This window comes from Arsenicicoccus cauae, assembly GCF_043162025.1.
Classification (GTDB): domain Bacteria; phylum Actinomycetota; class Actinomycetes; order Actinomycetales; family Dermatophilaceae; genus Arsenicicoccus; species Arsenicicoccus cauae.
The window spans coordinates 2,191,262-2,246,468 of sequence record NZ_CP171001.1; the positions used below are offsets into that span (position 1 = coordinate 2,191,262).

55 protein-coding genes (2 of these 55 cut by a window edge) are annotated in these 55,207 nt (G+C 73.0%); 36 read left to right on the top strand and 19 right to left on the bottom strand.

Going from position 1 to position 55,207, the window contains the following annotated elements; genetic code table 11:
* Both ACF3NS_RS10235 and ACF3NS_RS10240 read right to left on the bottom strand, forming a co-directional pair.
* Nucleotides 1–17, bottom strand: the start of a protein-coding gene (locus ACF3NS_RS10235; RefSeq protein ID WP_392465887.1) for an AMP-binding protein. 2,584 nt of this gene lie to the left of the window's left edge; only the first 17 of its 2,601 coding nucleotides appear in the window; the start codon lies at nt 15–17; its stop codon lies off the left edge, out of view.
* A 111-nt stretch (nt 18–128) separates the two neighbouring features.
* The gene (locus ACF3NS_RS10240) at nt 129–1,109 is read right to left on the bottom strand and encodes a ribose-phosphate diphosphokinase (RefSeq protein WP_392465890.1); all 981 of its coding nucleotides are present in this window, start codon (nt 1,107–1,109) and stop codon (nt 129–131) included.
* Nucleotides 1,110–1,306: 197 nt separating this feature from the next.
* Here ACF3NS_RS10240 and ACF3NS_RS10245 point away from each other — a divergent pair, with 197 nt between their 5' ends.
* Nucleotides 1,307–3,496, top strand: coding sequence for an ATP-dependent DNA helicase (locus tag ACF3NS_RS10245; protein WP_392469116.1), 2,190 nt, complete (start codon nt 1,307–1,309; stop codon nt 3,494–3,496).
* Between the two features lie 85 nt (nt 3,497–3,581).
* Here ACF3NS_RS10245 and ACF3NS_RS10250 read toward each other — a convergent pair whose 3' ends face one another.
* Complete coding sequence (locus ACF3NS_RS10250; RefSeq protein ID WP_392465891.1) at nt 3,582–4,349, bottom strand: phosphatidylinositol-specific phospholipase C/glycerophosphodiester phosphodiesterase family protein; 768 nt, start codon at nt 4,347–4,349, stop codon at nt 3,582–3,584.
* Nucleotides 4,350–4,682: 333 nt separating this feature from the next.
* Between ACF3NS_RS10250 and holA the strand changes: the two genes are divergently transcribed.
* The gene (holA, locus tag ACF3NS_RS10255) at nt 4,683–5,663 is read left to right on the top strand and encodes a DNA polymerase III subunit delta (protein WP_311966647.1); all 981 of its coding nucleotides are present in this window, start codon (nt 4,683–4,685) and stop codon (nt 5,661–5,663) included.
* 27 nt (nt 5,664–5,690) lie between these two features.
* Here the strand turns inward: holA and ACF3NS_RS10260 are convergent, their stop codons facing one another.
* Complete coding sequence (locus ACF3NS_RS10260; protein WP_392465893.1) at nt 5,691–6,275, bottom strand: dienelactone hydrolase family protein; 585 nt, start codon at nt 6,273–6,275, stop codon at nt 5,691–5,693.
* Between the two features lie 204 nt (nt 6,276–6,479).
* Here ACF3NS_RS10260 and rpsT point away from each other — a divergent pair, with 204 nt between their 5' ends.
* Complete coding sequence (rpsT, locus tag ACF3NS_RS10265) at nt 6,480–6,743, top strand: 30S ribosomal protein S20 (protein WP_288798994.1); 264 nt, start codon at nt 6,480–6,482, stop codon at nt 6,741–6,743.
* Nucleotides 6,744–6,829: 86 nt separating this feature from the next.
* Here rpsT and ACF3NS_RS10270 read toward each other — a convergent pair whose 3' ends face one another.
* Nucleotides 6,830–7,399, bottom strand: a complete 570-nt coding sequence (locus tag ACF3NS_RS10270; protein WP_392465896.1) for a type II toxin-antitoxin system PemK/MazF family toxin — start codon at nt 7,397–7,399, stop codon at nt 6,830–6,832.
* A 72-nt stretch (nt 7,400–7,471) separates the two neighbouring features.
* On the opposite strand from ACF3NS_RS10270, the gene ACF3NS_RS10275 reads away from it, so the two are divergent.
* The 3 genes from ACF3NS_RS10275 to trmB all read left to right on the top strand — a co-directional run bounded on the left by ACF3NS_RS10275 (nt 7,472) and on the right by trmB (nt 11,698).
* On the top strand, nt 7,472–8,674 hold the full coding sequence (locus tag ACF3NS_RS10275) for an MFS transporter (protein ID WP_392465898.1): 1,203 nt from the start codon (nt 7,472–7,474) through the stop codon (nt 8,672–8,674).
* A 391-nt stretch (nt 8,675–9,065) separates the two neighbouring features.
* On the top strand, nt 9,066–10,934 hold the full coding sequence (lepA, locus tag ACF3NS_RS10280) for a translation elongation factor 4 (protein ID WP_392465899.1): 1,869 nt from the start codon (nt 9,066–9,068) through the stop codon (nt 10,932–10,934).
* On the top strand, nt 10,931–11,698 hold the full coding sequence (gene trmB / locus ACF3NS_RS10285) for a tRNA (guanosine(46)-N7)-methyltransferase TrmB (protein WP_392465900.1): 768 nt from the start codon (nt 10,931–10,933) through the stop codon (nt 11,696–11,698). Before lepA ends, trmB begins: the two co-directional genes overlap by 4 nt.
* 51 nt (nt 11,699–11,749) lie before the next feature.
* Here trmB and ACF3NS_RS10290 read toward each other — a convergent pair whose 3' ends face one another.
* From ACF3NS_RS10290 to ACF3NS_RS10300, 3 genes are read right to left on the bottom strand one after another with little or no spacing between them, the layout of a single operon-like run.
* Nucleotides 11,750–12,610, bottom strand: a complete 861-nt coding sequence (locus tag ACF3NS_RS10290; RefSeq protein WP_392465901.1) for a GNAT family N-acetyltransferase — start codon at nt 12,608–12,610, stop codon at nt 11,750–11,752.
* Nucleotides 12,611–12,650: 40 nt separating this feature from the next.
* Complete coding sequence (locus ACF3NS_RS10295) at nt 12,651–13,514, bottom strand: GNAT family N-acetyltransferase (RefSeq protein WP_288799328.1); 864 nt, start codon at nt 13,512–13,514, stop codon at nt 12,651–12,653.
* A gap of 18 nt (nt 13,515–13,532) precedes the next feature.
* Entirely contained in the window at nt 13,533–14,429 is an 897-nt protein-coding gene (locus ACF3NS_RS10300) for a LysR family transcriptional regulator (protein WP_392465903.1), read from the bottom strand.
* A gap of 85 nt (nt 14,430–14,514) precedes the next feature.
* On the opposite strand from ACF3NS_RS10300, the gene ACF3NS_RS10305 reads away from it, so the two are divergent.
* From ACF3NS_RS10305 to ACF3NS_RS10315, 3 genes are all read left to right on the top strand, one after another.
* Nucleotides 14,515–15,573 carry a YeiH family protein gene (locus tag ACF3NS_RS10305; RefSeq protein ID WP_392465905.1) on the top strand — a complete coding sequence of 353 codons (1,059 nt, stop codon included), beginning with the start codon at nt 14,515–14,517 and terminating at the stop codon, nt 15,571–15,573.
* A 252-nt stretch (nt 15,574–15,825) separates the two neighbouring features.
* Nucleotides 15,826–17,052, top strand: coding sequence for a radical SAM family heme chaperone HemW (gene hemW, locus ACF3NS_RS10310; RefSeq protein ID WP_288799326.1), 1,227 nt, complete (start codon nt 15,826–15,828; stop codon nt 17,050–17,052).
* A gap of 335 nt (nt 17,053–17,387) precedes the next feature.
* Nucleotides 17,388–17,900, top strand: a complete 513-nt coding sequence (locus ACF3NS_RS10315) for a DUF4870 domain-containing protein (protein ID WP_392465908.1) — start codon at nt 17,388–17,390, stop codon at nt 17,898–17,900.
* Here the strand turns inward: ACF3NS_RS10315 and nadC are convergent.
* The 3 genes from nadC to nadA are packed head-to-tail and all read right to left on the bottom strand — an operon-like array spanning nt 17,893 to nt 21,345.
* On the bottom strand, nt 17,893–18,771 hold the full coding sequence (nadC, locus tag ACF3NS_RS10320; protein WP_288799324.1) for a carboxylating nicotinate-nucleotide diphosphorylase: 879 nt from the start codon (nt 18,769–18,771) through the stop codon (nt 17,893–17,895). The genes ACF3NS_RS10315 and nadC overlap by 8 nt on opposite strands.
* The gene (locus ACF3NS_RS10325) at nt 18,768–20,366 is read right to left on the bottom strand and encodes an L-aspartate oxidase (protein WP_392465909.1); all 1,599 of its coding nucleotides are present in this window, start codon (nt 20,364–20,366) and stop codon (nt 18,768–18,770) included. The genes nadC and ACF3NS_RS10325 overlap by 4 nt, the downstream gene beginning before the upstream one ends.
* Before the next feature lies 1 nt (nt 20,367).
* Complete coding sequence (gene nadA, locus ACF3NS_RS10330; protein WP_392465911.1) at nt 20,368–21,345, bottom strand: quinolinate synthase NadA; 978 nt, start codon at nt 21,343–21,345, stop codon at nt 20,368–20,370.
* Between the two features lie 171 nt (nt 21,346–21,516).
* Between nadA and ACF3NS_RS10335 the strand changes: the two genes are divergently transcribed.
* On the top strand, nt 21,517–22,965 hold the full coding sequence (locus ACF3NS_RS10335; protein ID WP_288800070.1) for a DHA2 family efflux MFS transporter permease subunit: 1,449 nt from the start codon (nt 21,517–21,519) through the stop codon (nt 22,963–22,965).
* Nucleotides 22,966–22,977: 12 nt separating this feature from the next.
* Here ACF3NS_RS10335 and ACF3NS_RS10340 read toward each other — a convergent pair whose 3' ends face one another.
* Both ACF3NS_RS10340 and ACF3NS_RS10345 read right to left on the bottom strand, forming a co-directional pair.
* Nucleotides 22,978–23,937, bottom strand: coding sequence for a hypothetical protein (locus tag ACF3NS_RS10340; protein WP_311966650.1), 960 nt, complete (start codon nt 23,935–23,937; stop codon nt 22,978–22,980).
* The gene (locus tag ACF3NS_RS10345; RefSeq protein WP_392465915.1) at nt 23,930–24,835 is read right to left on the bottom strand and encodes a DUF3097 domain-containing protein; all 906 of its coding nucleotides are present in this window, start codon (nt 24,833–24,835) and stop codon (nt 23,930–23,932) included. The genes ACF3NS_RS10340 and ACF3NS_RS10345 overlap by 8 nt, the downstream gene beginning before the upstream one ends.
* Nucleotides 24,836–24,976: 141 nt before the next feature.
* On the opposite strand from ACF3NS_RS10345, the gene hrcA reads away from it, so the two are divergent.
* From hrcA to ACF3NS_RS10360, 3 genes are all read left to right on the top strand, one after another.
* On the top strand, nt 24,977–26,032 hold the full coding sequence (gene hrcA, locus ACF3NS_RS10350) for a heat-inducible transcriptional repressor HrcA (RefSeq protein ID WP_288799954.1): 1,056 nt from the start codon (nt 24,977–24,979) through the stop codon (nt 26,030–26,032).
* Between the two features lie 129 nt (nt 26,033–26,161).
* Nucleotides 26,162–27,286, top strand: a complete 1,125-nt coding sequence (gene dnaJ, locus ACF3NS_RS10355) for a molecular chaperone DnaJ (protein WP_288799952.1) — start codon at nt 26,162–26,164, stop codon at nt 27,284–27,286.
* A gap of 4 nt (nt 27,287–27,290) precedes the next feature.
* Nucleotides 27,291–28,031 (top strand): 16S rRNA (uracil(1498)-N(3))-methyltransferase, encoded by a 741-nt coding sequence (locus tag ACF3NS_RS10360; protein ID WP_154594008.1) that lies wholly within the window; start codon nt 27,291–27,293, stop codon nt 28,029–28,031.
* A gap of 120 nt (nt 28,032–28,151) precedes the next feature.
* On the opposite strand, the gene ACF3NS_RS10365 is transcribed toward ACF3NS_RS10360, so the two are convergent.
* A complete protein-coding gene (locus tag ACF3NS_RS10365) occupies nt 28,152–29,225 on the bottom strand; it encodes a Gmad2 immunoglobulin-like domain-containing protein (protein WP_392465918.1) in 1,074 nt (357 codons plus the stop codon).
* Between the two features lie 127 nt (nt 29,226–29,352).
* Between ACF3NS_RS10365 and ACF3NS_RS10370 the strand changes: the two genes are divergently transcribed.
* The 5 genes from ACF3NS_RS10370 to era are packed head-to-tail and all read left to right on the top strand — an operon-like array spanning nt 29,353 to nt 33,576.
* Complete coding sequence (locus ACF3NS_RS10370; protein ID WP_288797781.1) at nt 29,353–29,709, top strand: histidine triad nucleotide-binding protein; 357 nt, start codon at nt 29,353–29,355, stop codon at nt 29,707–29,709.
* A gap of 55 nt (nt 29,710–29,764) precedes the next feature.
* Nucleotides 29,765–30,841: a PhoH family protein gene (locus ACF3NS_RS10375; protein WP_288797780.1), complete on the top strand. Its 1,077-nt coding sequence runs from the start codon at nt 29,765–29,767 to the stop codon at nt 30,839–30,841.
* Nucleotides 30,838–31,305 (top strand): rRNA maturation RNase YbeY, encoded by a 468-nt coding sequence (ybeY, locus tag ACF3NS_RS10380; protein ID WP_154594012.1) that lies wholly within the window; start codon nt 30,838–30,840, stop codon nt 31,303–31,305. Before ACF3NS_RS10375 ends, ybeY begins: the two co-directional genes overlap by 4 nt.
* A 4-nt stretch (nt 31,306–31,309) precedes the next feature.
* Nucleotides 31,310–32,665 (top strand): hemolysin family protein, encoded by a 1,356-nt coding sequence (locus ACF3NS_RS10385; protein ID WP_392465920.1) that lies wholly within the window; start codon nt 31,310–31,312, stop codon nt 32,663–32,665.
* A complete protein-coding gene (gene era / locus ACF3NS_RS10390; protein WP_392465921.1) occupies nt 32,662–33,576 on the top strand; it encodes a GTPase Era in 915 nt (304 codons plus the stop codon). The genes ACF3NS_RS10385 and era overlap by 4 nt, the downstream gene beginning before the upstream one ends.
* Before the next feature lie 635 nt (nt 33,577–34,211).
* Here era and ACF3NS_RS10395 read toward each other — a convergent pair.
* Nucleotides 34,212–35,408: a M4 family metallopeptidase gene (locus ACF3NS_RS10395; RefSeq protein ID WP_392465923.1), complete on the bottom strand. Its 1,197-nt coding sequence runs from the start codon at nt 35,406–35,408 to the stop codon at nt 34,212–34,214.
* A gap of 307 nt (nt 35,409–35,715) precedes the next feature.
* Between ACF3NS_RS10395 and leuA the strand changes: the two genes are divergently transcribed.
* From leuA to ACF3NS_RS10410, 3 genes are all read left to right on the top strand, one after another.
* The gene (leuA, locus tag ACF3NS_RS10400; protein ID WP_392465925.1) at nt 35,716–37,437 is read left to right on the top strand and encodes a 2-isopropylmalate synthase; all 1,722 of its coding nucleotides are present in this window, start codon (nt 35,716–35,718) and stop codon (nt 37,435–37,437) included.
* 153 nt (nt 37,438–37,590) lie between these two features.
* The gene (locus ACF3NS_RS10405) at nt 37,591–37,917 is read left to right on the top strand and encodes a helix-turn-helix transcriptional regulator (RefSeq protein ID WP_154594017.1); all 327 of its coding nucleotides are present in this window, start codon (nt 37,591–37,593) and stop codon (nt 37,915–37,917) included.
* Complete coding sequence (locus ACF3NS_RS10410) at nt 37,914–39,125, top strand: type II toxin-antitoxin system HipA family toxin (RefSeq protein WP_392465927.1); 1,212 nt, start codon at nt 37,914–37,916, stop codon at nt 39,123–39,125. The genes ACF3NS_RS10405 and ACF3NS_RS10410 overlap by 4 nt, the downstream gene beginning before the upstream one ends.
* Before the next feature lie 12 nt (nt 39,126–39,137).
* On the opposite strand, the gene ACF3NS_RS10415 is transcribed toward ACF3NS_RS10410, so the two are convergent.
* A complete protein-coding gene (locus tag ACF3NS_RS10415) occupies nt 39,138–39,764 on the bottom strand; it encodes an alpha-ketoglutarate-dependent dioxygenase AlkB (RefSeq protein WP_154594018.1) in 627 nt (208 codons plus the stop codon).
* A 63-nt stretch (nt 39,765–39,827) separates the two neighbouring features.
* Here ACF3NS_RS10415 and ACF3NS_RS10420 point away from each other — a divergent pair, with 63 nt between their 5' ends.
* Complete coding sequence (locus tag ACF3NS_RS10420) at nt 39,828–40,394, top strand: GNAT family N-acetyltransferase (RefSeq protein ID WP_154594019.1); 567 nt, start codon at nt 39,828–39,830, stop codon at nt 40,392–40,394.
* 7 nt (nt 40,395–40,401) lie between these two features.
* Here the strand turns inward: ACF3NS_RS10420 and ACF3NS_RS10425 are convergent, their stop codons facing one another.
* The gene (locus ACF3NS_RS10425) at nt 40,402–40,539 is read right to left on the bottom strand and encodes a hypothetical protein (RefSeq protein WP_392465930.1); all 138 of its coding nucleotides are present in this window, start codon (nt 40,537–40,539) and stop codon (nt 40,402–40,404) included.
* Nucleotides 40,540–40,898: 359 nt separating this feature from the next.
* Here ACF3NS_RS10425 and recO point away from each other — a divergent pair, with 359 nt between their 5' ends.
* From recO to ACF3NS_RS10450, 5 genes are all read left to right on the top strand, one after another.
* Complete coding sequence (gene recO / locus ACF3NS_RS10430; RefSeq protein WP_154594021.1) at nt 40,899–41,627, top strand: DNA repair protein RecO; 729 nt, start codon at nt 40,899–40,901, stop codon at nt 41,625–41,627.
* Between the two features lie 10 nt (nt 41,628–41,637).
* The gene (locus ACF3NS_RS10435) at nt 41,638–42,447 is read left to right on the top strand and encodes an isoprenyl transferase (protein WP_288797769.1); all 810 of its coding nucleotides are present in this window, start codon (nt 41,638–41,640) and stop codon (nt 42,445–42,447) included.
* Nucleotides 42,448–42,515: 68 nt separating this feature from the next.
* Nucleotides 42,516–43,940 carry an argininosuccinate synthase gene (gene argG, locus ACF3NS_RS10440; protein ID WP_392465932.1) on the top strand — a complete coding sequence of 475 codons (1,425 nt, stop codon included), beginning with the start codon at nt 42,516–42,518 and terminating at the stop codon, nt 43,938–43,940.
* A gap of 96 nt (nt 43,941–44,036) precedes the next feature.
* Nucleotides 44,037–44,813: a type I methionyl aminopeptidase gene (gene map, locus ACF3NS_RS10445; protein ID WP_288797768.1), complete on the top strand. Its 777-nt coding sequence runs from the start codon at nt 44,037–44,039 to the stop codon at nt 44,811–44,813.
* A 74-nt stretch (nt 44,814–44,887) separates the two neighbouring features.
* Entirely contained in the window at nt 44,888–45,388 is a 501-nt protein-coding gene (locus tag ACF3NS_RS10450; protein WP_392465936.1) for a PaaI family thioesterase, read from the top strand.
* A 51-nt stretch (nt 45,389–45,439) separates the two neighbouring features.
* Here ACF3NS_RS10450 and ACF3NS_RS10455 read toward each other — a convergent pair whose 3' ends face one another.
* Nucleotides 45,440–45,733, bottom strand: a complete 294-nt coding sequence (locus ACF3NS_RS10455; RefSeq protein ID WP_392465938.1) for a DUF6703 family protein — start codon at nt 45,731–45,733, stop codon at nt 45,440–45,442.
* Nucleotides 45,734–45,753: 20 nt separating this feature from the next.
* Between ACF3NS_RS10455 and ACF3NS_RS10460 the strand changes: the two genes are divergently transcribed.
* From ACF3NS_RS10460 to dusB, 6 genes are all read left to right on the top strand, one after another.
* The gene (locus ACF3NS_RS10460; protein WP_392469118.1) at nt 45,754–46,155 is read left to right on the top strand and encodes a His/Gly/Thr/Pro-type tRNA ligase C-terminal domain-containing protein; all 402 of its coding nucleotides are present in this window, start codon (nt 45,754–45,756) and stop codon (nt 46,153–46,155) included.
* An 89-nt stretch (nt 46,156–46,244) separates the two neighbouring features.
* Complete coding sequence (locus ACF3NS_RS10465) at nt 46,245–46,505, top strand: DUF2277 family protein (protein ID WP_392465941.1); 261 nt, start codon at nt 46,245–46,247, stop codon at nt 46,503–46,505.
* Nucleotides 46,506–46,635: 130 nt separating this feature from the next.
* Nucleotides 46,636–47,778, top strand: coding sequence for an LLM class flavin-dependent oxidoreductase (locus ACF3NS_RS10470; RefSeq protein ID WP_392465943.1), 1,143 nt, complete (start codon nt 46,636–46,638; stop codon nt 47,776–47,778).
* Complete coding sequence (locus tag ACF3NS_RS10475; protein WP_392465945.1) at nt 47,775–48,446, top strand: FMN reductase; 672 nt, start codon at nt 47,775–47,777, stop codon at nt 48,444–48,446. The genes ACF3NS_RS10470 and ACF3NS_RS10475 overlap by 4 nt, the downstream gene beginning before the upstream one ends.
* A gap of 71 nt (nt 48,447–48,517) precedes the next feature.
* Nucleotides 48,518–49,156 carry a phosphatase PAP2 family protein gene (locus tag ACF3NS_RS10480; protein ID WP_392465947.1) on the top strand — a complete coding sequence of 213 codons (639 nt, stop codon included), beginning with the start codon at nt 48,518–48,520 and terminating at the stop codon, nt 49,154–49,156.
* 142 nt (nt 49,157–49,298) lie between these two features.
* The gene (gene dusB / locus ACF3NS_RS10485; RefSeq protein WP_289033068.1) at nt 49,299–50,486 is read left to right on the top strand and encodes a tRNA dihydrouridine synthase DusB; all 1,188 of its coding nucleotides are present in this window, start codon (nt 49,299–49,301) and stop codon (nt 50,484–50,486) included.
* Between the two features lie 39 nt (nt 50,487–50,525).
* Here the strand turns inward: dusB and ACF3NS_RS10490 are convergent, their stop codons facing one another.
* Nucleotides 50,526–51,392, bottom strand: a complete 867-nt coding sequence (locus tag ACF3NS_RS10490; RefSeq protein WP_288797764.1) for a sulfurtransferase — start codon at nt 51,390–51,392, stop codon at nt 50,526–50,528.
* Between the two features lie 95 nt (nt 51,393–51,487).
* Here ACF3NS_RS10490 and ACF3NS_RS10495 point away from each other — a divergent pair, with 95 nt between their 5' ends.
* The 3 genes from ACF3NS_RS10495 to ACF3NS_RS10505 all read left to right on the top strand — a co-directional run.
* Nucleotides 51,488–52,753: a deoxyguanosinetriphosphate triphosphohydrolase gene (locus ACF3NS_RS10495; protein WP_392465949.1), complete on the top strand. Its 1,266-nt coding sequence runs from the start codon at nt 51,488–51,490 to the stop codon at nt 52,751–52,753.
* A 62-nt stretch (nt 52,754–52,815) separates the two neighbouring features.
* Complete coding sequence (dnaG, locus tag ACF3NS_RS10500) at nt 52,816–54,723, top strand: DNA primase (protein ID WP_392465951.1); 1,908 nt, start codon at nt 52,816–52,818, stop codon at nt 54,721–54,723.
* Nucleotides 54,723–55,207 carry the 5' portion of a hypothetical protein gene (locus ACF3NS_RS10505; protein ID WP_154594032.1) on the top strand. The gene runs 61 nt beyond the window's last position, so 485 of the gene's 546 nt are visible here — the first part of the coding sequence; the start codon lies at nt 54,723–54,725; its stop codon lies beyond the right edge, outside the window. The genes dnaG and ACF3NS_RS10505 overlap by 1 nt, the downstream gene beginning before the upstream one ends.

The following is a 55,207-nucleotide window of genomic DNA, read 5'->3' on the forward strand; positions in this document are numbered from 1 at the left end:
CACAGGGCCTCGCTCACGGTGCCCCCCGTCGATCCCGCAACCCGATCGGTCTCAGGCCACTACCAGGGATCACGGTACGCGCGGTCACGGAGACCTCGCCAGCAGGTGACGAGGCCGGGTCCTCCCCGTCAGGAGAAGTCGAGCCTCATCTGGGGTGGGGCATAGGCCGGGTCGACCCCGTCGAACAGGCTCGAGATCGAGGCGCCGGCGTGGATGCGGGCGATCGCCTCGGCGAACAGGTCGGCGGTGGAGCAGACCTTGAGCGCGGGCCAGCCCTGCGGCGGCGGGACGGTGTCGGTCGTCACCACCTCGCTGATCATGGGGTGGTCACGCAGCCGGGCCACGGCCTTGCCGGTGAACAGGCCGTGCGTGCAGGCCACGGCCGCCTGCTGGCACCCCGCCTCCTGCAGCTTGCCGAGCAGCTCGACGATCGAGCCGCCCGTGGCGATCTCGTCGTCGAGCACGATCGCCGTCCTGCCGGCGACGTCGCCGACGATCATGTCGATCTCGACCTTGTCGTCCGCCTTGCGCTGCTTGGACCCGGCGGCGACGGGCAGGCCGAGCAGGCGCGCGAGCAGGGAGGCGGTCTTGGCGTTGCCGAAGTCGGGGGACACCACGACGTGGTCGGTGAGGTCCCGCTGGCGGAAGTGGTCGGCCAGCACCCCCGTCGCGGTGAGGTGGTCCACCGGCACGGAGAAGAACCCGTGCACCTGCGGCGCGTGCAGCGTCATCGTGAGCACCCGGTGGGCGCCGGCGGTCTGGAGGAGGTCCGCGACCATGCGGCCGCCGAACGAGATGCGGGAGGCGTCCTTCTTGTCCGAGCGGGCGTAGGCGAAGTGCGGCATCACGGCCGTCACCGAGGCGGCGGAGGCTCCCCGCGCCGCGTTGATCATGAGCAGCAGCTCGAACAGGTGCTCCTGCGTCGGGGGCACCAGCGGCTGGACCAGGTAGACGTCCTTCTGCCGGCAGTTCTCCAGCAGCTGCACCTGCAGGCAGTCGTTGCTGAAGCGCACCACGTCCACCCCCGAGAGCGGCACGCCGAGCTCGTCGCAGATCTGTCGGGCGAGCTCGGGGTGGGCGCTGCCGGAGAAGACCACGATGTCACGCACGAGGGGCACCTTCGAGGGGACGGGGGAGCGGGTTGCGGCCAGCATATCGACGCCGCGCACCCCGCTGCGTGATCGCGTGGCGGGGGTCTGTCACGCCCGTGCCATAGGGTTGCGGCGTGCCGCACCCAGACCTGGATCGCTACCTCGACGCTGCCGTCGCAGGGGTGGGCGGCAGCACCCGCCCCGGCCAGGTCCAGATGGCCCACGCCGTCTCCGACGCGATCGACCGGGACGAGCACCTGCTGGTCCAGGCGGGCACCGGCACCGGCAAGTCGCTGGCCTACCTCGTGCCGAGCCTGCTGCACGCCCTCGGCAGCGACAAGCCGGTCGTGGTCGCCACGGCGACGCTCGCCCTGCAGGCCCAGATCGTCGACCGAGACCTGCCGCGCCTCGCCGAGGCGGTCACCCCGCTGGCGGGCAGGCGGCCGTCATACGCGCTGGTCAAGGGCCGTCGCAACTATGTCTGCCGGCACAAGCTCGACGGCGGTATGCCGGACGACGACGCCGACTCCCTGCTCGGGGTGGCCGCTGTGGACGCGGGCGTCGGACGCCTCGGCCAGGAGGTGCTGCGGCTGCGCAGCTGGGCCGAGCACACCGTCTCCGGCGACCGCGACGAGCTGGTCCCCGGCGTCAGCGAGCGGGCGTGGCGCCAGGTGAGCGTCAGCGCGCAGGAGTGCCTCGGCACGAAGTGCCCGCAGCGTGCGGAGTGCTTCGTCGAGCGCGCGCGGGAGGCGGCCAAGGACGTCGACGTCGTCGTGACCAACCACTCGTTCATGGCGATCGACGCCTTCGAGGGGCGGATGATGCTGCCCGAGCACGACGTGCTGGTGGTCGACGAGGCGCACGAGCTGGTCGACCGCGTGACGGCGACGGTCACCGACGAGCTGAGCGCCGGCATGGTCGCGACGGCCTCGAGACGCTGTGGCCGGCTCGCCGACGCCTCGGCGCTCGCGGAGGCCGGCGACATCCTCGGCGAGGTGGTCGAGTCGCTCGAGGAGGGACGCCTGACCGACCCGCCGCAGTCGTTGATCCAGGCGCTGTCCCGGGTGCGGGACACCGCGCGATCCGTCCTCACCGAGCTCAAGCCCGACAAGGGGCAGGAGGACGGCCCCGACGCGGGCGCCCGCAAGGTGGCGCAGGCGGCGGTGGACGAGACCTTCGACACCGCCGAGCGGATCCTCGAGGGCCGCGAGCTCGACGTCGTGTGGCTGTCCAAGGACCCGCGGCGCGGGGGAGTGCTGCGCGTCGCGCCCATGAGCGTGGCGATGCTGCTGCGGGACAAGCTGTTCGGCGAGCGCACGGTCGTGATGACCTCCGCCACGCTGGAGCTCGGCGGGACCTTCGACGCGGTCGCGGGGACGCTGGGTCTGCGCGGCGACGGCGCGCCCGGCTACACCGGGCTCGACGTCGGCTCACCCTTCGACTACCCCAGGCAGGCGATCGCGTATGTCGCCAAGCACCTGCCCCCACCCGGGCGCGACGGCACGGCCGAGCAGACCCTCGACGAGATCGAGGCGCTCGTGCGCGCGTCGGGCGGACGGGCGCTCGGGCTGTTCTCGTCCATGCGGGCGGCGCAGGCGGCGACCGAGGCGCTGCGCGAGCGGTTCGCGGCGGACGGCACCGACATCGAGGTGCTGTGCCAGGGCGAGGACCAGACCACCACTCTCGTGCGGCAGTTCGCGCGCGAGCCGCGGGTGGCGCTGTTCGGCACGATGACGTTGTGGCAGGGCGTCGACGTGCCCGGCACGTCCTGCCAGGTCGTGATCATCGACCGCATCCCGTTCCCTCGCCCCGACGACCCCCTGGCCTCCGCGCGCACCCAGGCGATCGGCCGGATGGGCGGCAACGGCTTCATGGCCGTGTCGGCGACCCACGCCGCGCTGCGCCTGGCCCAGGGCGCCGGCCGGCTGATCCGGCGCGGCGACGACCGCGGCGTCGTGGCCTTCCTCGACCCGCGGATGATGACCGCCCGCTACGCCGGGTTCCTGCAGCGCTCGCTGCCGCCCTTCTGGCCCACCACCGACCGCGAGCTCGTGCTGGGCGCCCTGCGGCGTCTCGACGAGACCGCCGCGCCCGTCACCCCGGTCCACGAGCCGGCGCTGCGCTCCCTGACGGGCGAGGTCACCGAGGACGTCGTCTCGGCCACGCCGCGGCCGTCTGCGACCGAGCCGCACCCGGCCCCGCCCTCCACCCGCACCGCCGTCACGAGCGGCCACCCGTGGACCGACGCCGAGGACACCGAGCTGCGCGAGGGCGTCGACGCCGGCCTGTCGCTCGACGAGCTCGCCGACCACTTCGAGATCGAGCCGGAGGTGGTCGAGGCCCGTCTCGCTGCGCTCGGGCTGTCGCTGCAGCCGCAGAGCGGCTTCACCTTCGACCAGGACTGAGCGGGGCTGGGCCCCGGAGCGCCGGGGGCGCCGGTGGCGAGGGCGTCTCGTGCTGCAGGGTGAGACGGGTGAGGCGCGGCGCGGGTCAGCGGGCGCGGTGCGTCTGCGTCTCCGTCGGGTCGTTGGCCAGCAGGAAGGCCTGCAGACCCGCCAGGTCGTCGGTGTTGATCTGGTCGACACCAGCCGCGACCAGCTCGCGCCACACGGCGTGGCGTGCGGGGCCGGGCAGGTCCGGGGTCGCCCAGAAGCGCACCTCGTAGCCCGCGCGGTGCGCCGTGGCGACGATGTCCTGCAGCTTCGCGCGCTCGGCCTCGGGCATCGGGCCCACGCCCTGCCACGTGAAGGTCTTGGTCCAGTTGTCGCTCACGACCGGCATCAGCTCCGCCGAACGCCCCGAGCGCAGGTCGGTCAGGCGGCCGTCATACGCCGAACGTCGCACGCGAGCGCTCTGCATCGCGGCCAGGTCCCGGTCGCCGGAGACGACGACCTCGACGGGACGTGCGGTGCGGCGGCCGTCGCGCCAGGTCGTGACGAGCTGGGGGTAGCGCGCGAGGATGCGCTCGAGGGTGGCCCAGGTCTGCGGGCCGGACTTCACGTCGACGTAGAGCCGGAACCGGCCGTCGTCGCCGCGGTAGACCGAGTGGGCGTTGTGCTGGACGCGGCGCAGGAGGGGACGGAGGTACTCGTCCTCGAAGCGGCGCGACAGGTCCGGGGCGTCGTGCCCGAGGTAGAGGTCGCCGTCCACCAGCCACACGTCGGCCTCGACGCTGGTGAAGCCGTGGTCGAGGGCGTCGAGCAGGGGGCGGTCGTGCTCGTAGTCGTTGTGCGCGTGCGCGCGCTCGAGGGGCTGCACGTCGCCGGGGCGGGCTTCGGCGCGGCCTGGGCGCAGACGGAGGGGGTGATCGTGGTGGCGGTGAGAGCCAGCAGCGCCGCGACGAGGGCGACGAGCATGGCGCGCAGGGGGATTCGCATGCGCCAAGGGTTCCGCCGCCCGGGCAACAGGGGGCAAACATCGCCCCAACGCCAGGGCACGAGTCGCCGACGGGTGGGCCGCCAGGCCTGGCGGTGAGGGCGTCTCGTGCTGCAGGGTGAGACAGGTGCGGTGCGGTGAGGCGTGGCGCGCGGGCTGCGTCGACGGCGACCTGAGCCCGCGGGGTTGTCGGTGGGTTCTGGCAGGCTGTATGCCGTGACCGCCGCCCCCACCTCGCGCATCCCGCCGCTCGTCCTCGTCGCCGGGCCCGAGGGGGTGCTCGCCGATCGGGCGCTGCGCTCGACCATCGCCGAGATCAAGGGGCTGCACCCCGACCTCGAGACCGTCCCGCTCCAGGGGGCGGCCTACGAGGGCGGCGAGCTGCCGATGCACGCGAGCCCGTCGCTGTTCGGCAACGCCAAGGCCATCGTCGTGCGCGACCTCGACGAGGCGACCGACGCGCTGCAGACCGACCTGCTCACCCACCTCGGCACGACCCCGCCCGACGACGTGTGGCTGATCGTCACGCACAAGTCCGGCAACCGCGGCAAGAAGGTTCTGGACACCCTCAAGAAGTCCGGCGCCCGGGTGATCGACTGCCCGGCCATCAAGAGCGACGCCGACAAGGCGAGCTTCGTCACCAACGAGTTCCGCACCGCCCGGCGCAAGGCCACCCCCGACGCGGTGCGGGCCCTCGTCGAGGCGGTGGGCAAGGACGTCCGCGAGCTCGAGGCGGCCTGCTCACAGCTGGTCCAGGACACCACGGGGACGATCGACGAGGGTGTCGTCTCGACCTACTACGCGGGGCGCGTGGAGGCGACCGGTTTCCGGGTCGCCGACGCTGCGATCGCCGGCAACGCCGCCGAGTCCCTACGCCTGCTGCGGCACGCCATCGCCGGGGGGGACAACCCGGTGCCCATCGTCGCCGTCCTCGCCATGAAGCTGCGCCAGCTCGTCAAGGTCGGCTCGGCGGGTCGCGGCCCCTCGGGCCAGCTCGCCGGCTCGCTCGGCATGGCACCGTGGCAGGTCGACAAGGCGCGCCGTGAGCTGTCCGGCTGGGACGGTGAAGCGCTCGGGCGGTGCATCCAGGCGGTGGCCCAGGCGGACTACGACGTCAAGGGCGGCGGACGCGACCCGGTGTATGCCGTGGAGCGGGCGATCCTCACCATCGCCAGGGAGCGTCACGGCGGCCGTTGAGGCGGGCCTGCCGGCATACGGAGGGGGTCAGTCGACCTCCTCCAGGAAGTCGATGACGCGCTGCATCATGAGCTCGGTTGCGGCGGCGTCGTACTCCTGCGTCAGGCCCTGGTCGTTGAACAGGTGCCCGGCCCCGTCGTAGGTGAAGTCCTCGACCTCGGCCCCGCCCGCCCGCAACGACGCCAGGGCCTCCTGCGCCTCGTCCGGCTCGAAGAAGGGGTCCTCGGCCTTGTGGTGCACCTGCACGGGGCAGTCCGCGGGCCAGGTCCTGTCGCCGAACCACCGCGTGGGCGCCGCGCCGCCGACCAGGATCGCGCCGCGGGCCTGCATCTGCAGGGCGACGTGCTCCGCCATCGCCGCGCCCATCGAGAAGCCCGCCACCACCATCCCTGGCGGCACGCCGTCCTTGGCGAGCTTGAGCGCGTGACCCAGCACGACCTTGTCGTCGTGCTCCTTCGCGGCCTCCATGCCCTCGTCGTAGGTCTCGAAGGTGCGGCCGTCGAGGTAGTCGAGGATGCGCACGTCGTGCCCGACGGCGCGCAGCCGGTCCGCGAAGTCGTAGATGCCGGCGCGGACGCCGAGGACGCTGGGGAACAGGGCTACGGTGGCCATGCTCCGACCGTAGTCGGCCCGCCGCCGACCGGCCAGGAGGTGGCCCGAACTCTGGTAACGTTGGCCCTTGCGTGCGCGCCTAGGTCGTGCGCGCAACGCAGCACCACCCAGCCGCCCCTCATCCCACGGGTGCCCCACGCCCGGTCCCGAGGACGGCTGCCGCCCTCAACGGCAATGATCGACCTGACACACAGAAGGATTCTCGTGGCAAACATCAAGTCCCAGATCAAGCGGATCAAGACCAACAACGCCCGGACCGAGCGCAACAAGGCGTACAAGTCCGAGCTGCGCACCTTCATCCGCAAGTTCCGCGCCGCGGTCGAGACCGGCAACGTCGAGGAGAGCACCGTCGCCCTGCGCGACGCCTCCCGCAAGCTGGACAAGGCCGTGAGCAAGGGCGTGATCCACAAGAACCAGGCCGCCAACAAGAAGTCGGCCATGGCCAAGGCCATCGGCAAGCTCGGCTGAGCCTGCGACACCCAGCCTGCGCAAGGGCCGTCACCCTCGGGTGGCGGCCCTTCGGCATGCCTGCGGGGGTGTGACGCAGCGCGGCGTCAGGCGCGCAGAGCGCGTACGGCTGCAGCCACCTCGTCGAACCTCTCGCGTGACAGCGTCGCCCCGATCCGGCGCACCGTGGCCGGGTCGAGCTGCAGCACCCGGTCGACGCGCACCTCGCTCGGTCGCCCGCGCGAGTCCCAGGCCCCCGAGCCGATGTCGCACCAGTAGCGACCCTGCGAGGCCTCCTGCGCCGCGTCGCGATCGTGGTCCTTGCTCGTGAGGGGGAGCGCCAGCAGCAGCGCACCGCGTCGGCCCACCACCAGCACCGGACGGTCCTTGCCCCTCGCGTGGTCCTCCTCGTAGGGCACCCACGCCCACACCACCTCGCCCGGGTCCGGGAGGTCATCGGCCACGGGGGCGTAGGTCATCTCCGGCACCCCGTCGAAGTCCCCGGCATACGGCCTGGTCTGCGGCTCAGGGGAGGGGGAGGGGGAACGGGAGGGGGAGGGGGAGGGAGAGCGCCGTCGGCTGCCCGTCCGCCCGCGCTGCTCGTCCCCGGCACGGCGGGCCGCATCGACGACGGCACCCGCGAGCGCACGGACGAGCCTCCTGCCGAGTGGTGCCATAGTGGGACGGTAGCGCTTGCCGAGGTCGTCGAGCCGCATCTCCCACCCTCGCCGACGTCCAGGAGCTCCGGTATGCCGCCCGCCAGCCCCCTCGCCGCGCCCCCGCACCAGGCTTCCCGCCGTCACGCGGGGCTGGCGATCCTGGCCCTCGCCGTCGGCGGATTCGCCATCGGCACCACGGAGTTCGCGTCGATGGGGATGTTGCCGGAGATCGCCCGGGGCGTCGGCATCGACATCCCCACCGCGGGACACCTCATCTCGGCCTATGCGCTGGGCGTCGTCGTGGGCGCGCCGACGCTGGCGGTCCTCGGATCGCGTCTGCCGCGACGCCGGGTGCTGGTGGCGCTGATGGCGCTGTTCGCCGTCGCGCACCTGGCGAGCCTGCTCGTCACGAGCTACTGGCCGCTGATGCTGGTGCGCTTCCTGGCGGGGCTGCCGCACGGCGCCTACTTCGGGATCGCCTCGCTGGTCGCCGCGTCGCTCGTGGACGACCGGCGCCGCACCCAGGCGGTCTCCAACGTCCTCATGGGGCTGACCGTCGCCAACATCGTCGGCGTCCCCGCCGCGACCTGGCTCGGGCAGGTGCTCGGCTGGCAGCAGTCCTATGCCGTGGTGGGGGTCCTCGGGCTCGTGACGATGGCCGCCGTCTCGACGCTCGTGCCGCACCAGCCCGGCAACCCCGGGGCCTCGGTCCGCACCGAGCTCACGGTGCTGCGTCGCCCGCAGGTGTGGCTGGCGCTGGCGATCGGGACGGTCGGGTTCGGGGGGATGTTCTCGACGTACGCCTACATCTCGCCCACGTTGCAGCAGCTCGGTGGCTGGTCGGCGAGCGCGGTCCCGTGGATCCTGTCGCTCTACGGCATCGGGTCCACGACGGGCGCGGCGGTGGCGGGGCGGGTCGCGCGGCACGGCATCCTCCGCGGCATCGCCGTGCTCCTGGTGCTGATCGCGATCCTGCTCGCCGTCTACGCCCTGCTCCTGCCGTACGCCGTGGTCGGGCTCGCCGCCATGTTCGTCCTCGGGATGCTGCCGAGCATGCTCGTCCCGATGCTGCAGACCCGACTGATGGACGTGGCCCACGAAGGGCAGTCCCTGGCGGCCGCGCTCAACCACTCGACGCTCAACGTCGCCAACGCCCTCGGCGCCTGGCTCGGGTCGCTGGTCCTGGCGGCCGGCTGGGGGTATGCGTGGCCGAGCCGCGTCGGGGTGGTGCTCGCCGTCCTGGGCCTCGCCGTCACCGCCTGGAGCGCCGTGCTCCAACGCCGTTCGGCCTGATCAGAGGGTTTGTCAGGGGGCGCCGCCGCCCCGTCCTGCGCCACGAGTGCGCGCGGTCGAAGGAGTCGCGCGTCCATCTGCGGCGCTGGGCTGCTCGGTCGCCACCGCTACGTCGTGTCGTTCGACACGGGGGTGCCGGTCAACCTCCGTGTCGCCGTCGTCGGGGCGGTGGTGGCGCTGGACCTGATCCGCGCCAAGGAGGAGAGCTCCTCCAACGGCTGACGGGCCCGCGGTGACGGTCGTGCACGGGCGGGAGCCGCGGCGGCAGGGGGTGGCCCGCGACGGCGTCGGCCGCCCGGCATACGGGCCGGTCGACCTGTGGGAGACTGGGTCGCTGACCGTGCCCTGTGCTCCCCGGACCCCAAGTTGAGGTAGTCGCCCCGTGTCTCCCATGGCCACCACCGCGTTGAAGCCCCACGCGACGCCACCGGAGCTGATCCGCAACTTCTGCATCATCGCCCACATCGACCACGGCAAGTCCACGCTGGCCGACCGCATGCTGCAAAAGACGGGCGTGGTCGAGGAGCGAGCCATGCGCGCGCAGTACCTCGACCGGATGGACATCGAGCGCGAGCGCGGCATCACCATCAAGTCGCAGGCCGTGCGCATGCCCTGGGCCCTCGAGGGCGCCGACGGTGGCCTGGAGACCTACTGCCTCAACATGATCGACACACCGGGGCACGTCGACTTCACCTACGAGGTGAGCCGCTCCCTGGCGGCCTGCGAGGGCGCGGTGCTGCTCGTCGACGCGGCCCAGGGGATCGAGGCCCAGACCCTCGCCAACCTCTACCTCGCGATGGAGAACGACCTCACCATCATCCCGGTGCTCAACAAGATCGACCTGCCGGCGGCGCAGCCGGACAAGTATGCCGCCGAGCTCGCCGGGCTCATCGGGTGCGACGAGTCCGACGTGCTCAAGGTGTCCGGCAAGACCGGCGTCGGCGTCGAGGCGCTGCTCGACGAGATCGTCCGGCAGCTGCCGGCGCCCACCGGTGAGGCGGACAACCCCGCTCGCGCGATGATCTTCGACTCCGTGTACGACACCTACCGCGGCGTGGTGACCTACGTCCGCGTCATCGACGGCAACCTCAACCCGCGCGAGCGCATCCAGATGATGTCGACGCGCGCCACCCACGAGCTGCTCGAGATCGGCGTCATCTCGCCCGAGCCCATGCCCTCGCAGGGTCTTGGCGTCGGCGAGGTCGGCTACCTCATCACGGGGGTCAAGGACGTGCGCCAGTCCCGCGTCGGCGACACGATCACCAACCAGGCCAAGCCCGCGGCCGAGGCGCTCGGCGGCTACCGCGACCCGCGGCCGATGGTCTTCTCCGGGCTCTACCCGATCGACGGCACCGACTACCCGCTGCTGCGCGACGCCCTGGACAAGCTCAAGCTCAACGACGCCGCGCTGGTCTACGAGCCCGAGACGTCGGCGGCGCTGGGCTTCGGCTTCCGCGTCGGCTTCCTCGGGATGCTGCACCTGGAGATCGTGCGCGAGCGGCTCGAGCGGGAGTTCGGGCTCGACCTCATCTCGACGCTGCCCAACGTGGAGTACGAGGTCACCATGGACGACGGCCGGCTCGTCGAGGTCACCAACCCCAGCGAGTTCCCCGACGGCAAGATCGCCGACGTGCGCGAGCCCGTCGTGCGCGCCACGATCCTCGCGCCCAGCGACTTCATCGGCGCGATCATGGAGCTGTGCCAGTCCAAGCGCGGCACCCTGCGCGGCATGGACTACCTGTCCGAGGAGCGCGTCGAGATGCGCTACACGCTGCCGCTCGCCGAGATCGTCTTCGACTTCTTCGACCAGCTGAAGTCCAAGACCCGCGGCTACGCCTCGCTCGACTACGAGCCCGACGGCGACCAGCTCGCCGATCTCGTCAAGGTCGACATCCTCCTGCAGGGCGAGCAGGTCGATGCCTTCAGCTCGATCGTCCACAAGGACGCCGCCTACTCCTACGGCGTGATGATGGCCGGCAAGCTGCGCGAGCTCATCCCGCGGCAGCAGTTCGAGGTGCCGATCCAGGCCGCGATCGGCTCGCGCGTCATCGCCCGCGAGACCATCCGCGCCATCCGCAAGGACGTGCTCGCCAAGTGCTACGGCGGCGACATCAGCCGCAAGCGCAAGCTGCTCGAGAAGCAGAAGGAGGGCAAGAAGCGCATGAAGATGGTCGGCCGCGTCGAGGTGCCGCAGGAGGCCTTCATCGCCGCGCTGTCCAGCGACGGCGGCGGGGACGGCAAGGCCAAGGGCAAGAAGTGACCGAGCCGCTCCCGCAGGAGGGCGACCCCGCGGAGCGTGCCTACACCGTCGGGCTGGGCGAGCCCTTGCCCCACAAGGGCGCTCGCCGGATCGTGAGCTTCGCGCGGACCGATCCCCGGCTGCAGGACAAGGACGCCCGGGCCCTGCAGCGGTATGGCGCCGCCTACCTGCTCGAGGTCCCCCGCGACGCGGCGCGCACCGACGTGGACCCGGCCGCCCGCCTGGACCCCGCCGCCGTCTGGGGCCGGGTCGCCCCGCTGATCGTGGAGGTCGGCGCAGGATCCGGCGACGCCACCGTGGCCGGCGCGGCGACCTACCCCGACCACGACCTGCTGTCCCTGGAGGTCTACCGACCGGGGTTGTACGACATGCTCCGCAAGGTGGGGTCTCGCGGCCTCACCAACGTCCGCCTCCTGGAGGCGGACGCGGTGCCGGCCTTCGAGACGCTGCTGCCGGCCGGGTCGGTGCGCGAGGTGTGGACCTTCTTTCCCGACCCCTGGCCCAAGACCAAGCACCACAAGCGGCGGATCGTGCAACCGGCCTTCGCCTCGCTCGTGGCGCGCGTGCTGGAGCCGGGCGGGCTGTGGCGGCTGGCGACGGACTGGTCCGACTACGCGGAGTCGATGCGGGAGGTGCTGGACGCGCACCCGGACCTTGAGGGTGGGGAGGCCGAGCGGTTCGACGTGCGGCCGATGACCCGCTTCGAGCGGCGGGGGATCGCGGCGGGACGCTTGATCCACGACCTCACCTATCGTCGCCGCTGACCCTCGCCGACTGGTCACTTCCGGGTGACCAGTCGGGGGGTGGGGGGCGGGTCAGCGGACGCGGGTGAGCGACAGGACGCACGAGTCGCCGACGCGGCGATAGCCGACGCGCTGGTAGAGCCGGTTGGACGCGGGCGAGTCCAGGTCGGTGTAGAGCAGGCACCGGTGGCCGGCGCGCCGCTGGCGGGCGCTGACCGCGGCGACGGTGGCGGCGGCATACCCCTGCCCGCGCTCCTCGGGCGGGGTGTAGACCCACGAGATCCGGGACACCCCGCCGTGAGGACGCGACGCGTGGGCCATCGAGACGGCCCCGCCGGCGACGTCCCAGACCTGCATGTCGCCCCGAGCCACCCACTGCTGCAAGGGAAACCGCGGCGGCGCGTCGGTGCCGGTCTCGTCGAGGTAGGCCCGGGCCCAGGCGTCGAGCAGGGGGATGTCGGACTCGCGCGCCGGTCGCAGCTCGCCGGGGACGCCCTCGGGGTGGCGTGGTGGGCGCGGGAGGTCGTGCATGCCCTCGCGGCGCACCACGCGGATGTGCCCGCCGGTCTCGAAGGCGAGGGTCTCGGCGAACGCGAGTGCCCCGGTCACCAGCCCGCCGATCCGCTCGACCTGCAACCCGTCGGTCAGCACCCGGCGGGCGAACGCGCGCGCGACGTGGGTGTCGACCGTCGCCACGTGGAAGGGCCGCGGGGGTGTGTGCATCGCGAGGGCGGTGACCCGGCCGTCGCGCTTGGCCCAGTACCACCGCGCGTCGGGGTAGTCCGCGGGGGACTCCAGCGCGTGGGCGAGCGTGGTCGCCACGACCGAGTGGATCACCGGGGCGGCCGCGACGCGGGGCGCCGACACCTGCTGGAAGTCACGACCAGCGGTGGTGCGCGCCACCGTGATGCCCTTCGTCGTGCCCCGCTGCATGAGGGCCACTGTGTCACGTGACCGCGGCGGCCGCCCACCCTCAGCCGGAGCGCTCGCTCGTGAAGGCGAGGGTCACGCTGTCCCCGATCCGGCGGTAGCCGAGCGCCTGGTAGATGCCGTTGCTCGTGGGGTTGGCGAGGTCGGTGAGGAGCATGCACCGCAGGCCGAGCTCCTGCTGGTGCCGTGACCACGTGGCGACCACGGCGCTGGCGTAGCCCCGTCCTCGTTCGCCCGGGGGCGTCCACACCCCGCTGATCCGGGTGACCCCGCCGGACGGCGCCGTGGCGTAGCACATCGACACCGGTCGGCCGTCCACCTCCCACACCGCGGTGCGGCCCTCGAGGACGTGCGGCGAGGGGTCCGGGGCCGGCGGGGCGCTCGGCCCGTGCGCCTCGTGGTGGAAGTCCTGCAGCCAGCCGCGGACCAGGTCCAGGTCTGCCGGTATGGCGGGCCGCAGCCCTCCCGCGACGGCGAAGGGCAGGCGCGCCGGTCGGGGCAGGTCGTACATCCCGAGGTCCATCACGACGTCGGCGTCGAGGTCCTTCTCGGCGCACCACCAGTCGCTGAACGCGACCGCCCCGTCGCGCAGCCCGCCGACGCCGTCCACGGGACGCCCCCGGTCCGCGAGCTCGCGGGCGACCGCGACGGCCAGTACCGGCGAGGAGAGCGGCAGGTGCGGGGGATACGGGGGCGTGTGCATGGCCACCCCGACGACCCGGGCGCCTCGTCGTAGCTCGATCCACCACGGGTCGGGGATCCGCCCCGGGTGGCGCCGGGCCAGCAGCACGTTGCTGGCGAGGATCGAGTGCACGACGGGCTCGGACTCCAGGAGGTCCCCCGCGTCGCGGAGGAACTCGTCGGGGTCGCCGGTGACGTGGACGGTGATGGGGCCGGGGTGCGCCATGGGACCCACCCTCTCAGGTCAGGGGAGAGGTGCGCGCCCGGTCCGCGCGGCGATCGACACGAGGTCGGCGGCGGCACCTCGCAGCGGGTCGCGGCGCCATACGGCCCGGAGCTGTCTCTCGAGGGTGAAGCCCTCGGTCGGCACGACGGCCAGGTGGCCGTCGTGCACGGCGTCGGCGACGGCCAGCAGGCTGAGGACGGCGGGGGCGGTCCCGGTGACGGCGCTCGCCCGCACGGCCGCGTTGCTCGACAGCTCCAGCGCCGGGCGGCACGGCTCGAGCGGGGCGAGAGCCGCGTCGAGGGCCTCGCGGGTCCCCGAGCCGCGCTCGCGGGTGACGAGCGGGGTGCCGGCCAGCTCGGCGGCGCCGACGGGAGAGGTGCGGTCCATCCACGGGTGGTCCACCCCGATGACGAGGGCGAGCTCGTCTCGCGCGACCACCGTGCTGGGTAGGTCTGCGGCGGGTTCGGGCCCCTCGACGAAGCCCAGCTCCACCACCCCGCGGCGGACCTGGTCGACGACCACGGTGGAGTTGGCGACGGTCATGCTGGCGAGCAGCCGGGGGTGGCGGCGGCGCAGCTCGGTCAACCAGGTGGGGGCGAGGTGCTCGGCGACGGTCAGGGACGCGGCGAGCCGCAGCTCGGGGATGGTCTGTCCCTGGAGCGCGTCGATGGCCCGCTCGAGGCGGCGGGTGGCGGCCAGGATCTCGCGGGCATGCTCCACGAGCATGACCCCGACCGGCGTGAGCTGCGCGCCCTGCGGGCGGCGGACGACGACGCGCTGCTGCAGGTCCCGCTCGAGCCTCGCGACCAGGCGCGAGGCGTTGGGCTGGGCCATGCCTACGGCGCGGGCAGCGGCACCGAGGCTGCCCTCGTCGTGCACGGCGACGAGCAGCTCGAGGGCCTTGAGGTCGGGCATCACCCCCACGTCATATCACGCTGATATGACGGGGTGCAGCGCTGGGGGCTGCCGCTCACCCGTCCGCGCGGGGGAGGGTGGCACCATGCCCACCGCAGCGAGCCGCGCCACCCCGGCGGCCACCCCCTCCGGACGCCCACCCCGCGTCAGCCCCGCAGGACCGCTACCCGGGCTCGCTCTCTGCGCGGTCGCGGTCGCGCTGGCGCTCCTGGTCAACCACGTCGCCCCCATGATGTCCCCGCTGCTCGTCGCGATCCTGCTCGGCGCCGTCCTGGCCAACGCCGTGCCCCTGCCGGCCACGCTCGCGCCCGGGCTGGCCGTCGCCGCCAAGCCCCTGCTGCGTGCCGGGATCGTGCTGCTCGGCCTGCAGGTCGTGCTGGGGCAGATCCTCGGGCTCGGCTGGGGGATGATCGCCGTGGTCGTCGCCGTGGTGGGGCTCGGGATCACGTCGACGCTCGGGTACGGACGGCTCCTCGGGGTCCCGGCCGGGCTCACCCTGCTCGTGGCCTGCGGCTTCTCCATCTGCGGCGCCGCCGCCGTGGCCGCCGTCGACGGGGTCGTGGACGCCGACGAGGAGGACGTCGCGACCGCCGTCGCCCTGGTCGTCGTGTGCGGCACCGTGATGATCCCCGTCGTCCCCCTGCTCGTCGGCGCCCTCGGCCTGAGCCCGTATGCCGGAGGTCTGTGGGCCGGCGGCTCGATCCACGAGGTCGCCCAGGTCGTGGCCGCGGGCGGCGCCCTCGGGGGAGGCGCGCTCGCGGCCGCCGTCGTCGTCAAGCTCACCCGGGTCCTGATGCTCGCTCCCGTCATGGCGGCGATCTCCTGGCGGCGACGCCGGGCGCTGGCCGCGGACGTGTCGGCGGTCGGGTCCGGCGGCGGTCGGCTGCCGCCGCTCGTGCCGGCGTTCGTCCTGGGGTTCGTGGCGATGGTGGTCGTCCGGTCCGTCCTGCCGCTGCCCGCCCCGGTGCTGGACGGCGCTCGCCTGCTGCAGACGATCCTGCTCACGGCGGCGATGTTCGCCCTCGGGTGCGGCGTGCGGCTCGCGCTCGTGAGGCAGGTCGGTGCCCGGCCGTTCGTGCTGGCGGCGCTGTCGACCGTGACGGTGGCGCTGGTCTGCCTCGCCGGCGTCACCCTCACCACCTGACCGGCCCACCACACCAGCGGCGACCGGCGACCAGGCATCGGGGGAGGACCTCGCCCCAGGCGGCTGTGCGTGGTGAGAGGGCGGTGTTGGTTGTCCACGGCACGGTGGAGGAGCCGTTCGTGCCCTCTCAGGCTCCGGCGGACGAGGGAGCAGGTGTGGCTGGGTGCCGTTGCCGCGTCGAGCCTGGCAGAGCCGCGCCGCCCGGCGGCCGCCTCACGAGGGCGGGCGCGGTCGTCATACACAATGGGCCGTATGCCGAGCGCCTTGCCCGATGGTCAGCCCGCCCCCTCCGACGGCTCGCTCCCGAGCACCGCGCTGGACCGTCTGGGGCTGGGCCCGTTCGGGATCTACGTGCACGTGCCGTTCTGCCGGGTCCGTTGCGGCTACTGCGACTTCAATACCTACACGCTGACCGAGCTCGGCACGCCGGGCGCGAGCGTCGCGTCCTACGCCGACACCGTCCTGGCCGAGCTGGACCTCGCCAAGCGGGTGCTCGGCGAGGACGCGCCGGCCGTCGAGACGGTGTTCGTCGGCGGCGGCACCCCCACGATGCTCGCGGCCGAGGACCTCGCCCGGATCGTCGAGGGCATCGGCGAGCGGTTCGGCTACGCCGGCGACGTCGAGATCACGACCGAGGCCAACCCCGACACCGTGGACGAGCACTACCTGGACTGGATCGCAGCCCGGGGGTTCTCGCGGGTCAGCCTCGGCATGCAGTCCGCCGTCCCGCACGTCCTGCGGACCCTCGACCGCACCCACGACCCCCTCAACGTCGAGCGTGCCGTCAAGGGCGCCCGCGAGCACGGGCTCGACGTGTCGCTCGACCTGATCTACGGCACTCCCGGCGAGTCGCTGGAGGACTGGCGCACCTCGCTGGAGACCGCCATCGCGCTCGAGCCCGACCACGTCTCGGCGTACGCCCTGGTGGTCGAGGAGGGCACCAGGATGGCGGCCCAGGTGCGACGCGGCGAGATCGCGCTGCCGAGCGACGACGACGAGGCCGACAAGTACGAGCTGGCCGACGGGCTCCTGCGGGCGGCCGGCTACGGGTGGTACGAGGTCTCGAACTGGGCCCGGGGCGAGGATCACCGGTGTCGGCACAACATCGGCTACTGGAGCGACGGGGACTGGTGGGGTGCCGGGCCGGGCGCGCATAGCCACGTGGGCGGCGTCCGCTGGTGGAACGTCAAGCACCCGAGCGCCTATGCCGCGCGCCTGGGCGCCGGCGAGTCACCCGCGGCGGCCCGCGAGCTCCTCAGCGCCGAGCAGCAGTACGACGAGCGGGTGCTGCTCGGCGTGCGGCTGGTGGACGGGCTCCCGGTCGACGAGCTGGACGAGCCCGGCCAGGAGGCGGTGGCGGGGCTGATCGCCGACGGTCTCGTCGACGGGGGTGCGGCCCTGCGCGACCGCCACCTGGTGCTCACGCTGCGCGGACGCCTGCTGGCGGACACCGTGGTGCGCCGCCTCCTCGGCGTCTGACTGCCAGCAAGACGGGGACCCGCACTGTGCACGTCGAGGCACAGTCCTGCCGTGGAGCTGACCATCAGCGAGGCGCGCACCTGGCCGACGTCGTGATGCGAGCCGAGTCCGGCGAGGACGTGACGATCACCCCCCGAGTGCCTCCACCCCGAGGCCCTGGTGAGTGGCGGGGACGGCTGAGGCCGGTCCGGCCAGGGTGGGATCAGGGTCCGGTCAGGGTGGGTTCGGAGGGCCGGCAGGGATCCGACCTGGGCAGACTGGAGTCCGAAGGGTCGAGCGGCAGGCCGCCGCGTCGAGTACGAACCACATCGGGCACGAACCACACGGAGGGGACCATGAGCACCGACGACCAGCACCGCAACGACCGCGAGATCCCGAGCTACCCGCAGGCCGGACCGGGCGCTCAGGGCGCGAGCCCGCAGGGCAGCTACCAGCAGGGCGGTCACCCGCAGCAGGGCCAGCCGGTCTACGGCAACAACGCGCCGCTGAACCCGGAGTACGAGCGGCAGCTCGTCTGCGCGGCCCACTGGTCGCCGATCGCGTCGGTGCTGCTCGGCGGCATGACCTTCTTCGGCCCGCTGATCGTCCTGCTCATGGGCGGCGGACGCAGCCGCGCGGTCCGGGAGCACGCGATCGACGCGCTGAACTTCCAGATCACCGTCTGGATCGCCACGGTGGCGGTCATCCTGATCTCGCTGCCGCTCATGCTCGTGCTGGTCGGCTTCGTCACCATCTGGCTGGCCGGCCTGATCCCGCTCGCGGCACTGGTCGTCCACGGGCTCGCGGCGATCAAGGTGGCGGCGGGTGAGCCCTACAGCTACCCGTTCACCTGGCGGATCATCAGGTAGCCGCCGGCGGCGCGTCGGGACCGATGTCGGGGTCGATGTCCAGGCCGATGTCGAGGACCGGCGCGCTGTGGGTGAGGCGGCCGACCGAGATCAGGTCGACCCCCGCCTCGGCGATGGGCACGATCGTGGTGGCGTCGACCCGGCCCGAGGCCTCGGTGACCAGGCGCCCGTCGACGAGCCGGACCGCCTCCCGCAGCAGGTAGGGCGTCATGTTGTCGAGCAGCACCGCGTCGGCGCCCACCTCCAGCAGCTCCCGCAGCTGGTCCAGCGTGTCGACCTCGCACTCGACCTTGACCAGGTGACCGACCTCCGCGCGGACCCGCGTGACGGCGGCAGTGATCCCCCCGGCGACCGCCACGTGGTTGTCCTTGATCAGCACCGCGTCGTCCAGGCCGAAGCGGTGGTTGTCCCCGCCGCCGGCCCGCACCGCGTGCTTCTCGAGGGCGCGCAGCCCCGGCGTGGTCTTGCGGGTGCAGCACACGCGGGCCCGCGTGTGGGACACCGCGTCGGCGAGCTCGGCCGTCGCCGTGGCGATCCCGGACAGGTGGCCGAGGAGGTTGAGGGCGACGCGCTCCGCGGTGAGCAGCCCGCGTGCGGGGCCGGTGGCCTCGCCGATCACGTCGCCGGGCGCGACGCGGGACCCGTCGCCGCGGTCGATCCGGACCTCGATGCGCGGGTCGAGCAGGGTCCACGCCAGCCGGGCCAGGTCGGTGCCGGCCACGACGCCCGCGTCCCGGGCGACGAGCCGGACCGTCGTGGTGGCGTCCGGCGGGATGGTCGCGTCGGTGGTGAGATCGCCGGCGCGGCCGAGGTCCTCGAGCAGGGCGGCGCGGACGACGGGCTCGAGCAGGATGTCCGGCAGCGCTCTCATGAGGCCTCCTTGTCGGTGAGGGTGGGGGTCGTGACGTCGGCGAGGGTGAGCAGGGTGTGCTGCGGCTCGCCGGTGGCGGGGTGGTCGGTGCGGGTGTGCGCACCACGGGACTCGGTGCGCTGCAGGGCACCTCGGCAGACCAGGGCGGCGACGAGCGCGTCGTCGTCGTGCGCGGCCAGGGGAGCCAGTATGCCGAGGGCCCGCTGCAGCCCGGGGGCGTCGCGCAGGACGCCGGCGGCCGCCTCCAGCGTGGACCGGAGCAGCGCGAGATCGGTGGCCTGCGGGGCGGACCCGGCGCCGCGGGCGCTCGCGATCAGGTCGCGGCGAGCGGCGGGCCCCACCTGCGGGCCGCCGGGGCGAGCGAGCTCGTCGCGCAGGGTCGCCGCGAGGCGCCGCGAGCAGACCGTCGCCTCCAGGAGGGAGTTGGAGGCGAGCCGGTTGGCCCCGTGCAGCCCGGTCGAGGCGCACTCGCCGACGGCCCACAGGCCGGGCACGGTGGTGCGACCTGCGGCGTCGACCAGCACCCCGCCCATGGCGTAGTGCGCGGCCGGCCGGACCGGCAGCAGGTCGACCGAAGGGTCCAGACCCGCTGCGCGACAGGCGGACTCGATCGCCGGGAAGTGGTCCCCGAAGCGCGGGCCCAGCGTGGCGCGCGCGTCCAGGCAGGTCGCGTGCCCTGCCTGGCGGGCCGCCCACAGGGCGCGGGCGACGACGTCGCGGGCGGCCAGGGGGTCGGTGACCGCCGGCGCCCCCGAAGCGGTGACGAGGGTGGCGCCCTCGCCCCGCACGGCCTCGGAGACCAGGGGCATCGGGTCCAGCCCGACGTCCAGGGCCGTGGGGTGGAACTGCACCAGCTCCACGTCGCGCACGACGGCGCCCGCGCGGACCGCGAGGGCGAGTCCCTGCCCGCGAGACGCGAGCGGGTTGGTGGTGTGGGCGTAGAGGCCGCCGAGGCCACCCGTCGCCAGGATGACGGACCGGGTGGCGACCACGCGGCGCGGACCCGCGCCCTCGACGAGCACCCCGGCCACCCCGTGGGCGTCGGTGAGCACACGCACGGCGCGTACGCCCTCGACGACGGTGACCGACGGCGTCCGCCGCGCCGCGGCGACGGCCACGCGGAGCAGCTCCGCGCCCGACCCGTCTCCCGCGGCGTGCAGCACGCGGCGGCGGCAGTGCGCTCCCTCCAGACCGAGTGCCAAGGCGCCGTCCGGCCCACGGTCGAGCCTCGCGCCGAGCGCCAGCAGCCACGAGATCGCCTCGGGCCCGGCGTCGGTCACCGAGCGGACCACCTCGGGGTCGCACAGGCCCGCGCCGGCGCGCAGGGTGTCCTCGGCGTGCAGCGCGGGGTCGTCGTCGGGCCCCACGGCCGCCGCGATGCCGCCCTGGGCCCACCCCGTCGAGGTGTCCACGCCGAGCGGTGCGGGGCTGATGACCGTGCCGGGGACGGGGGACAGGGCGGTGGCGGCGAGCAGGCCCGCGAGCCCGGCCCCGACGACGACCGGGCCCTCGGCATACGTGATCTCGAAGGTTCCGAAGGTCTCGAGGGTCCCGAGGGTGCCGGGCGTGCTGAGCGTGGACGAGGAGGGGGCCACCTCAGCCCACCGCCAGCATCCGCTCGACGGCAGCCCGAGCCCGGTCGGCCACCGCGGGGTCGATCGTCACCTCGTGGGTCAGGGTCTGCAGCGAGCGGCGGATCGCGGCCAGGGTGTTGCGCTTCATGTGCGGGCACAGGTTGCAGGGGCGCACGAAGTCCACGTCGGGGTGCGCCGCGGCGACGTTGTCGGACATGGAGCACTCGGTGATCAGGGCGACCCGCGCGGGGCGTTCGCGCGCCACGAAGCTCGTCATGTCGGCGGTGGACCCGGACAGGTCCGCCTCGTCCACGACCTCGGTCGGGCACTCGGGGTGGGCCATGACCACGACCCCCGGGTGGTCCGCGCGGATCTGCCGTATGTCGTGCGGGGTGAAGCGCTCGTGCACCTCGCACGCGCCGGGGTGGGTGATGACCTCGACGCCGGTCTGGCGGGCGACGTTGCGGGCCAGGTGCTGGTCCGGGAGCATGATTACCCGGTCGGTGCCGAGGCTCTCGATCACCCGGGTCGCGTTGCCGGAGGTGCAGCAGATGTCGGACTCGGCCTTGACCGCCGCCGAGGTGTTGACATAGGTCACCACGGGGACGCCCGGGTGGGCGGCCCGCAGCGCCCGCACCTGGTCGGCGGTGATCGACTCGGCCAGCGAGCAGCCCGAGCGCAGGTCGGGGATCAGCACGGTGCGGGTGGGGTTGAGCAGCTTGGCCGTCTCGGCCATGAAGTGCACGCCCGCCACGACGATGACCTCGGCGTCGACCTCCTGCGCCTCGCGTGCGAGGGCCAACGAGTCCCCGGTGATGTCGGCGACCCCGCCGTAGATCTCGGGGGTCATGTAGTTGTGCGCGAGGACGACCGCGTCCCGCTCGGCCTTGAGCCGCCAGATCGCCTCCACATCGGGCGTCATCAGCGCCCACTCGGCGGGCAGCACGTGATGGCGGACCCGGTCGTAGAGCGCGGTGGTGTCGGGCAGGATCTGCGACACGATGACCCCTTGTGCTAGACGTGAGCAGAAGAAATTGCTGACGCTGAGCATAACGCATCCGGGGACAACCGAGTTGGCTGGCCACCCCCGGTGCGTGACCATGGAGCAGCGACCCCGTCGACGACGCTCCGGGGAGGCCCCCACCGCACGTCATACGACCGGAGACCCCGCATGCAGCCCCACGCCCCCGCCCAGGCGACACCCGCGCCCGACGTGGACCGCGCCCGCACCCGGACGATCCTCACCGTGCTCGTCCTCGCGACCTTCGTCGTGATCCTCAACGAGACGATCATGACCAACGCGATCCCGCGCCTCATGCGCGAGCTGGACGTCACCGCGTCCACCGCCCAGTGGCTGTCCACGGTCTTCATGCTGACCATGGCCGTGGTCATCCCCGTGTCCGGCTGGCTCATGGAGCGGCTCGCGACCCGGCGCACCTTCGGCCTCGCGATGACGCTGTTCTCGGTCGGCACGGCCGCCTGCCTGCTCGCCCCCACCTTCGGCGTGCTGGTCGGCGGCCGGGTCGTGCAGGCCTGCGGGACCGCGATCATGATGCCGCTGCTCATGACGACGCTGATGACCCTCGTCCCCGCCCACGGGCGCGGCAGGGTCATGGGCAATGTCACCCTCGTGATCTCGGTGGCGCCCGCGATGGGGCCGGCGGTCTCGGGGCTGCTGCTGCAGCTCGGCTCGTGGCGGCTGATCTTTGCCGCGGTGCTGCCGATCGCCGTCGGCGCGCTCGTCGTCGGGCTCCGCGCCCTCGTGGACGTCGCCGAGCCCGGGCACAGCGACCTGGACCTGGTCAGCCTCGCGCTGTCCGCCGTCGGTTTCGGGGGTCTCGTCTACGGGCTCAGCGGCCTCGGCGAGGGTGCGTCCCACGGCGCTGCGTCCTCGGGCCTGCCACCGTGGGGGTGCCTTCTCGTCGGGCTCGTCGCCATGGGCGCGTTCACCTGGCGGCAGCTCGTCCTGCAGCGCCACGGGACCCCGCTGCTCGACCTGCGCACCCTGTCCCACCGCACCTTCACCATCGGCCTGGTCCTGATGGTCCTGTGCTTCATGGGGCTCATGGGCACCGTGATCCTGCTCCCCATCTATCTCCAGGAGGTGCGCGGGCTGTCCTCGCTCACCACCGGCCTGCTGATGATCCCCGGGGGACTGGCCATGGGGCTGCTCGGCCCGCAGGTGGGCAAGGCCTACGACCGGTATGGCGCTCCCCGCCTCGTCGTCCCCGGCGCTGCCGGCCTCGTCGCGGGGCTGGTCATGCTGGCGCTGCTCGCACCGGTCCTGGCGCCCTGGGGCGTGCTGGCGCTGCACGTCCTGATCAGCGTGTCGCTGGCGCTCGTCTTCACCCCCGTGTTCACCGCCTCGCTCGGCGTGCTGCCGCCGCACCTGTACCCCCACGGCTCGGCGATCCTCGGGTCGCTGCAGCAGGTCGGGGCCGCGGCGGGCACGGCCACGACGGTGGCCGTCATGACCTCCGTGACGGCACGGGCGGCGGCCGGCGGCGCATCGGCGGCGGGCGCTCTGACGAGCGGGGTCCAGGGCGGCTTCGCGGTGGGAGCAGTGCTCGCCGTGCTGGCGCTCGGCGCCTCGACCCTGGTGCGCACCCCGCGGTCCTAGGACCGCGGGGCGTCACCGGGTGCGCAGGGCCGGCAGCTTGGTGCCCGCCACCTGACGCTCGTCGAGCACGGAGCGGCGGAACCGGTAGAGCCGCGCCGGGCGGCCGCCGGTGCCCGACGACACCGACCCCGTCTCCTCGACCAGGGCCTGCTGCTCCACGAGGCGGCGGAAGTTCTGCTTGTGCAGCGCCTGGCCCGCGAGCGCCTCGACGCACCCCTGCAGCTCACCGAGCGTGAACGCGGCCGGCATGAGCTCGAACACCACCGGGCGGTACTGGATCTTGGCGCGCAGCCGCGCGAGACCCGTCGCGAGGATGCGGCGGTGGTCGCCGATCATCGGCTCCCCGGGGACCAGGTCGTCGTCCGGCAGGCGCCAGGCCTCGCGGGCCTCGGGGACCAGACCGACCTCGTAGAGCAGCTCGTAGCGCTGCAGCGCCAGGTCGGGCAGCCACGCGTGCCCGCCGCGGCCGAAGGTCAGGTCGCAGCGGTGCCGCCGGGCCGTCCGGTCGGCGGGGGACCCGGCCGCGCCGACCCAGTGCGTCAGCTGCGGGGCGATCACCTCGTCGACCAGACGGGTGCCGCCGCGCTGGTCCTCCCAGGGGAGCAGGGCGTAGGCGTCGTGCCAGGCAGAGGCTCCCGGCTGGGCGGCCCGGGCCTGCTCCGGCGCGTCGTCCGTCGTCAGCCCGAGGTAGGAGATCGAGATCCGGCGGCCACGCGTGTCGTCCAGCCCGCGGTCGTGGTCGGCGAAGGTGTACAGCTGCTCGACATACCCGAGCTGTCGGCCCGTCTGCGAGGTGACCCAGGAGCGCAGGCCGGCCTGCAGGGACGGCTGGCCGGCCTCGAGGGGGCCGGCAGGGAGGGCCGGTATGCCGGGGGCGGGCGGGGGAGCCGTGAGGACGCGGGGACGCCCGGACAGGACCGCCACCACGACGGCGACCAGCTCGACGGCGAGCGGCTCCTGCTCCTCAGGCACGCACAACCTCCTGCTGGTCGTCCTCGAGGGGGACGGTGACGAAGTCGATCAGCTCCTCGACGCTGGCGAGCAGGGTCGGCTCCAGATCGGCGTACGTACGCACGGTACCGAGGATCTGCTTCCACGCGCGGGCGATGTCCGCCTGCGACCGGTGCGGCCAGCCGAGGTGGGCGCAGATCCCGTGCTTCCACGAGGTGCCACGGGGGATGACGGGCCACTGCTGCAGGCCGAGGCGCTCGGGACGCACCGACTGCCACACGTCGACGTACGGGTGGCCGAGGACCTTGACGAACCGCGAGTAGCCGGGGACCCGGCGCGCCTGCTCGACGATCCGGGCCTCCTTGGTGCCGGGCACGAGGTGGTCCACCAGCACGCCCATGCGGCGGTCACCGTCGGGGGCGAAGTCCTTGATGACCGCGGCCAGGTCGTCCACGCCGTCGAGCAGCTCCACGACCACGCCCTCGATGCGCAGGTCGTCGCCCCAGACCTTCTCCACCAGCTCGGCGTCGTGGCGGCCCTCGACGAAGAGGCGCGACCCGGTGGCCACGCGGGCGGGGGCCCCGGCGACGGCGACCGACCCCGAGGCGGTGCGCGAGGCGGCCTGGCGGGCCTCGGCCAGCCGGGCGTCGCTCCCGCTCGTGTCCGGGACGAGGGTGACCGGGCGGCCGTCGACCCAGAAGCCGGGGCCCAGCTCGAAGCCTCTTGTCCGCCCCTTGCGGTCCTCCAGGTGGACGACGTGGACGCCGCCGGCCTTCTCGACCCGGGCCACGGCGCCCACCCAGCCGGACTCGACGTCCTCGACGACCAGGCCGCGGGCGGCGGGGACCGCCTCCGAGCGCCCCCGGCGCGGGGCCTTCCAGTCGCCGGACAGGACGTCGGTTCCGTATCGGTCCACCACGGGGTCTCCTCGCTGCTGCGTCGCCGGACGGTGCTGAAGGCTAGCCGCAGGACCGGCGGAGTTCGTCGTGGCGCGCCACCCGGCGTAGAATTGGCACTCGGCATGCCTGAGTGCCAGCCGCCGGACGAGAGGAGGTCGACGATGAGCGACGGACGCCGCCTGCAGGTCCTGCGAGCCATCGTGCAGGACTACGTCGCGACCTCCGAGCCCGTCGGGTCCAAGGCGCTGCTCGACCGCCACCAGCTGGGCGTGAGCGCGGCGACGGTCCGCAACGACATGGCCGCGCTCGAGGAGGAGGGCCTGATCTGCGCCCCGCACACGAGCGCCGGGCGCATCCCCACCGACGCGGGCTACCGGCTCTTCGTCGACCAGCTGTCCGAGGTCAAGCCCCTGTCGGCCCCCGAGCGTGCGGCCATCGCCGAGTTCCTCGCCGGGTCGGTCGACCTCGACGACATCGTGGACCGCACGGTGCGGCTGCTCGCCAGCCTCACCCACCAGGTCGCGGTCATGCAGTACCCCTCGCTCACCCGCTCGTCCGTCCGCCACATCGAGCTCGTGCCCATCGGCGGGCCGCGCCTCATGGTCGTGCTCATCGTCACGACCGGCCGGGTCGAGCAGCGGGTCGTCGACGTGGGCCGCGACCTGGGCGATGCCGACGGCGAGCGCCTGGCCTTCGACCTGCGCGGGCGCCTCAACGCGCTGGCCGCGGGTCGGCCGTTCACCGAGGTTGCGCGGGCGCTCGCCGGGCTGTCCGAGGGTTTTGCCGTGGCTGACCGCGCGGCGGTCGAGGCCGTCACCACGGCCCTGGCCGAGCTCGTCGTCGAGGAGCGCGAGGAGCGGGTCGTGATCGCCGGCACCAGCAACCTCGCGCGCCGCTCGGGCGACTTCCCGACGTCGCTGCGCCCCGTGCTCGAGGCCCTTGAGGAGCACGTCGTGCTGCTCAGCCTCATCGACGCCATGCACGACGACCCCGCCCGCCCCGCCATGGACGCCTCCGACCTCGTCTCGGTGCGCATCGGCAGCGAGCTGTCCCACGCCGGCCTCGTGTCCACCTCCGTGGTCTCGACCGGCTATGGCGCCGGGCCGGACCTCGTGGCCGGGCTGGGGGTGCTCGGCCCGACGCGCATGGACTACCCCACGACGATGGCGGCCGTGCGGGCGGTCGCGGCATACGTCTCTCGGTCGCTCGGTGGCTAGCCACCGCCGGCCGGCGGTCAGCGACCCGACCGGCCCAGCCGACCCGACCGGCCCAGCCGACCCGACCGGCTCAGCCACCATCGTGACTACCGTGAACCAGGCCAACCACTCTGTCAGGCAAGGACTTTCGTGAACGACTACTACGCAGCCCTCGGGATCGACCGCAGCGCCGGCGCCGAAGAGATCAAGAAGGCCTACCGCAAGCTCGCCCGCAAGCTGCACCCGGACGTCAACCCCGGCCCGGAGGCCGAGGAGGAGTTCAAGCGGGTGTCGCAGGCCTATGACGTCCTCGGGGACCCGGCCAAGAAGCAGGCCTACGACATGGGCGCCGACCCCTATGCCAGCGCCGGGTCGGCGGGCTTCGGGCAGGGCTTCACGTTCAGCGACATCATGGACCAGTTCTTCGGCGCCGGCGCGGGGGCCGCGGGCGGTCGGGGCCCGCGCTCGCGCGTCCGCCGCGGCCAGGACGCCCTGGTGCGCGCCGACGTCGACCTGCGCACCGCGGTCTTCGGCGACACCCACGAGCTCACCCTCGACACGGCCGTGGAGTGCAGCACCTGCCACGGCGACGGGTGCCAGCCCGGCACCTCCCCCCAGACCTGCTCGGCCTGCCAGGGCCGCGGCGAGGTGCAGCAGGTCCAGCGCAGCTTCCTCGGCCAGATCATGACCTCCCGGCCCTGCGGCGTGTGCCAGGGCTACGGCACGGTGATCCCCAACCCCTGCTTCGAGTGCTCGGGGGAGGGCCGCGTGCGCACCCGCCGCTCCGTGTCCATCAAGGTTCCCGCCGGCGTCGACACCGGCACCCGCATCCAGCTGCGCGGCGAGGGCGAGGTCGGCCCCGGCGGCGGGCAGCCCGGCGACGTCTACGTCGAGGTGGTCGTGTCGCCCCACCCGACCTTCCAGCGCAACGGGGACGACCTGCACTGCACGCTCGACGTGCCGATGACGGCGGCGGCCCTCGGCTCGACGATCACCCTGGACACCTTCGACGGCGCCGCCGACGTGCACGTGCGGCGCGGGACGCAGTCCGCCGACACGGTCACCCTCGACGACCTCGGTGTCACCCACCTGCGCGGCGGCGGTCGAGGCGACCTCGTCGTGCACCTCAACGTCACCACGCCGACCCGTCTGGACTCGCGCCAGGAGGAGCTGCTGCGCGAGCTGGCCGAGCTGCGTGGCGAGGAGAACCCCGACGGGCACGCCACCTCGCTCGACAAGGGGCTGCTCGGCAAGCTCCGCGACGCCTTCCGCTGAGTCGATGACGGCGCCGCTGTTCCTCCTGCCGCCCGGCTCGCTGGCCGGCGTCACCCCAGGGGCATCCGTGCTCGTGGACGGGCCCGAGGGCCGGCACGCCGCCGGGTCCTTGCGCCTGCAGCGCGGCGAGGCCGTGCTGCTGTCCGACGGCAGCGGCGCCGAGGTGGCCGGGTCGGTGTCCACGGTCGCATCGGGGGAGATCACGGTGCGCGTCGAGACCGTATGCCGACCCGCCGCCCCCACGCCGCGCTTCGTGCTGGTGCAGGCGCTGGCCAAGGGCGACCGCGACGAGCAGGCGATCGAGTCGGCGACCGAGCTCGGCGTCGACGAGGTCGTCCCGTGGGGCGCCGCGCGGTCCATCGTGCAGTGGCGCGGCGACCGCGCGGCCAAGGCCCACCGCAAGTGGGAGCAGGTCGTGGCCGCCGCCGCCAAGCAGTCCCGCCGGCACCGCACGCCGTCGGTCGCCGAGCACGAGACGAGCCGGCAGCTCGCGGGGCGCCTGGCCTGCGCCTCGCTGGCGCTCGTGCTGCACGAGGACGCGACGACATCGGTCAACGACGTGGAGCTGCCCGGGTCCGGCGAGGTGGTGGTCGTGGTCGGCCCCGAGGGCGGGATCTCCGCCGAGGAGCTGGCGACGTTCGAGGAGGCCGGGGCGCGCGCCATACGGCTGGGCCCGCACGTCCTGCGGTCCTCCAGCGCCGGACCGGCGGCCCTGGCCGTGCTCCTCGCCCGCACCCGCTGGTGACCTACCGGGGGTAGGGGCATCGACCGGGCTTCGTTCGCCAGGCTGATGATCCGGCCCCCGGTAGGGGCATCGACCGGGCTTCGTTCGCCAGGCTGATGATCCGGCCCCCGGCAGGGGCAATCAGCGGACGGTGAAGGTGCGGGTGGCCCGGCCCAGGTCGCGCTGGCCATCCGCCGGGCTCGGCGCCCAGACCTGCAGCTGATAGCTGCCGGCACCAAGACGGCCGAGGTCGAGCCGCCAGGTGCCGCGCGTCGGGCAACCCACGGAGGCCGTGGTGTGGCCCGACCGCACGGCCTTGCCGGCGCGCGTGAGGGAGTAGGCCACCGTCCCCTCGAAGGCACACGCCTGGCCCGTGGCGACCACGGGCCCGGCCTTGAGCGCGGCCCCCGCCCCCGGCGAGTCGATCCAGACCGCGGCGAGCTCGCCGGTCTGGGCGACGCCGGAGGAGCGGGCATAGGTCTTGCTGGTGGGGAGCGGACCGAGCACGCGACCGTCGGGGGAGCGGAACCGCACGGGGAGGTTCTTGCCGGTCACGGCGGTCACCGTCCAGACGACGGAAGCCGTGCCGATCCGGGCCGTGGCGCCGTCGACGGCGCGGGTCGGACCGTCGAGGGTCACCTCGATCGTGCTCGCGCCCACGTGGACGTCGGTGACGGTGCGCTCGCCCCACACGTTGAGGTAGCCGCGCGACCCGGCCTCGCGCATCGCGACGTTGGCCGCGGTCTCGGCGCGCTGGGCGGTCGAGCCCGGCCGGGGCGTCGGCACGAACTCACGGAAGAGGCGCAGCCGCGGCGTCGGCGCACCGCCGCCCTCGCGGACCTGGGTGCCGTCCCGCCCGAGGAAGTAGACGGGCAGAGCCGCCCCCGACACCGACGCGACGGTGCGTGCGGCGACGTCGGGCCCGGCGGGCGTCGCGGCGCCGGCCGTGGTGGCGTCCACGGGCGCGGGGGACCCGGACTGCTCCGCGGCGGGGCCGGTCGAGCCGGCGGAGCTGGTCGTGCCGGCGGGCGGTGTGGTGGGAGAGGTCGTCGCGCCGGCAGAGCCATCGGTGGTGCCGCTCGTCGCGGCCGCGGGCGCGGTCGCCTGGGAGGTGGTGGTCTGCTGGGCGCACCCGGCGAGAGCGACGGCGGCCGAGGCGGCCACCGCCGCGGCCCGCAGGACCTGGCGGGACGTGGCGCTGGTGCTGGTGGTCACGTCGAGCTCCTTCGCTGACGACGACGATGTGCGTCACAGTGTCTCCCACCCGAGGGCTCGTGGACGCGGCGCCCCGCCGACGAGATCTCGCCGGGCCGGGCCGGAGGCGCCTGGCTAGGCTGCACGCATGACCCCACGTGACCCGGACTGCCTGTTCTGCAAGATCGTCGCCGGGGAGATCCCGGGCGAGGTCGTGCACGAGACCGAGACGACGCTGGCCTTCCGCGACATCCAGCCGCAGGCGCCGACGCACGTCCTCGTGGTCCCCAAGGCGCATCATCCCAACGCCGTCGCGACGGCCCAGGCGGACCCCTCGCTGCTGGTCGACGTCGTCCTCGCGGCGGGTCAGGTCGCCGAGCAGGAAGGGCTCGTCGAGCGCGGCTACCGCCTGGTGTCCAACACCGGTCAGGATGCGCAGCAGAGCGTCGACCACCTGCACCTGCACGTCGTGGGCGGCCGGGCGATGCAGTGGCCCCCCGGCTGACGGGGGACCGACGACAAGGGGGTATGTCGCACCCGGCACGTAGACTGGCGGGACGATGACACAGACCCCACCACCCGACACCCCGAGCCCTGGCGGCGGCCCCGCCGCGCACCATGCGATCGTCATACCGGCATCCGTCCCCATGATCTCCCTGCTGGGGCCGCACGACGAGCTCCTGCGCACGATGGAGCGCGCGTTCCCCCGGCTCGACATCCACGTCCGAGGCAACGAGTTCCGCCTCGACGGTCCCTCCAGCGACGCCGCGCTCGTGGAGGACCTGGTCGGCGAGCTCCTCGTGGTCGTCGAGTCCGGCGGGACGATCAACCGGGATGCGGTCGAGCGCTCGATCGCCATGCTGCGCAACCGTTCCGCAGAGCGGCCCGCCGACGTGCTGACGACCAACATCATCTCGGCGCGCGGGCGCACGATCCGGCCCAAGACACTGGGTCAGAAGCGCTACGTCGACGCCATCGACACGCACACCATCGTCTTCGGGATCGGCCCCGCCGGCACCGGCAAGACCTACCTCGCGATGGCCAAGGCCGTGGCCGCGCTGCAGGCCAAGGACATCACCCGGATCATCCTGACCCGGCCGGCCGTCGAGGCGGGGGAGAGGCTCGGCTTCCTGCCCGGCACCCTCACGGACAAGATCGACCCCTACCTGCGGCCGCTCTACGACGCGCTGCACGACATGCTCGACCCGGAGCAGATCCCGAGGCTGATGGCTGCGGGGACCATCGAGGTGGCACCGCTCGCCTACATGCGCGGCCGCACCCTCAACGACGCGTTCATCATCCTCGACGAGGCGCAGAACACCTCGCCCGAGCAGATGAAGATGTTCCTCACCCGTCTCGGGTTCGGGTCCCGCATCGTCGTCACCGGGGACGTGACCCAGGTCGACCTGCCCGGCGGCACCCAGTCCGGTCTGCGCGTGGTGCGCGACATCCTGTCCGACGTGGAGGACATCCACTTCGCCGAGCTCTCGGCCGCCGACGTGGTGCGCCACCGGCTGGTCGGCGAGATCGTCCAGGCCTACGGCGCCTGGGACGAGTCGCAGCAGTCGCAGCAACGGGGCGGCCCCGCCGGCGGCCGGACCACGCACCACCAGAGGGGACTGGCGCCGCGCCGATGAGCATCGACGTCCACAACGAGACCGACCACCGGGTCGACGTGCGCGAGCTCGTCGCGCTGTCGCGCTTCGTCTACTCCGCCATGCGGGTCCACCGCGGCGCCGACCTCGCCATCACGCTCGTGGACGAGGAGGCCATGGAGCGCCTGCACGTGCAGTGGATGGACCTCGAGGGCCCGACCGACGTCATGAGCTTCCCCATGGACGAGCTGCGCCCCGGACGGGAGGGGGCTCGCCTGCAGGAGGGGGTGCTGGGTGACATCGTGCTGTGCCCCTCCGTCGCCAAGAAGCAGGCCGCCGGGGCCGGGCACTCCTTCGAGGAGGAGCTGCTCCTGCTGACCACGCACGGCATCCTGCACCTGCTCGGCTACGACCACGCCGAGCCGGACGAGGAGCGTGAGATGTTCGACCTGCAGCGCACGCTGCTGCTCACCTACCTCGCCGGCCGCGGGCGACCCCAGGGCTGACACCGTGACGATCCAGCTGGTCCTGGGCGCGGCGCTGGCCCTGGTGCTGACCTTCGTCCTGGCGCTGACCGAGGCCGCGGTGCAACGGGTCTCGCGGCACACGAGCGAGGAGATGCTCGACGAGGGTCGACCAGGCTCGCGGGCGCTGGCCACCGTCGTGGCCGACAAGCCCGGCTACATCTCGGCGGCCACCTTCCTGCGGGTCGTGACGGAGGCGACGATGGCCGTGCTCGTCACGGTGGCGGTGACCGAGCGCCTCGACGGCCCCGTCGCTCCCGTGCTGGTCAGCATCGGCGTCATGGCCGTGCTGTCGTTCGTCCTGGCGGGGGTCTCGCCGCGCACGCTCGGGCACCAGCACGCCACCCGCGTGTCCTTGATGATGTCCCCGGCCCTGGTGTGGCTGCGGCGCGTCCTCGGGCCGCTCGTGCGGCTGCTGGTGGCCTTCGGCAACGCCGTGACGCCGGGCAAGGGCTACGCCGAGGGGCCGTTCGCCACGGAGGGCGAGCTGCGGGACCTCGTCGACATGGCGAGCCAGCGAGCCGTCATCGAGGACGACGAGCGCGAGATGATCCACTCCGTCTTCGAGCTCGGGGACACCGTCGCCCGCGAGGTGATGGTCCCGCGCATCGACATGATCACCCTCGAGCACGACAAGACCCTCGGCAAGGCCATGTCGCTGTTCCTCCGGTCGGGCTTCTCCCGCATCCCCGTCGTGGGCGAGGACAGCGACGACGTGCTGGGCCTGCTCTACCTCAAGGACGTCACCCGCCGCGTCAACGACGACGACCATGCCCGGTCCCTGGCCGTCGACGAGCTCATGCGGCCCATGCACTTCGTGCCCGACAGCAAGCCCGTCGACGACCTGCTGCGGGAGATGCAGCAGGACCAGGTGCACCTCGCGATCGTGGTCGACGAGTATGGCGGGACCGCCGGCCTGGTCACCATCGAGGACATCCTCGAGGAGATCGTGGGCGAGATCGCCGACGAGCACGACCGTGAGGCGCTGGGGGTCGAGCCCCTCGAGGACGGCACGGTGCGGATCCCCGCCACGATGCACGTGGACGACTTCGCCGAGGAGTTCGGGGTGGACCTCGAGGAGGAGGACGTGGACACCGTCGGCGGACTCATCGCCAAGGTCTCCGGGCGCGTGCCGATCCCCGGCTCGCGGGTCGAGCTGCTCGGGCTCGAGCTCACCGCGGAGCGTCCGGCCGGCCGCCGGCACCGGATCGCGACCGTCATCGTGCGACGACTGCCGCAGGAACCCTCGCCGGTCGACGTGTGGGAGGCTGAGCGCGACCGGGACCGCATCCTGCGCGCCGACACCGTCGACGCCGCCCGGCACCAGGAGGACCACTCATGAGCACACCGTTCCGCGCAGGTTTCGCCTGCCTCGTGGGTCGCCCCAATGCCGGCAAGTCCACGCTGACCAATGCCCTCGTCGGGCACAAGGTCGCGATCACCAGCAGCAAGCCCCAGACGACCCGGCACACGATCCGCGGGGTGGCCAACACCGAGCAGGGGCAGCTGATCCTGGTGGACACCCCAGGTCTGCACAAGCCGCGCACCCTGCTCGGCCAGCGCCTCAACGACCTCGTCCGCGAGACGCTGCTGGAGGTCGACGTGATCGGCTTCTGCCTGCCCGCCGACCAGCGCCCTGGGCCGGGCGACCAGTTCATCGCCGCCGAGCTCGCCGAGCTGCAGCGGTCGCGCCGTCGCCCGGTCGTCGCCCTCGTCACCAAGACCGACAAGGTCGACAAGCAGCGGCTGGCCGAGCACCTGATCGCCGTGGACCAGCTGGGCGAGTGGGACGCGATCGTGCCGTGCTCGGCCACCGAGGGCGACCAGGTCGGCGAGGTCGCCGAGGTGCTCGTGTCCTACCTCCCCGAGTCGCCGCCCCTCTATCCCGAGGGGCACCTCACGGACGAGCCCGAGGCCGTCATGATCGCCGAGCTCGTGCGCGAGGCCGCCCTCGAGGGCGTGCGCGACGAGCTGCCGCACTCGCTCGCCGTGGTCGTGGAGGAGATGGTGCCGCGCGAGGACCGCCCCGAGGACAACCCGCTGCTCGACGTGCGGGTCAACGTCTTTGTCGAGCGCCCCTCGCAGAAGGCCATCGTCATCGGCCGCGGTGGGTCACGGCTGCGCGACGTCGGCACCCGGGCGCGCACCCAGATCGAGGCGCTGCTGGGCCAGCGCATCCATCTCGACCTGCACGTCAAGGTCGCCAAGGACTGGCAGCGCGACCCCAAGCAGCTGCAGCGCCTGGGGTTCTAGCCCGGCCCCGGCGCGGGCGCGCCGCGACCCCTGTGGATGACGGAGCCGGCCGCGTGCCCCGCCTGTGGATGACGCGTCGTCGCGACCGGGCAGGCGCCATACCCTCCTGACACAAGCCGATCAGGAGGCCTGCCGCGCATGAGCATGTATGCCGTGAACGTGCCCGCCGTGCTCGACAGCGGGCACTGCGTGCGCAGCGCGGCCGACGAGCTGGCCCACGCGCGCGTCGCACCGGCCATGGAGCCGCTCGCCAGCGCGCTGACCGGCAGCGTCAGCGGGGAGGTGGCGTCCCGCCTGGCAGCGCTGCTCGACGGGCGCCTCGCCCTGCTGCACCAGGCGCTCGCTGCGCTCGGCGACGGGCTCGTGGCGGCCGGCGAGGCCTACGACGCGTGCGAGGACACCGCCACGGTCCGGTCCAGCGGTCGCTGTGGCGGTGGGGCGCCGGGCGCTGAGGCGGGGCGGCTTGTGCGTCGAGGGGGCGCGTATGCCGCGTGGTGCGGCGTGTCGGGCGCGTTTGTGACCCCTCGGTGGCGGGGACCAGCTCCGGCCCTCGCCCCGGCCGGGCCCCTGCGTGATCGTGAGGGTGTGGTCCGAGGACATTGGACGAAACCCCCACGATCATCGGGGGATCGAGCTCAGCGACGGGACGTCCGCGCGCCCGGACCCGCCGGCTCGACGCCGACCTGCTCCCACGCGCGGGCGACGGCGCTGCTCTCCTCCCCGTCGGCGCCGTAGCGGGCGGCGGCCGAGTCCAGGGTGGCCCGCGCGAACCGCGCGAAGTCGCAGTCCTGCGGGATCCGCACGCCGTGCGCCGCCGTCAGCACGTCCCACCACACCTGTCCGGCCCGCTCCCATGCGTGCCCGCCGAGCGCCGCCGCCGTGAGGTAGAACGCCCGGTTGGGGATGCCGGAGTTGATGTGCACGCCTCCGTTGTCGTTGTCGCTGTCGTGCGGCAGGTCGACGTAGTCGGCCATCGACCCCGGCTGGGGGTCCTTGCCGAGGGCGGGGTCGTCGTAGGCCGTGCCCGGCGCCTTCATCGAGCGCAGCGCCACGCCGCGCACCTTGGGCGTGAAGATCCCAGCCCCGATCAGCCAGTCGGCCTGGTCGGCGGTCTGCCCGAGCGCCTGCTGCTTGGTCAGCGAGCCGATGACGTCCGAGATCGACTCGTTGAGGGCGCCGGACTGCCCGACATAGGTCAGGCCCGCCGTGAACTGCGTGATGCCGTGCGCGAGCTCGTGGCCCATGACGTCGATCGAGTCCGTGAACGACGCGAAGTAGACGCCGTCACCGTCACCGAAGACCATCTGCTCGCCGTCCCAGAAGGCGTTGCTGTAGTCCCGGTCGTAGTGCACGGTCGCCACGAGGGTCAGCCCGCGTCCGTCGAGGGAGTCCCGGCCGTAGACGTCGGCGAGCAGGCGGTAGGTCGCCCCCAGACCGTCGTACGCCTCCGTCACCGACTCGTCCGCCGTCGCCGGGTCCCCCTCGGACCGCACGAGCTGCCCCGGCAGGGTCGTCCCGTGGCGGGCGTCGTGGAGACGGCGGTCGGGCTCCAGGGGTGCGGCCCCGCGCGCCGGGTCAGGCCGCGCCGGAGCCGGGGTCGTGTGCCGCGTGCGCGGGTCGCGCAGGCCGATGGCACCGGGCAGGCGCGGCTCGGGGCGCGACGTCCGGACCTGTCGTGAGCCGCGCTGGCGGGTGTCGTGCATGAGGGTGTGCCGCGCGGCCTCGGCGGCGCGCCGCTCCGGGGCGTCCTGGGCGATGTGGCGCAGCAGGTGCGGGGGGACGATGCCGCAGCGGTGCGGCAGGACGGGGGCGGAGGTCTGCGGCGGCGTCATACGGCCACTATGGACCCCACCGCCGACAGGCCCCAGGCCTGCGTCGTCCCGAGCCATGTCCCGGCTGTGGGCGAGCGACGCCGTCCCAGGATGCGGGACCGTGCGGCGTGCCAGGTGGACGGGTGGGGGGCATCGCCATACGGTCGGGATCGTGCGTATGCGGAACGGGTCCCACCGCTGGGCCCCCTGGAGCCTCCTCCTTCCCTGCCGCGGCGAGGCCCTCTAGAGACGGCCGCCCTCGCCGCGGAGCTCGCTCTGCTCGGCCGTCGAGCACGACAGCGACCAGCGAACTGTGAGGCACGAGAGCATGATCCACCCCCAGCAGCCCAGCCCGATGCCGGTTGGCAAGTACGTCCCCTTCCACGAGCAGATCCGCGTCGAGCTGCCCGACCGCACGTGGCCCGACAAGGTCATGCAGGCCGCCCCGCGCTGGTGCGCCGTGGACCTGCGCGACGGCAACCAGGCCCTGATCGACCCGATGAGTCCCGAGCGCAAGCTGCGGATGTTCCAGCTGCTGGTCGCCATGGGCTACAAGGAGATCGAGGTCGGTTTCCCGAGCGCGAGCCAGACCGACTACGACTTCGTCCGCCAGCTGATCGAGGGCGGCCACATCCCGGACGACGTGACCATCCAGGTCCTCACCCAGTGCCGCGACCACCTGATCGAGCGCACGTATGACGCGCTGCGCGGCGCCCGCCAGGCCATCGTCCACTTCTACAACTCCACCTCCGTGCTGCAGCGCAAGGTCGTCTTCGGCCTGGACCAGGACGGCATCGTCGACATCGCGCTGCAGGGCGCCCGGCTGTGCAAGAAGCTCGAGGAGACCCTGCCCGACACGGACATCTACTACGAGTACTCCCCGGAGTCCTACACCGGCACCGAGCTGGAGTTCGCGGCCCGCGTCTGCAACGAGGTGATCGAGGTCCTCGACCCGACGCCGGACCACAAGATGATCATCAACCTGCCCGCGACCGTCGAGATGGCCACGCCCAACGTCTACGCCGACTCGATCGAGTGGATGAGCCGCCACCTGGACCGTCGCGAGTCCGTCGTCCTGTCGCTGCACCCCCACAACGACCGGGGCAGCGGGGTCGCGGCGGCCGAGCTGGGCTACCTGGCCGGCGCCGACCGCATCGAGGGGTGCCTGTTCGGCAACGGCGAGCGCACCGGCAACGTCTGCCTGGTCACCCTCGGCATGAACATGGTCAGCCAGGGCATCGACCCGCAGATCGACTTCTCCGACATGGCCGGCATCCGATCGGTGGTCGAGCACTGCAACCAGCTGCCCGTCCACGAGCGCCACCCCTACGGCGGCGACCTGGTCTTCACGGCCTTCTCCGGGTCGCACCAGGACGCCATCAAGAAGGGCTTCGACTGGATGGACCGCGAGTCCGCGTCCTCCGGCAAGGGGATCGACGAGCTCGTGTGGGGCGTGCCCTACCTGCCGATCGACCCGCACGACATCGGCCGGTCCTACGAGGCGGTCGTCCGCGTCAACAGCCAGTCCGGCAAGGGCGGCGTGGCCTACATCCTCAAGTCCGAGCGCGGGCTGGACCTGCCCCGTCGCCTCCAGATGGAGTTCAGCGCCGTCGTGCAGGCCCGCACGGACGCGCAGGGCGGCGAGGTGTCGCCGGCGCAGCTGTGGGAGGTCTTCGAGGACGAGTACCTGCCGGCCGAGCGGCGCTGGGGCCGGTTCGCGCTCAAGGGAGTTCGCACCGACGACGAGGGCGAGGGCGGACGCGGCACGTGGTCCTTCCGGATCGACGACCGTGGGGTCGATCAGGTCCTGACGGGCAGCGGCAACGGTCCGATCGCGGCCTTCGTCGACGCGCTGGGTGCTTATGGAGTCGACGTGCGCGTCCTCGACTACGCCGAGCACGCCATGTCGGCGGGTGGCGACGCCCGCGCCGCGTCATACGTCGAGTGCGCCGTCGGCGAGCGCGTCCTCTGGGGCATCGGCCTGCACGAGAACATCCTGCGCGCCTCCATCGAGGCCGTGGTCTCGGCGGTCAACCGCGCCGAGCGCTGACGACTCACCCCTCCCACCCACCGCCACGATCGTGAGTGTTTAGTCCAAGAATGTTGGACCGAACACTCACGATCTGCGGTTCTGGGGAGACAGATCTGGCCCACTCGGGCTGTTAAGGGGCCAGATCTGGCCCTGGGTTGATATTCTGCCTGTATGCCGAGCCCGACGCCACGCCCCGTCACCCGCGCTCTGGCGAGCCTGGGGGAGTCGTTGCGCGGCTGGCGGGTGCTGCAGGGACTGACGGTGGCCCAGGTCGCCGACCGCGCCGGCATCTCGGAGCGCACCGTCAAGCGCCTCGAGGCGGGTGAGGGGGCGGCGCTGGAGCACGCCCTGCGGGTGGCCCGGGCGCTGGGGGTGCTCGACGAGCTCGTCGCCTCGGTCGACCCGCTGCGCAGCGACGTGGGACGGCTGCGTGCGGAGGAGCTCCTGCCGCGGCGGGTGCGCCCGTCGCGACCGGGGAGCCGGGCGGGGGAGTCGTGATCACCGTCGAGGTGTGGCTCGACCCCGACGTGCGGGTGGGGACCATGCACGTGCACCAGGGGCGCGGGGCCGAGTCCCTCACCTTCACCTACGACCCGGGCTACCTCGCGCGCGAGGGCGCCTATGCGCTCGAGCCCGGTCTGCCGCTGCGATCCGGTGGGTTCCACAGTGCGGGGAGGTTGTTCGGCGCCTTCGCGGACAGCGCGCCCGACCGGTGGGGGCGGACGCTGGTGCGGCGCACCCTGGCCGAGGCGGCCCGCGAGGCGGGCGAGACGCCCCGTCGGCCGGGGGAGTCCGACTTCCTGCTCGGCGTGCGCGACGACCTGCGGCAGGGGGCGCTGCGCTATCGGCTGCCGACGGACCCGCCGGGCAGCTTCCGGGCTGGGGCGCAGGACGGCGTGCCCGTCCTCACCGAGCTCGGCACCCTGCTGTCGCTCGCGGACAAGGTGCTGTCCGACGAGGCCGACCTGGGGGAGCTGCGGCGGCTCGTCGGTGCCGGGTCGTCCCTCGGCGGGGCACGCCCCAAGGCCCACGTGCGCCTGCCCGGAGGGACGGTCGGCATCGCCAAGTTCCCCGCCGACCTGCACGACGACTGGAACGTCATGGCCTGGGAGAAGGTCGCGCTCGACCTGGCCGCGGCGGCCGGGGTCGTCGTGCCGCCGTCCCGGCTCGTGGCGGTGGCCGGCCGCGACGTGCTCGTGGTCGAGCGGTTCGACCGGATGGGTGACGACCGTCTCGGCTACGTCAGCGCCATGACGATGCTCGAGGCCACCGACGGCGACCGCGCGACCTACCTGGAGATCGCGGAGGTGGTCGAGCAGGTCTCGCCGCGGGCGCGCCAGGACCTGCACCAGCTGTGGCGTCGGGTCGTCCTCGGCGCCCTGATCAACAACACGGACGACCACCTGCGCAACCACGGCTTCCTGCGCGAGGGCGGCGGGTGGGTGCTGTCGCCGGCGTTCGACCTCAACCCGACGCCGTTCGGCGGCTCGTTCGCGACGGACGTCGCCGACCCGGGCGACGGGGGCTCGATCGAGGCGGCGCTGGACGTCGCGGAGTACTTCCGGCTCGGGGCGGCCGACGCCGCGCGGATCCTCGACGAGGTCCGGGCCGCCGTGAGCGGGTGGGACCGCGTAGCGGCGTCATACGGCATCGGCGAGCGCGAGCGAGCCCGCATGGCAGTGGCGTTCACCCGCGCTGCGTCCTGAGACGACCGGCGGTCAGCGGACGCCTCGGGGGCGGAACTGGATCGAGATGCGGGGGCCGGTCGCCGCTCTGGACTTCGGTATGGCGTGCTCCCACGTCCGCTGGCACGAGCCGCCCATGACGACGAGGTCGCCGTGACCCAGCGAGAACCGGTGCGCGGTGCCGCCACCGCCGCGGGGGCGCAGCGCCAGCGTGCGCGCCGCCCCGACCGACACGATCGCGACGATGGTGTCGTGCGTCGAGCCGCGGCCGATCGTGTCGCCGTGCCAGGCGACCGAGTCGGCCCCGTCACGATAGAGGCACAGGCCTGCGCTGGTCAGCGGCTCGCCGAGCTCGGGCAGGTAGTGCGCGGAGAGCCGGTCGCGCAGGTCCTCCAGCAGCGGGTCGGGGAGGGTCTCGCCGGAGCCGTAGTGCTTGGTGAGGCGGGGGACGGCCACGACGTTGTCGTACATCTGGCGGTGCTCCGCGTGCCAGGGGACCGCTTCGACGAGCCGGTCGAAGAGCTGCTGGGAGCCCTGGAGCCAGCCGGGCAGGTGGTCGACCCACGCGCCGCGCGCGAGCTGGGTGCGCTGGATCCCGACGAGGGGACCTGGCGCACACTCCTCGGCCAGGTCGAAGATGGAGCCCTGCAGTCCGATCATGCGTTCGATGATAGCGCCGAAAACTCCCTCGGCGCCGTCTCTTCCCGTCGCTACGGTGGCCGCATGGAGCTGCTCACCCCCACCCTGCGCACCGATCGCCTGCTGCTGCGCCCGTTCGCGGCGTCCGATGCCGACGACCTGACGGCCCTGATGAGCGACGCGAGGGTGCTGGAGTACTGGGACTCACCGCCCTGGACCGATCCTGCCCGCGCCGGGGTCTTCCTCGAGCGCTGCCGCACCATGGCCGAGCAGGGCAGCGGCATCCGGGTGGCCGTCCAGCGTCTCGAGGACGGGGCCTTCCTCGGGTGGTGCCTCTTCGTCGACTGGGACGACACCTTCCGCAGCGCCCGGCTCGGGTACTGCTTGACCCAGACGTCCTGGGGCCACGGCTACGCCACCGAGGCCTCCCGCGCCGTGCTGACCTGGGCGTTCGACGCGCTGCCGCTCAACCGGGTGCAGGCCGAGTGCGACACCCGCAACCCCGCGTCCGGCCGGGTGCTGCAGAAGCTGGGCTTCGTCCTGGAGGGGACGCTGCGGCAGGACTGCATCGTCGACGGCGTGGTCTCGGACTCGTGGGTGTACGGCCTGCTCGCCGAGGACTGGCAGGCCCGGTCGCAGACGGCGCCCTGACGTCTGATCAGGTGCTCGACGACGCCATACGCCCGGTTCCGTGGCCGCGCGACCCGCTGCGCAGTCGAGCGACGCCGACGAGGACCAGCCGGAGCAGCACCAGGTTGGCGCCGCCGCAGAGGATCGCCATGACGGTGGCGGCCACGATCTCACCCACCGGGGCGGGCAGTCCGAGCCCGCCTATCGGCAGGGCCGCCAAGCTCCACGGGAAGGTGGCCAGGACCAGCGGGACCGCAGCGAACGATGCGCCGACGGTCTGCGGGTCGGGCCAGATGGCGTCGTCGACTCAGACCCACCAGGCCAGTGCGACGAGGACTGCGTAGAGGGCGGCGACCACCCAGAAGGCCACGGACCAGGGACGGGGGAGGGCGAGCCGTTGCGGGGTCATACGCCGACCCTAGGCACGGGGACGGTCGTCGTCGTGAGTATTCGGCCCCACCATCGTCACACCCGCGTGGGGTGTCGGGCAGGGACCAGTGGGCAGGAGCGGGGATGATTGGGGTGATGGCGCTCTACCGGGATCAGGCGGTGGTCCTGCGCACCCACAAGCTGGGTGAGGCGGACCGCATCGTCACCATGCTCTCCCGGCGCCACGGCAAGATCCGCGGTGTCGCCAAGGGGGTACGGCGCACCAAGTCCCGGTTCGGCGCCCGGCTCGAGCCGTTCATGGTCGTGGACGTGCAGCTCTACCAGGGGCGTTCGCTCGACACGGTGACCCAGGTCGAGACGCTGGGGGCCTACGGCGACACGATCATGCGCGACTACGGCGCCTACACCGCGGCCAGCGCGATGGTCGAGACCGCCGACCAGCTCACGGTCGAGCACGAGCCCAACGGCCAGCAGTTCATGCTCCTCGCGGGCGCGCTGCGCAGCCTCGCGGTCGGCGAGCACGACAGCGGCCTGGTCCTGGACGCCTACCTCCTGCGCGCCGTCGCCACGGCCGGGTGGGCGCCCAGCTTCGACGAGTGCGCGCGGTGCGGCGCCCCCGGACCGCACCGCGGCTTCAACCTCGCCTCCGGCGGCGCCGTATGCCGGGACTGCCGCACCCCCGGATCCGCCGCCCCGAGCCCCGCCACGATGGTCCTGCTGTCGGCGCTGCTGTCGGGCGACTGGGAGACCGCCGACGCGAGCGAGGTGCGGCACCGGCGCGAGGGTGCCGGTCTCGTGGCGGCGTTCGTGCAGTGGCACCTCGAGCGCGGGGTACGGTCGCTGAGGCTGGTCGAACGAGCATGAGGAGCGACGCGTGGCACTGAGACGCAGCAGGGTCGAGCCCTACCACGGCGAGATCCGGCCGCCGTTCCCCCACCCCTCCGGCGCCCGGCCGCCCGCCATACCGCGCGAGCTCGTCCCCCACCACGTGGCGGTCGTCATGGACGGCAACGGCCGCTGGGCCAACCAGCGCGGCCTGCCGCGCACCCAGGGCCACGAGGCGGGGGAGGCGAGCCTGCTCGACGTCGTCGCCGGCGCCATCGAGATGGGCATCCCCACCCTGTCGGCCTATGCCTTCTCCACCGAGAACTGGCGCCGCAGCCCCGACGAGGTGCGCTTCCTCATGGGCTTCAACCGGGACGTGATCCACCGGCGCCGCGACCAGCTCGCGCAGTGGGGCGTGCGGATGCGCTGGGTCGGGCGGCGGCCGCGCCTGTGGTCCAGCGTCATCAAGGAGCTCGAGTACGCCCAGGAGCTGACCCGCGACAACGACGTGCTGACGCTGTACTTCTGCGTCAACTACGGCGGGCGCGCCGAGATCGCCGACAGCGTCCGCCGGATCGCCGAGGAGGTCGCGGCCGGCCGGCTGTCGCCGCGCGGCATCGACGAGCGCACCGTCGCGCGCCACCTGGACCACCCGGACATGCCCGACGTCGACCTGTTCCTGCGCTCGTCGGGGGAGCAGCGCACCAGCAACTTCCTGCTGTGGCAGAGCGCGTATGCCGAGATGGTCTTCCTCGACACGTTGTGGCCCGACTTCGACCGGCGTGACCTGTGGCGGGCCGTGCAGATCTACGCCGAGCGGGACCGGCGGTACGGCGGGGCGGTCGACGCGCCGACATAGTGCGAGAGGGGCGCCGGCACGGCATACGCAAATGTGCATATCCATGCAGTGCCACGTATGATGTGGGCATGCCCAAGGTCCTCACCTCCCTCCCCATCGGCCGGCGCGTCGGCCTGGCCTTCTCCGGCGGCCTCGACACCTCCGTGGCGGTCGCGTGGATGCGCGAGAAGGGCGCCGTGCCCTTCACCTACACCGCCGACATCGGCCAGCCGGACGAGCCGGACATCGAGGGCGTCCCCGGTCGCGCGATGGAGTACGGCGCCGAGGCCGCCCGCCTCGTCGACTGCCGTCCCCAGCTCGTCGAGGAGGGCCTGGCGGCGCTGACCTGCGGGGCCTTCCACATCCGGTCCGCAGGCCGGCACTACTTCAACACGACGCCGCTCGGACGCGCGGTGACCGGGACGCTGCTCGTGCGCGCCATGCTCGAGGACGACGTCCACGTGTGGGGCGACGGCTCGACCTTCAAGGGCAACGACATCGAGCGCTTCTACCGCTACGGCCTGCTCGCCAACCCGGGTCTCAAGATCTACAAGCCCTGGCTGGACGCGGAGTTCGTCGACGAGCTCGGTGGCCGCACGGAGATGTCGGAGTGGCTGTCGACCCGCGACCTGCCCTACCGCGACGCGACGGAGAAGGCGTACTCCACCGACGCCAACATCTGGGGCGCCACCCACGAGGCCAAGACCCTCGAGCACCTCGACACCGGCCTGGAGTCGGTCGAGCCGATCATGGGCGTGAAGTTCTGGGACCCCTCCGTGCAGATCGACACCGAGGACGTGAGCATCCGCTTCGAGCAGGGACGGCCGGTCGCCATCAACGGCAAGCGGTTCGACGACGACGTGGCCCTGGTGCTCGAGGCCAACCGCATCGGCGGACGCCACGGCCTCGGCATGTCCGACCAGATCGAGAACCGCATCATCGAGGCCAAGTCGCGCGGCATCTACGAGGCGCCGGGCATGGCGCTGCTCTACATCGCCTACGAGCGGCTGCTCAACGCGATCCACAACGAGGACACCCTCGAGACCTACCACGAGATGGGCCGCAGGCTCGGCCGCCTGATGTACGAAGGCCGCTGGCTCGACCCGCAGTCCCTGATGCTCCGGGAGTCCGTGCAGCGTTGGGTCGGCTCCGCCGTGACCGGCGAGGTGACCCTGCGGCTGCGTCGCGGAGAGGACTACTCGATCCTCGACACGCAGGGCCCCGGCTTCAGCTATCACCCGGACAAGCTGTCGATGGAGCGCACCGAGGGGGCGGCCTTCGGTCCCGTGGACCGCATCGGCCAGCTGACCATGCGCAACCTGGACATCGCCGACTCGCGCTCGCGGCTGGAGCAGTATGCCGGGATGGGGCTGCTCGGCGTGGCCCAGGGCAGGCTGATGGGCGAGCTCGAACCCGGTGGCGCCGAGCGCATCTCGCGCGACCGTCGCTACCTGGAGGCGGACGAGGACGTGGAGAGCCTGGACCACGCCGCGATCGAGTTCGGTGTGGACTGACGACGAAGGCGCGCTCCGGCGCAATCGGGACGTTCGTGCTCGCTCTACGGGCACGAACGTCCCGTTCTCGCGAGGTGGGGATGAGAGGGTGGGCTGGTGATCGACTACAAGACGCCCGCCGAGGTCGAGGCGATGCGTCCCGCGGGGGAGTTCGTGGCGGGGGTGCTGGCGACGCTGCGCCATGAGGTGGGTGTCGGCAGCGACCTGCTCGAGATCGACGCACGGGCGCACGAGCTCATCCGGGCGCGCGGGGCGACCAGCTGCTACCTCGACTACCACCCGAGCTTCGGGGACTCGCCGTTCGGGCATGTCATCTGCACCAGCGTCAACGACGCTGTGCTGCATGGGCTTCCGCATCGCTACCGGCTGCGCGACGGGGATCTCGTCAGCCTCGACTTCGCTGCCGCGGTGGATGGCTGGGTGGCCGACAGTGCCATCAGCTTCGTGGTCGGTGACCCGGCGCCTGCCGATCTCGAGCTGATCGACACCTGCGAGCGCGCGCTGGCCGTGGCCATCGACACGGCGCGGGTCGGCCACCGGCTCGGTGACGTCAGCGCGGCGATCGGGGCGGTCGCGGCGGAGGCGGGCTACGGGGTCAACACGCAGTTCGGCGGTCACGGCGTCGGGCGCACCATGCACGGTGAGCCGCACGTCCCCAACGACGGTCGCGCCGGTCGCGGCCTGGTCCTGCGCCCCGGTCTGGTCATCGCGATCGAGCCGTGGCTGATGGCCACCACGGACGAGCTCGCCAAGGACCGCGACGGCTGGACCTTGCGCAGCGCCGACGGCTCCCGCACCGCGCACGTGGAGCACACGGTCGCGGTCACCGAGGACGGGCCGCTGGTCCTCACCGACCGGCGCCACCTCGGCTGATCCCTCGGGGCGCGCGGGCGGCATACGGCCGAGGTCTCTAGGCTCGGTGGGACCGACACGAGAGGGGCAGGGCGATGAGCGACGGCAGGGCGTTCCAGGACGGCTACCCCGAGGACGTGGCGCACTGCTACGGCTGCGGGCGGCTCAACGAGGCGGGGATCCAGCTCAAGAGCTACTGGGACGGCGACGAGACGGTGGCGCGCTACACGCCGCGGCCGGAGCACACGGCGATCCCGGGCTATGTCTACGGCGGGCTGGTGGCGTCGCTGATCGACTGTCACGGGACGGGGTCGGCGGCGGCGGCCGGGTCGCGGGTGGCCGGTGTGGACGAGGCGAGCGAGCCGCTGCTGCGCTATGTCACGGCGAGCCTGCAGGTGGACTACCTGGCGCCCACCCCGATGGGGGTCGAGCTGGAGGTGCGCGGCGTGATCGAGCAGGTCAGGGGCCGCAAGGTGGTCGTCGAGGAGACCGTGTCGGCGGGGGACGCGGTCGTGGCGCGCGGCCGGGTCGTGGCGGTGCAGATGCCGCAGACGATGACGCCCGCCGAGGAGCCGGTCGAGACCCGCCGCCGGTAGGGGCATCAGCCTGGGGGACGAAGGCCGGTCGATGCCCCGGCCCCCGGCGGGTCAGCGGGGGAGCAGGCGGACCAGGACCAGGGCCGCCCCGAGCAGCCCCGTGGCGACGCGGATCAGCTTGGCGTTGGTGGAGGCATACGGCCACGCGAGATAGAGCAGCCACGCGACGAAGGCCACGGCGATGGTGAGCAGCACCCAGCCGACCGGCCCACCGACGACGGCGGCGAGGACCAGCAGGGCCACCCAGGCGGCGGTCGTGGCCCAGCCGGGAAGTCGGGACAGTGCGGTGGCGGTGGGGGTGCTGGCGCGTTCGACGGACTGACGCAGGGGGGTGGGCTCGGGCACCGGACCACCCTACCGACTAGATTTCGGCGCGTGGCTGCGCCGGACCGAGCGCCCGCCGGGGGACCAGGCGCACTTCGCGACGCGGGGCACGACGCTGGCGTACCACTACCGCGACCCGGAGTCCGAGTGGGGCGAGCTGGAGCGCATCGTCGACCGCTCGGACGACGACCTGGCCCGGCACTCGCGCGCCTACGGGGCGGACCTGCGCTACTACGACCAGCGGACCGGGGAGCGCTACGCAGGCCACCGGGCGGCGATACCGGCGCCAGGACGAGATCGGCACCCCCTATTGCGTCACCGTGGACTTCCACACGCTGGGGGGCCGGTCCGTGACCGTCCGGGACCGGGACACCATGCGCCAGGAACGCATGGGGCTGGATGCGTTGGAGGGCTACCTCGCCAAGCGGCTGGTGGGGTGCTGAGGGCACCACCGCCGGTCGTTGAATGGTCTATAAGACCTCATTCGTCCGTATTCACCACCGGACGCGGTGCGCTGTGCCATCGTTGATCCATGGCCCGACAGCTACGAGCACTGCACGACGAGGAGATGATCTCCACGTCGGCCGAGGCGCGCGCCGCTGCCCTGCAGTACGTCCGCGTCGTCACCGGTTCCGCCCGCCCGCGGCCCGAGCACCGCGAGGTCTTCGAGGAGACCGTCCTCCAGGTGGCCGTCGCCACCCAGGCGCTCATCGACCGCATGGAGTCGATCGGCGAGGCCGATGCCGCCGCCGCCCGTCGTGAGGACGGGCGGTCGTTCGACGTCGCCGGCTGACCGCACCACCGCGCCGGAGGCCCGCCCGACCACGACGTCGGGCGGGCCTTCTCGGCATACGGGAATGGAACCCGACACCCCGTCTGTTAGTATGATTGAAATTTCAACCAACAGCGTGGAGGAGGACCCCATGCAGTTCGGCGTCTTCTCGGTCGGCGACGTCACCACGGACCCGACCACCGGTCGCACCCCGACCGAGCACGAGCGCATCACGGCCATGACGCAGATCGCCCTCAAGGCCGAGGAGGTCGGCCTGGACGTCTTTGCGACCGGCGAGCACCACAACCCGCCGTTCGTGCCGTCTTCCCCGACCACGCACCTCGGCTACATCGCCGCCAAGACCGAGCGGCTGCAGCTCAGCACCGCCACGACGCTGATCACGACCAACGACCCGGTCAAGATCGCCGAGGACTACGCGATGCTGCAGCACCTGTCCGGCGGCCGCGTCGACCTCATGATGGGGCGCGGCAACACCGGCCCGGTCTACCCGTGGTTCGGCAAGGACATCCGCCAGGGCATCGCGCTCGCCGTCGAGAACTACCACCTGCTGCGCCGGCTGTGGCGCGAGGACGTCGTCGACTGGGAGGGGCGGTTCCGCACCCCGCTGCACGGCTACACCTCGACCCCGGCGCCCCTGGACGGCACCCCGCCGTTCGTGTGGCACGGGTCGATCCGCAGCGTCGAGATCGCCGAGCAGGCGGCCTACTACGGCGACGGCTTCTTCCACAACCGCATCTTCTGGGGACCCGAGCACACCCGGCAGATGGTCGGGCTCTACCGCCAGCGGTTCGAGCACTACGGGCACGGGTCCGCGGACCAGGCGATCGTCGGGCTCGGCGGGCAGGCCTTCATGGCCGAGACCGAGGCCGAGGCCAAGCGTCGCTTCCGGCCCTACTTCGACGTCGCCCCGGTCTACGGCCATGGGCCCTCGCTGGAGGAGTTCACGAGCGCCACGCCGCTGACCGTCGGCACGCCCGAGATGGTCATCGAGCGCACCCTGGCCTCGGCCGACTACGCCGGTGACTACCAGCGCCAGCTCTTCCTCATGGACCACGCCGGCCTGCCCCTGGACGTCGTCCTGGAGCAGATCGAGATCCTCGGTCGCGAGGTCGTCCCCACCCTGCGCACCGAGTTCGAGCGGCGTCGCCCGGCGCACGTGCCGAGCGACCCGCCCACGCACGCCTCGCTCGTGGCCGCAGGCCGCGAGTCCCCCCACCACCTCGTCATCCCCGCCGCCCCCGCCGAGGCGGCCACCTCGGAGGAGACCGTATGACGCGCCGCATCGTCGCCGTCACCGCCGGGCTCTCGCAGCCCTCGTCCACCCGCCTGCTCACCGACCAGCTGACCGCCGCCGTCACCGCCCAGGTGAGCGCGCGCGGCGAGGCCGCCACCGTCGAGGTGATCGAGGTGCGCGAGCTCGCGACCGACCTGGCCCATCTGATGACCACGGGCATGGCGAGCGCGCGCCTGGACGCGGCCCGTGAGCTCGTGTCGTCCGCCGACGGGCTCGTGCTCGTGACCCCGGTCTTCAGCGCGAGCTACTCGGGGCTGTTCAAGATGTTCGTCGACGCCCTGTCGCCGGACGCCCTCACCGGGATGCCGGTGATCGTCGCCGCCACCGCGGGCACCCCCCGGCACTCGCTGGTGCTGGACTTCGCGATGCGGCCGCTGCTGACCTACCTGCGCGCCGTGGTCGTGCCGACCGGGGTCTTCGCCGCGACCGAGGACTTCGGTGGCGGGGAGGCCGGCTCCGGGCTGGCGTCCCGGGTGCGGCGCGCGGCCTCGGAGCTGGCGGCGCTCGTCGTCGCCGAGTCCGGTGCGGTGGCCGGGTTCGCGGAGGACGAGCAGGACCGTGAGCCGGTCCGTCCCGCCCGGTCGTCGGGCGTCGGCCTCGGGTCCGTCACCCCGTTCGAGCAGCTGCTCGCCGGGCACCGCGGCTGAGCGTGAGACGGCAGCGGGCGTCATACGATGCTCGCCGCCGACTGCTCGGCTCCTCGGCTAGGGTCGGCGCCATGAGCGAGGTCTGGCGGCCGTGGCTGCGCGAGGTCGTCCTGCCCGGAGCGGTGATCAGCGCCGGCATCGCGGGCGTCGGGCGGGTCATCGAGGGGCCGCTGCGCGGCTGGCCCGCCGAGGACGAGCTCAACCGCTGGTGCGTGCGCCACCGCACGCCGCTGGGCAACGCCCTCACCTGGGTGCCGTCGACGTATGCCGACACGCCCGCCACCATCGCCATGTCGCTCGTCTACGGCGGGTGGCTGTGGCGCGAGACGGGCAGCGTGCGTGAGGCGGTCGCGCCGCTGGCCGCCATCACGGTCGAGACGGTGTGCTTCATGAGCGCGGCTCGCGTCGTGGGTCGGGCGCGTCCGGACGTGCCGTGGCTCGACAGGCCGGCCCACACGTCGAGCTTCCCGTCCGGGCACACCGGCGCCACCACCGCCATGAGCCTGACCGTGGCACACGCCTTGGCGCGTCGGGACGTGCCTGGGTCGAGGCGGCTGGCGCATGTGGTGCGGTGGGGTGTGCCGGTGAGCGTGGCGGCGTCCCGCGTCTATCGAGGGATGCACCACCCCTCGGACGTCGTCGTCGGGTCGCTGCTGGGCGCGTGGACGGCGGGTGCCGTGCGGCGGGCCCTCGGCATACCGACGCTGTAACCGCTGATGTGTACCGCTGATCCTGCCTGACCCGCCCCCTGACCCGCGTCGTGACCCGCGCGGGGCGGCGGTGCGGGAGGCGGCGGGCATGGCGTCATACGGGCACGTGACACCCAGCGCGGGCTGAGACAATGGGCGGGATATGACTGCTGTCCTGCCCCCGCTCGTCATCGGCCGCCACACCTACGAGTCGCCGGTCGTGCTCGCCCCCATGGCGGGGATCACCAACCGTGCCTTCCGCCGGCTGTGCCGCGAGCACGGGGCCGCCGGGCTCGCGGCGGCAGGCACGCCCGGCGCCAAGCAGCTCTTCGTCTCCGAGATGATCACGACGCGGGCGCTGGTGGAGCGCGTGCCGCTGACGATGAAGCTCATCGAGATGGACCCGGGCGAGTCTCCCCGGGGGATCCAGCTGTATGGCGTGGACCCGGTCACCGTCGGCCAGGCCGCCCGGATCCTCGCGACCGAGGACCGCGCCGACCACATCGACATGAACTTCGGCTGCCCCGTCCCCAAGGTGACCCGCAAGGGGGGCGGCTCGGCGCTGCCGTGGAAGACCGAGTGGTTCCGGGCGATCGTGCGGGCTGCTGTGAGGGAGGCCGCGCCGTACGACATCCCCGTGACCGTCAAGATGCGTGTGGGGATCGACGCCGACCACGTCACCTACCTGGAGGCCGGCCGGATCGCCGAGCAGGAGGGTGCCTCCGCCGTCGCGCTGCACGGTCGCACGGCCAACCAGCACTACTCGGGGCAGGCCGACTGGTCCACGATCGCCCGGCTCAAGGAGGCCGTGACCACGATCCCGGTGCTCGGCAACGGCGACATCTGGTCCGCCGAGGACGCCGTGCGGATGGTGCGCGAGACCGGATGCGACGGCGTCGTGGTCGGGCGTGGCTGCCTCGGGCGGCCATGGCTCTTCGCGGATCTCGCGGCTGCCTTCGCCGGGGTGACCTATCGCGCCCGGCCGACGCTGGCGGAGGTGGGCGAGACCATGCGCCGGCACGCCGGCTACCTCACGGAGTTCTACGAGGACGAGACCAAGGCCTGCCGGGACATCCGCAAGCACATCGCTTGGTATCTCAAGGGATTCCCCGCCGGCCACGACGTCCGCAACCGCCTGGCCCTGGTGGACTCCCTGGCCGCGCTGGACGAGCTGATCGCCTCCCTCGACGGCGCTCAGCCGTGGCCGGGTGACGCCGCCGAGGGGCCGCGGGGCCGGGCGGGCTCGCCCAAGGCCGTGGCCCTGCCGGACGGCTGGCTGGCGTCGCAGCAGATCGACGAGCGCCAGCAGCGGCTCATCGCCGAGGCCGAGCTGAGCGTCAGCGGCGGCTGAGCACCGGGGGCGGGGGCTGCGGCATACGGCCTGGACCGCTCAGGCGCCGGTCTCGACCGGCCGGCTCGGGTCGGTGATGTAGTCGCTCCACGATCCCGCATAGACGGCCAGGTCGTCGCTGATGCCGACCGCCGCCGCGGCCAGGGCGACGTGGCAGGCCTGCACCCCGGACCCGCAGTAGACGCCGACGGTGCTGCCGTCGTGCACGTCGCGCCGGTGGAACCTGGCGAGCAGCTCGTCGCGCGGCAGGAAGCGGCCGTCCTCGTCCACCAGCTCGAGCGCCGGGAGCGAGACGGCCCCGGGGATGTGCCCGGCCACTGGGTCGACGACCTCGTCCTCGCCCCGGAATCGGTTGGCGGGACGCGCGTCGAGCAGCGTCCCGCTCTCGGCATAGCGCACCGCCTGGTCGGCATCCAGCACGGTCAGGGCCCCCGGACCCACCTCGACGTCGCCCGGCTCGGGCACGACCTCGCCGGTCTCGACGGGCAGGTCCGCGGCCTGCCACGCGCCCCAGCCTCCGTCGAGGACGCTGACCTCGGCGTGGCCGGCGTGCCGCAGGAGCCACCAGGCCCGGGACGCGGCGATCGAGCGCCAGTCGTCGTAGACCACGACCGGGCGGTCCCTGCGCACACCGGCGGCGCGCAGCCCGGCCTGCAGCTGCTCCGGCCGGGGGAGCGGGTGCCGGCCACCGGCGCCGTCCGGGCGGATGTCGGCGAGGACAGTGTCCAGGTCCACGTAGGCCGCCCCCGGCACGTGGCCGGCGGCGTGCTGCTCGCGCCCGTCCGAGCGACCCATGGCGTAGCGCACGTCCAGCACGACCGGCCGGTGCTCGACGGGGGCTCGCAAGGCCTCGCCGAGCTCGTGGACCGAGATCAGGGGCAGGCGGGACAACGGCGTCGTGGTCATGGCACCCAGCGTAGGCCCGGCCACCGACAGACCCCGGGGTCTGTCGGTGGGTGACCCTAGAGTGCTGGGCACAGGTGAGGGAGGGGTTGATCGGTATGCCGCAGCAGGGACATCCGGCCTACGAGGGGTATGCCGCAGCCGACCGTGAGCGCTGGGTCGGCGAGGACCCGGCGCAGAAGTCGGGGGACCGGGACGACTTCGCGCGTGACCGGGCACGGCTCGTGCACTCCGCGTCCCTGCGGAGGCTGTCGGCCAAGACCCAGGTCGTGCGGCCCGGGACGAGCGACTTCGTCCGCAACCGGCTGACCCACTCGCTCGAGGTCGCCCAGATCGGTCGCGAGCTCGGCGGAGCGCTGGGGTGCAACGCCGACGTGGTGGACACGGCCTGCCTGGCGCACGACGTGGGCCACCCGCCCTTCGGCCACAACGGTGAGCAGGCGCTCGACGAGATCGCCCAGGACATCGGGGGGTTCGAGGGCAACGCCCAGACCTTCCGGCTGCTCGTGCGGCTCGAGGCCAAGCGCTTCCACCCCGGCAGCGACCGGTCGGCGGGTCTCAACCTCACCCGCGCCAGCCTCGACGCCTCCTGCAAGTACCCCTGGGGACGTGGCCAGGGACCGACCGTCACCCGCAAGTTCGGGGTCTACGACGACGACCTCGAGGCCTTCGACTGGGTGCGCGAAGGGTCGCCGACGAGCCATCGGTGCATCGAGGCGCAGACGATGGACTGGTCGGACGACGTCGCCTACTCCGTGCACGACGTCGAGGACGCCATCGCCTCGGGAGGCCTCGACGTCCGTGAGCTCCACCGCGGGGCGGCGGTCGAGCATGTGCTGCCGATCGCCCGCGACCGCTACGCCCGCGACGTCGAGATCGGCTCGCTGGAGGAGGCCTACTGGCGCCTGGTGGTGCCGCACCTCGTTCCCGTGACCTTCGACGGGGGTTCGCGGCGCGACCTGGCGCGGCTCAAGGACCTCACGTCGCGCCTGGTCGGACGCTTCGCCGGGGCCGCCGAGCGGGCCACGCGCGAGCGCTACGGGCAGGGCCCGCTGACCCGCTACGCCGCCAACCTCGTGGTGCCCGAGGACGTCCGCGCGGAGGTCGCCGTCCTCAAGGCCATCGCCGCGCACTACGTCATGCAGACGCGCGAGCGCGTGGACCTGATGGCGCAGGAGCGCGTCGTCGTGGCCGGTCTCGTCGAGGGCTTCCTGGCCGACCCCGAGGCGCGACTCGACCGCGAGCTGGTCGCCGACCACCGGGCAGCCGCCTCCGACGCCGAGCGCCTCCGGGTCGTGATCGACCAGGTCGCCAGCCTCACCGACGCCCGTGCCCTGGCCCTGCACCGGGCCTGGCACGGGTGAGGGTGCCTCGTGCGGTCCGGCATACGACCTAGACTCGACCCGACGACGACGGGGAGGTGCAGGTGGCGCTGATCAAGCCCGAGGACATCGCGCTGGTCAAGGAGCGCACCTCGATCGAGGACGTCGTCCGTGAGCACGTCACCCTCCGCAACGCGGGCCCCGGCAGCCTCAAGGGGCTGTGCCCCTTCCACGACGAGAAGACACCGTCCTTCACGGTGCGGCCCGCGGTCGGCGCCTACCACTGCTTCGGGTGCGGGGAGGGCGGCGACGTCATCCGCTTCGTGCAGGAGGTGGACCACCTCAGCTTCGTGGAGGCGATCGAGCGGCTGGCGGCGCGGGCGGGCGTGGAGCTGCGCTACGAGGACGGGGACGCTCCGCAGCGCGAGCCCGCGGGCAAGCGGCAGCGACTCGTCGAGGCCCACCGGGTCGCGTCCGAGTTCTACGCCGAGGCGCTGCTGGCGATGCCCGAGGCTCGCGCGGGGCGAGACTTCCTGCGTGCCAAGGGGTTCAGCGGCAAGGACTGCGCCGTCTTCGGTGTCGGCTACGCGCCTCGTGGGGGCGAGCTGGTCACCGACCACCTGCGCGCCAAGGGGTTCAACGACGACGAGATCGTGACCTCCGGGCTCGCCGCGCAGGGACGACGCGGCCCCTACGACCGCTTCCGTGGCCGCGTCGTGTGGCCCATCCGCGACGTCACCGGGGACACCGTGGGCTTCGGGGCGCGGCGCATCTTCGACGACGACCGGATCGAGGCCAAGTACCTCAACACGTCCGAGACCCCCATCTACAAGAAGACCTCCGTCCTCTACGGCCTGGACCTGGCCAAGCGGGCCATGGCCCGGGACCGGCAGGCCGTGATCGTCGAGGGCTACACCGACGTCATGGCCTGCCACCTCGCCGGCGTCGAGCAGGCGGTCGCGACCTGCGGCACCTCCTTCGGCGTCGACCACATCAAGACGCTGCGACGGATCCTGCGCGACGAGGCGGGGCAGTCTCCGGCCAAGGTGATCTTCACCTTCGACGGCGACGCCGCCGGGCAGAAGGCCGCCATGCGGGCCTTCGCCGAGGACCAGCGGTGGGCCTCGCAGAGCTTCGTGGCCGTGGCGCAGGCCGGTCAGGACCCCAACGAGCTGCGCCAGTCCGGCGGCGACGACGCCGTGCGGCACCTCGTCGAGGACGCGGTCCCGATGTTCGAGTTCGCGGTGCGCACCACGATCGGCCGGTTCGACCTCGAGACCGCCGAGGGCCGGGTCATGGCGATCCGGTCGGTCGCCCCGATCATCGCCGCCATCCGCGACCAGGGCCTGCGCCCTGAGTACATCCGGACCGTGGCCGGCTGGCTCGGCGTCACGGTGGAGCAGGTGGCGCACGAGGTGACGACCGCCGGTCAGGCCGCCACGCGGGTGCCCGTCTCGCCACCACCGCACGCCCCGGCGCCGGAGGGGACGACCGACCCGCGCAGCACCGCCCTGCCGCGGCCCGACCTGCGGGACCCGGTGGTCTTTGCCGAGCACCAGCTGCTGCAGTGCCTGCTGCAGTACCCCTCCTTGTTCGACCCCGCGGAGGTCGACGCGCTCGCCCCCGAGGCGATGGTCGCCCCGGCCTACCAGCTCGTGCTCCGTGCGGTGCACGACGCCGGCGGGCTGTCGACCGCGGTCGCGGTGTCCGGCCAGGCCTGGACCACCGCCGTCAGCGAGCACGCCGACGAGGAGGTGCGGCCGCTGCTGCACGAGCTGGCCGTGGCTCCCGTTCCCACCCGTCTCGACCCGTCGACCGGCATCCCCAGCCGTCGCTACACCGACGAGCTCCTCCGCCGCGTGCGCGAGGTGACCTTGCGCCGCCGGATCGCCGACGCCATCAGCGCGCTGCAGCGCATGGACCCCACCCAGGCCGACGAGTCCCGCGCGCTCGGCATCCGTATCCAGGGGCTCCAGCGCGAGCTCGCCGTCCTCCGATCGGAGATGTCCTGATGGTGTCCTGGCCCCGGCGCGGCAGGCCCCGCCCCACGCCGACGCTGACGCGCCCCGACGTCGAGCGCCTCGGGCTCGCCAGGCAGGACCGGGTCCTCGCCGTGCTCGAGGCGCCTTCGTCCGACCTGCGCCTCGTGATCACCCAGCACCAGCTGGTCCTGCTCCCGGACGTGGGGACCCCGGTCGCCCGACCCTGGCACCTGGTCGACCGTGGCGCCTGGTCGCGCGAGGACGACGCGCTCACCGTCACGTGGGTCGACGGCTCGGCGGCCTGGCGGTTCGCCCTGCCCGAGCCGGACGCCACCGCGCTGGCTGCGCTGCGCGAGCGGGTGCAGGCCAGCGTCATCACCCACCACGACGTCAAGGTCCACGGGGGGCGGGGGAGCGTCCGCGTCGTCGTCCGCAACGACCTGGCGACCCGCGAGGTGCTCGTGCAGACGCTCTACGGCCAGGGCGTCGTGGCGGGCGACCCCGCCGTGGAGCG

What these genes read in the sequence shown, in the direction of transcription:
- ACF3NS_RS10245 (WP_392469116.1), top strand. Translation starts at nt 1,307, where the DNA reads ATGGCCCACGCCGTCTCCGACGCGATCGACCGGGACGAGCACCTGCTG.
- ACF3NS_RS10315 (WP_392465908.1), top strand. Translation starts at nt 17,388, where the DNA reads ATGAGCACCGACGACCAGCACCGCAACGACCGCGAGATCCCGAGCTAC.
- ACF3NS_RS10420 (WP_154594019.1), top strand. Translation starts at nt 39,828, where the DNA reads ATGGAGCTGCTCACCCCCACCCTGCGCACCGATCGCCTGCTGCTGCGC.
- lepA (WP_392465899.1), top strand. Translation starts at nt 9,066, where the DNA reads ATGGCCACCACCGCGTTGAAGCCCCACGCGACGCCACCGGAGCTGATC.
- ACF3NS_RS10415 (WP_154594018.1), bottom strand. Translation starts at nt 39,764, where the DNA reads ATGATCGGACTGCAGGGCTCCATCTTCGACCTGGCCGAGGAGTGTGCG.
- ACF3NS_RS10470 (WP_392465943.1), top strand. Translation starts at nt 46,636, where the DNA reads ATGCAGTTCGGCGTCTTCTCGGTCGGCGACGTCACCACGGACCCGACC.
- hemW (WP_288799326.1), top strand. Translation starts at nt 15,826, where the DNA reads ATGCCGAGCGCCTTGCCCGATGGTCAGCCCGCCCCCTCCGACGGCTCG.
- nadC (WP_288799324.1), bottom strand. Translation starts at nt 18,771, where the DNA reads ATGAGAGCGCTGCCGGACATCCTGCTCGAGCCCGTCGTCCGCGCCGCC.
- ACF3NS_RS10495 (WP_392465949.1), top strand. Translation starts at nt 51,488, where the DNA reads ATGCCGCAGCAGGGACATCCGGCCTACGAGGGGTATGCCGCAGCCGAC.
- ACF3NS_RS10375 (WP_288797780.1), top strand. Translation starts at nt 29,765, where the DNA reads ATGACACAGACCCCACCACCCGACACCCCGAGCCCTGGCGGCGGCCCC.
- era (WP_392465921.1), top strand. Translation starts at nt 32,662, where the DNA reads ATGAGCACACCGTTCCGCGCAGGTTTCGCCTGCCTCGTGGGTCGCCCC.
- ACF3NS_RS10480 (WP_392465947.1), top strand. Translation starts at nt 48,518, where the DNA reads ATGAGCGAGGTCTGGCGGCCGTGGCTGCGCGAGGTCGTCCTGCCCGGA.
- ACF3NS_RS10275 (WP_392465898.1), top strand. Translation starts at nt 7,472, where the DNA reads ATGCCGCCCGCCAGCCCCCTCGCCGCGCCCCCGCACCAGGCTTCCCGC.
- hrcA (WP_288799954.1), top strand. Translation starts at nt 24,977, where the DNA reads ATGAGCGACGGACGCCGCCTGCAGGTCCTGCGAGCCATCGTGCAGGAC.
- ACF3NS_RS10465 (WP_392465941.1), top strand. Translation starts at nt 46,245, where the DNA reads ATGGCCCGACAGCTACGAGCACTGCACGACGAGGAGATGATCTCCACG.
- argG (WP_392465932.1), top strand. Translation starts at nt 42,516, where the DNA reads ATGCCCAAGGTCCTCACCTCCCTCCCCATCGGCCGGCGCGTCGGCCTG.
- dusB (WP_289033068.1), top strand. Translation starts at nt 49,299, where the DNA reads ATGACTGCTGTCCTGCCCCCGCTCGTCATCGGCCGCCACACCTACGAG.
- ACF3NS_RS10395 (WP_392465923.1), bottom strand. Translation starts at nt 35,408, where the DNA reads ATGACGCCGCCGCAGACCTCCGCCCCCGTCCTGCCGCACCGCTGCGGC.
- ACF3NS_RS10450 (WP_392465936.1), top strand. Translation starts at nt 44,888, where the DNA reads ATGAGCGACGGCAGGGCGTTCCAGGACGGCTACCCCGAGGACGTGGCG.
- ACF3NS_RS10290 (WP_392465901.1), bottom strand. Translation starts at nt 12,610, where the DNA reads ATGCAGCGGGGCACGACGAAGGGCATCACGGTGGCGCGCACCACCGCT.
- ybeY (WP_154594012.1), top strand. Translation starts at nt 30,838, where the DNA reads ATGAGCATCGACGTCCACAACGAGACCGACCACCGGGTCGACGTGCGC.
- ACF3NS_RS10305 (WP_392465905.1), top strand. Translation starts at nt 14,515, where the DNA reads ATGCCCACCGCAGCGAGCCGCGCCACCCCGGCGGCCACCCCCTCCGGA.
- ACF3NS_RS10370 (WP_288797781.1), top strand. Translation starts at nt 29,353, where the DNA reads ATGACCCCACGTGACCCGGACTGCCTGTTCTGCAAGATCGTCGCCGGG.
- ACF3NS_RS10475 (WP_392465945.1), top strand. Translation starts at nt 47,775, where the DNA reads ATGACGCGCCGCATCGTCGCCGTCACCGCCGGGCTCTCGCAGCCCTCG.
- ACF3NS_RS10490 (WP_288797764.1), bottom strand. Translation starts at nt 51,392, where the DNA reads ATGACCACGACGCCGTTGTCCCGCCTGCCCCTGATCTCGGTCCACGAG.
- ACF3NS_RS10360 (WP_154594008.1), top strand. Translation starts at nt 27,291, where the DNA reads ATGACGGCGCCGCTGTTCCTCCTGCCGCCCGGCTCGCTGGCCGGCGTC.
- ACF3NS_RS10295 (WP_288799328.1), bottom strand. Translation starts at nt 13,514, where the DNA reads ATGGCGCACCCCGGCCCCATCACCGTCCACGTCACCGGCGACCCCGAC.
- ACF3NS_RS10300 (WP_392465903.1), bottom strand. Translation starts at nt 14,429, where the DNA reads ATGCCCGACCTCAAGGCCCTCGAGCTGCTCGTCGCCGTGCACGACGAG.
- ACF3NS_RS10335 (WP_288800070.1), top strand. Translation starts at nt 21,517, where the DNA reads ATGCAGCCCCACGCCCCCGCCCAGGCGACACCCGCGCCCGACGTGGAC.
- recO (WP_154594021.1), top strand. Translation starts at nt 40,899, where the DNA reads ATGGCGCTCTACCGGGATCAGGCGGTGGTCCTGCGCACCCACAAGCTG.
- leuA (WP_392465925.1), top strand. Translation starts at nt 35,716, where the DNA reads ATGATCCACCCCCAGCAGCCCAGCCCGATGCCGGTTGGCAAGTACGTC.
- ACF3NS_RS10260 (WP_392465893.1), bottom strand. Translation starts at nt 6,275, where the DNA reads ATGGCCACCGTAGCCCTGTTCCCCAGCGTCCTCGGCGTCCGCGCCGGC.
- ACF3NS_RS10270 (WP_392465896.1), bottom strand. Translation starts at nt 7,399, where the DNA reads ATGGCACCACTCGGCAGGAGGCTCGTCCGTGCGCTCGCGGGTGCCGTC.
- ACF3NS_RS10405 (WP_154594017.1), top strand. Translation starts at nt 37,591, where the DNA reads ATGCCGAGCCCGACGCCACGCCCCGTCACCCGCGCTCTGGCGAGCCTG.